The sequence below is a fragment of the Micromonospora sp. NPDC047527 genome (assembly GCF_040643015.1).
Lineage (GTDB): Bacteria > Actinomycetota > Actinomycetes > Mycobacteriales > Micromonosporaceae > Micromonospora.
In genome coordinates, this window is record NZ_JBEYTK010000002.1 from 336,818 (window position 1) to 393,088 (window position 56,271).

General features: G+C 71.7%; 57 protein-coding genes and 1 pseudogene (2 of these 58 only partly in view). 28 read left to right on the forward strand and 30 right to left on the reverse strand.

What is annotated here, in order from left to right; translation table 11 throughout:
• From ABZ808_RS10385 to ABZ808_RS10420, 8 genes are all read right to left on the reverse strand, one after another.
• A protein-coding gene (locus ABZ808_RS10385) for a hypothetical protein (protein ID WP_357003446.1) crosses the window boundary here: on the reverse strand, window positions 1–527 show its start. 2,149 nt of this gene lie to the left of the window's left edge; 527 of the gene's 2,676 nt are visible here — the first part of the coding sequence; the start codon lies at window positions 525–527; the stop codon falls past the left edge of the window.
• A 342-nt stretch (window positions 528–869) separates the two neighbouring features.
• Entirely contained in the window at window positions 870–1,007 is a 138-nt protein-coding gene (locus ABZ808_RS10390) for a hypothetical protein (protein WP_357003448.1), read from the reverse strand.
• 218 nt (window positions 1,008–1,225) lie between these two features.
• The gene (locus ABZ808_RS10395; RefSeq protein WP_357004804.1) at window positions 1,226–2,689 is read right to left on the reverse strand and encodes a dihydrolipoamide acetyltransferase family protein; all 1,464 of its coding nucleotides are present in this window, start codon (window positions 2,687–2,689) and stop codon (window positions 1,226–1,228) included.
• A gap of 5 nt (window positions 2,690–2,694) precedes the next feature.
• A complete protein-coding gene (locus ABZ808_RS10400; RefSeq protein WP_357003450.1) occupies window positions 2,695–3,684 on the reverse strand; it encodes an alpha-ketoacid dehydrogenase subunit beta in 990 nt (329 codons plus the stop codon).
• Complete coding sequence (gene pdhA, locus ABZ808_RS10405) at window positions 3,684–4,862, reverse strand: pyruvate dehydrogenase (acetyl-transferring) E1 component subunit alpha (protein ID WP_357003452.1); 1,179 nt, start codon at window positions 4,860–4,862, stop codon at window positions 3,684–3,686. Before pdhA ends, ABZ808_RS10400 begins: the two co-directional genes overlap by 1 nt.
• A gap of 642 nt (window positions 4,863–5,504) precedes the next feature.
• Window positions 5,505–5,654, reverse strand: a complete 150-nt coding sequence (locus tag ABZ808_RS10410) for a hypothetical protein (protein ID WP_357003454.1) — start codon at window positions 5,652–5,654, stop codon at window positions 5,505–5,507.
• Window positions 5,655–5,672: 18 nt separating this feature from the next.
• Window positions 5,673–6,014 (reverse strand): hypothetical protein, encoded by a 342-nt coding sequence (locus ABZ808_RS10415; protein ID WP_357003456.1) that lies wholly within the window; start codon window positions 6,012–6,014, stop codon window positions 5,673–5,675.
• Between the two features lie 18 nt (window positions 6,015–6,032).
• Window positions 6,033–6,323, reverse strand: a complete 291-nt coding sequence (locus ABZ808_RS10420; RefSeq protein WP_357003458.1) for a hypothetical protein — start codon at window positions 6,321–6,323, stop codon at window positions 6,033–6,035.
• Between the two features lie 48 nt (window positions 6,324–6,371).
• Here ABZ808_RS10420 and ABZ808_RS10425 point away from each other — a divergent pair, with 48 nt between their 5' ends.
• Complete coding sequence (locus ABZ808_RS10425) at window positions 6,372–6,995, forward strand: phosphatase PAP2 family protein (protein ID WP_357003460.1); 624 nt, start codon at window positions 6,372–6,374, stop codon at window positions 6,993–6,995.
• A gap of 152 nt (window positions 6,996–7,147) precedes the next feature.
• On the opposite strand, the gene ABZ808_RS10430 is transcribed toward ABZ808_RS10425, so the two are convergent.
• Genes ABZ808_RS10430 through ABZ808_RS10440 form a run of 3 tightly spaced genes read right to left on the reverse strand, consistent with a single transcriptional unit; the run spans window position 7,148 to window position 11,944 of the window.
• Entirely contained in the window at window positions 7,148–8,371 is a 1,224-nt protein-coding gene (locus tag ABZ808_RS10430) for a hypothetical protein (RefSeq protein ID WP_357003462.1), read from the reverse strand.
• Between the two features lie 49 nt (window positions 8,372–8,420).
• Entirely contained in the window at window positions 8,421–10,106 is a 1,686-nt protein-coding gene (locus tag ABZ808_RS10435) for a GTPase (RefSeq protein WP_357003464.1), read from the reverse strand.
• The gene (locus tag ABZ808_RS10440) at window positions 10,103–11,944 is read right to left on the reverse strand and encodes an ABC transporter (RefSeq protein WP_357003466.1); all 1,842 of its coding nucleotides are present in this window, start codon (window positions 11,942–11,944) and stop codon (window positions 10,103–10,105) included. The genes ABZ808_RS10435 and ABZ808_RS10440 overlap by 4 nt, the downstream gene beginning before the upstream one ends.
• A gap of 220 nt (window positions 11,945–12,164) precedes the next feature.
• Here ABZ808_RS10440 and dnaK point away from each other — a divergent pair, with 220 nt between their 5' ends.
• The 5 genes from dnaK (at window position 12,165) to ABZ808_RS10465 (ending at window position 16,933) form a co-directional block, all read left to right on the forward strand.
• Complete coding sequence (gene dnaK, locus ABZ808_RS10445) at window positions 12,165–14,039, forward strand: molecular chaperone DnaK (RefSeq protein WP_357003468.1); 1,875 nt, start codon at window positions 12,165–12,167, stop codon at window positions 14,037–14,039.
• 47 nt (window positions 14,040–14,086) lie between these two features.
• The gene (gene grpE / locus ABZ808_RS10450) at window positions 14,087–14,839 is read left to right on the forward strand and encodes a nucleotide exchange factor GrpE (RefSeq protein WP_357003470.1); all 753 of its coding nucleotides are present in this window, start codon (window positions 14,087–14,089) and stop codon (window positions 14,837–14,839) included.
• Between the two features lie 85 nt (window positions 14,840–14,924).
• The gene (dnaJ, locus tag ABZ808_RS10455; RefSeq protein WP_357003472.1) at window positions 14,925–16,112 is read left to right on the forward strand and encodes a molecular chaperone DnaJ; all 1,188 of its coding nucleotides are present in this window, start codon (window positions 14,925–14,927) and stop codon (window positions 16,110–16,112) included.
• A 30-nt stretch (window positions 16,113–16,142) separates the two neighbouring features.
• On the forward strand, window positions 16,143–16,583 hold the full coding sequence (locus ABZ808_RS10460) for a helix-turn-helix transcriptional regulator (protein WP_357003474.1): 441 nt from the start codon (window positions 16,143–16,145) through the stop codon (window positions 16,581–16,583).
• A gap of 137 nt (window positions 16,584–16,720) precedes the next feature.
• Window positions 16,721–16,933 carry a hypothetical protein gene (locus ABZ808_RS10465; protein ID WP_357003476.1) on the forward strand — a complete coding sequence of 71 codons (213 nt, stop codon included), beginning with the start codon at window positions 16,721–16,723 and terminating at the stop codon, window positions 16,931–16,933.
• A 324-nt stretch (window positions 16,934–17,257) separates the two neighbouring features.
• On the opposite strand, the gene ABZ808_RS10470 is transcribed toward ABZ808_RS10465, so the two are convergent.
• The 4 genes from ABZ808_RS10470 to ABZ808_RS10485 form a co-directional block, all read right to left on the reverse strand.
• A complete protein-coding gene (locus ABZ808_RS10470) occupies window positions 17,258–17,689 on the reverse strand; it encodes a hypothetical protein (protein WP_357003478.1) in 432 nt (143 codons plus the stop codon).
• A 207-nt stretch (window positions 17,690–17,896) separates the two neighbouring features.
• Entirely contained in the window at window positions 17,897–19,102 is a 1,206-nt protein-coding gene (locus tag ABZ808_RS10475) for a cation:proton antiporter (protein ID WP_357003480.1), read from the reverse strand.
• 5 nt (window positions 19,103–19,107) lie between these two features.
• Window positions 19,108–19,608: a TrkA C-terminal domain-containing protein gene (locus ABZ808_RS10480; RefSeq protein WP_357003482.1), complete on the reverse strand. Its 501-nt coding sequence runs from the start codon at window positions 19,606–19,608 to the stop codon at window positions 19,108–19,110.
• A 107-nt stretch (window positions 19,609–19,715) separates the two neighbouring features.
• On the reverse strand, window positions 19,716–19,844 hold the full coding sequence (locus tag ABZ808_RS10485; protein ID WP_357003484.1) for a hypothetical protein: 129 nt from the start codon (window positions 19,842–19,844) through the stop codon (window positions 19,716–19,718).
• A 76-nt stretch (window positions 19,845–19,920) separates the two neighbouring features.
• On the opposite strand from ABZ808_RS10485, the gene clpB reads away from it, so the two are divergent.
• The 14 genes from clpB to ABZ808_RS10555 all read left to right on the forward strand — a co-directional run bounded on the left by clpB (window position 19,921) and on the right by ABZ808_RS10555 (window position 32,046).
• Window positions 19,921–22,512: an ATP-dependent chaperone ClpB gene (gene clpB, locus ABZ808_RS10490; RefSeq protein ID WP_357003486.1), complete on the forward strand. Its 2,592-nt coding sequence runs from the start codon at window positions 19,921–19,923 to the stop codon at window positions 22,510–22,512.
• Between the two features lie 152 nt (window positions 22,513–22,664).
• Window positions 22,665–23,300 (forward strand): DUF4178 domain-containing protein, encoded by a 636-nt coding sequence (locus ABZ808_RS10495; RefSeq protein WP_357003488.1) that lies wholly within the window; start codon window positions 22,665–22,667, stop codon window positions 23,298–23,300.
• A 1-nt stretch (window position 23,301) separates the two neighbouring features.
• Window positions 23,302–23,814 carry a DUF2617 family protein gene (locus ABZ808_RS10500; protein WP_357003490.1) on the forward strand — a complete coding sequence of 171 codons (513 nt, stop codon included), beginning with the start codon at window positions 23,302–23,304 and terminating at the stop codon, window positions 23,812–23,814.
• Window positions 23,811–24,236 (forward strand): DUF4247 domain-containing protein, encoded by a 426-nt coding sequence (locus ABZ808_RS10505; protein ID WP_357003492.1) that lies wholly within the window; start codon window positions 23,811–23,813, stop codon window positions 24,234–24,236. Before ABZ808_RS10500 ends, ABZ808_RS10505 begins: the two co-directional genes overlap by 4 nt.
• A gap of 33 nt (window positions 24,237–24,269) precedes the next feature.
• Complete coding sequence (locus tag ABZ808_RS10510; protein WP_357003494.1) at window positions 24,270–24,692, forward strand: DUF350 domain-containing protein; 423 nt, start codon at window positions 24,270–24,272, stop codon at window positions 24,690–24,692.
• Between the two features lie 25 nt (window positions 24,693–24,717).
• Window positions 24,718–26,310: a polyamine aminopropyltransferase gene (locus ABZ808_RS10515; protein ID WP_357003496.1), complete on the forward strand. Its 1,593-nt coding sequence runs from the start codon at window positions 24,718–24,720 to the stop codon at window positions 26,308–26,310.
• Window positions 26,311–26,389: 79 nt separating this feature from the next.
• Window positions 26,390–26,770, forward strand: coding sequence for a hypothetical protein (locus tag ABZ808_RS10520; RefSeq protein WP_357003498.1), 381 nt, complete (start codon window positions 26,390–26,392; stop codon window positions 26,768–26,770).
• Window positions 26,771–26,839: 69 nt separating this feature from the next.
• Window positions 26,840–27,730: a hypothetical protein gene (locus tag ABZ808_RS10525; RefSeq protein ID WP_357003500.1), complete on the forward strand. Its 891-nt coding sequence runs from the start codon at window positions 26,840–26,842 to the stop codon at window positions 27,728–27,730.
• Window positions 27,731–27,808: 78 nt separating this feature from the next.
• A complete protein-coding gene (locus tag ABZ808_RS10530) occupies window positions 27,809–28,408 on the forward strand; it encodes a DUF4178 domain-containing protein (protein ID WP_357003502.1) in 600 nt (199 codons plus the stop codon).
• A 92-nt stretch (window positions 28,409–28,500) separates the two neighbouring features.
• Window positions 28,501–29,361, forward strand: a complete 861-nt coding sequence (locus tag ABZ808_RS10535; protein WP_357003504.1) for a hypothetical protein — start codon at window positions 28,501–28,503, stop codon at window positions 29,359–29,361.
• A 72-nt stretch (window positions 29,362–29,433) separates the two neighbouring features.
• Complete coding sequence (locus tag ABZ808_RS10540; RefSeq protein ID WP_357003505.1) at window positions 29,434–30,084, forward strand: hypothetical protein; 651 nt, start codon at window positions 29,434–29,436, stop codon at window positions 30,082–30,084.
• Between the two features lie 9 nt (window positions 30,085–30,093).
• Complete coding sequence (locus ABZ808_RS10545) at window positions 30,094–30,903, forward strand: SDR family NAD(P)-dependent oxidoreductase (RefSeq protein ID WP_357003507.1); 810 nt, start codon at window positions 30,094–30,096, stop codon at window positions 30,901–30,903.
• A gap of 168 nt (window positions 30,904–31,071) precedes the next feature.
• Entirely contained in the window at window positions 31,072–31,611 is a 540-nt protein-coding gene (gene pyrE / locus ABZ808_RS10550) for an orotate phosphoribosyltransferase (protein WP_357003509.1), read from the forward strand.
• Window positions 31,612–31,668: 57 nt separating this feature from the next.
• Window positions 31,669–32,046, forward strand: coding sequence for a metalloregulator ArsR/SmtB family transcription factor (locus ABZ808_RS10555; protein WP_357003511.1), 378 nt, complete (start codon window positions 31,669–31,671; stop codon window positions 32,044–32,046).
• Between the two features lie 73 nt (window positions 32,047–32,119).
• Here ABZ808_RS10555 and ABZ808_RS10560 read toward each other — a convergent pair whose 3' ends face one another.
• From ABZ808_RS10560 to ABZ808_RS10575, 4 genes are all read right to left on the reverse strand, one after another.
• A complete protein-coding gene (locus ABZ808_RS10560; protein ID WP_357003513.1) occupies window positions 32,120–32,833 on the reverse strand; it encodes a VTT domain-containing protein in 714 nt (237 codons plus the stop codon).
• Window positions 32,834–33,041: 208 nt separating this feature from the next.
• A complete protein-coding gene (locus ABZ808_RS10565) occupies window positions 33,042–34,595 on the reverse strand; it encodes an LPXTG cell wall anchor domain-containing protein (RefSeq protein WP_357003515.1) in 1,554 nt (517 codons plus the stop codon).
• A gap of 226 nt (window positions 34,596–34,821) precedes the next feature.
• Window positions 34,822–36,426 carry an LPXTG cell wall anchor domain-containing protein gene (locus ABZ808_RS10570; RefSeq protein ID WP_357003517.1) on the reverse strand — a complete coding sequence of 535 codons (1,605 nt, stop codon included), beginning with the start codon at window positions 36,424–36,426 and terminating at the stop codon, window positions 34,822–34,824.
• Window positions 36,427–36,617: 191 nt separating this feature from the next.
• Complete coding sequence (locus ABZ808_RS10575; RefSeq protein ID WP_357003519.1) at window positions 36,618–36,830, reverse strand: hypothetical protein; 213 nt, start codon at window positions 36,828–36,830, stop codon at window positions 36,618–36,620.
• 125 nt (window positions 36,831–36,955) lie between these two features.
• Between ABZ808_RS10575 and ABZ808_RS10580 the strand changes: the two genes are divergently transcribed.
• Both ABZ808_RS10580 and fbaA read left to right on the forward strand, forming a co-directional pair.
• Entirely contained in the window at window positions 36,956–37,339 is a 384-nt protein-coding gene (locus ABZ808_RS10580) for a phage holin family protein (protein ID WP_357003521.1), read from the forward strand.
• A gap of 135 nt (window positions 37,340–37,474) precedes the next feature.
• Window positions 37,475–38,500 carry a class II fructose-bisphosphate aldolase gene (fbaA, locus tag ABZ808_RS10585; RefSeq protein WP_357003523.1) on the forward strand — a complete coding sequence of 342 codons (1,026 nt, stop codon included), beginning with the start codon at window positions 37,475–37,477 and terminating at the stop codon, window positions 38,498–38,500.
• Window positions 38,501–38,550: 50 nt separating this feature from the next.
• On the opposite strand, the gene ABZ808_RS10590 is transcribed toward fbaA, so the two are convergent.
• A complete protein-coding gene (locus ABZ808_RS10590) occupies window positions 38,551–39,741 on the reverse strand; it encodes a hypothetical protein (RefSeq protein ID WP_357003525.1) in 1,191 nt (396 codons plus the stop codon).
• A 249-nt stretch (window positions 39,742–39,990) separates the two neighbouring features.
• On the opposite strand from ABZ808_RS10590, the gene ABZ808_RS10595 reads away from it, so the two are divergent.
• Window positions 39,991–40,419 (forward strand): DUF3151 domain-containing protein, encoded by a 429-nt coding sequence (locus ABZ808_RS10595; protein WP_357003527.1) that lies wholly within the window; start codon window positions 39,991–39,993, stop codon window positions 40,417–40,419.
• 45 nt (window positions 40,420–40,464) lie between these two features.
• Here ABZ808_RS10595 and ABZ808_RS10600 read toward each other — a convergent pair whose 3' ends face one another.
• Together ABZ808_RS10600 and ABZ808_RS10605 are read right to left on the reverse strand one after the other, a co-directional pair.
• Complete coding sequence (locus ABZ808_RS10600) at window positions 40,465–42,588, reverse strand: chromosome partitioning protein (RefSeq protein ID WP_357003529.1); 2,124 nt, start codon at window positions 42,586–42,588, stop codon at window positions 40,465–40,467.
• Between the two features lie 71 nt (window positions 42,589–42,659).
• Entirely contained in the window at window positions 42,660–43,706 is a 1,047-nt protein-coding gene (locus ABZ808_RS10605; RefSeq protein WP_357003531.1) for a hypothetical protein, read from the reverse strand.
• Between the two features lie 122 nt (window positions 43,707–43,828).
• On the opposite strand from ABZ808_RS10605, the gene ABZ808_RS10610 reads away from it, so the two are divergent.
• From ABZ808_RS10610 to purD, 4 genes and pseudogenes are all read left to right on the forward strand, one after another.
• Window positions 43,829–45,118: an adenylosuccinate synthase gene (locus ABZ808_RS10610; RefSeq protein WP_357003533.1), complete on the forward strand. Its 1,290-nt coding sequence runs from the start codon at window positions 43,829–43,831 to the stop codon at window positions 45,116–45,118.
• 177 nt (window positions 45,119–45,295) lie between these two features.
• Window positions 45,296–45,433 (forward strand): annotated as a pseudogene (locus ABZ808_RS10615) (type IV toxin-antitoxin system AbiEi family antitoxin domain-containing protein); the annotation flags it as partial.
• A gap of 516 nt (window positions 45,434–45,949) precedes the next feature.
• Window positions 45,950–46,231 (forward strand): DUF559 domain-containing protein, encoded by a 282-nt coding sequence (locus ABZ808_RS10620; RefSeq protein ID WP_357004876.1) that lies wholly within the window; start codon window positions 45,950–45,952, stop codon window positions 46,229–46,231.
• Window positions 46,232–46,329: 98 nt separating this feature from the next.
• Window positions 46,330–47,580, forward strand: coding sequence for a phosphoribosylamine--glycine ligase (gene purD / locus ABZ808_RS10625; RefSeq protein ID WP_357003535.1), 1,251 nt, complete (start codon window positions 46,330–46,332; stop codon window positions 47,578–47,580).
• Between the two features lie 55 nt (window positions 47,581–47,635).
• On the opposite strand, the gene ABZ808_RS10630 is transcribed toward purD, so the two are convergent.
• From ABZ808_RS10630 to ABZ808_RS10640, 3 genes are all read right to left on the reverse strand, one after another.
• The gene (locus tag ABZ808_RS10630) at window positions 47,636–49,198 is read right to left on the reverse strand and encodes an AMP-binding protein (RefSeq protein ID WP_357003537.1); all 1,563 of its coding nucleotides are present in this window, start codon (window positions 49,196–49,198) and stop codon (window positions 47,636–47,638) included.
• A 147-nt stretch (window positions 49,199–49,345) separates the two neighbouring features.
• Window positions 49,346–50,560: an acyl-CoA dehydrogenase family protein gene (locus ABZ808_RS10635; RefSeq protein WP_357003539.1), complete on the reverse strand. Its 1,215-nt coding sequence runs from the start codon at window positions 50,558–50,560 to the stop codon at window positions 49,346–49,348.
• Window position 50,561: 1 nt separating this feature from the next.
• Complete coding sequence (locus tag ABZ808_RS10640) at window positions 50,562–51,014, reverse strand: SCP2 sterol-binding domain-containing protein (protein ID WP_357003541.1); 453 nt, start codon at window positions 51,012–51,014, stop codon at window positions 50,562–50,564.
• Between the two features lie 70 nt (window positions 51,015–51,084).
• On the opposite strand from ABZ808_RS10640, the gene ABZ808_RS10645 reads away from it, so the two are divergent.
• Window positions 51,085–51,729: a TetR/AcrR family transcriptional regulator gene (locus tag ABZ808_RS10645; RefSeq protein ID WP_357003543.1), complete on the forward strand. Its 645-nt coding sequence runs from the start codon at window positions 51,085–51,087 to the stop codon at window positions 51,727–51,729.
• A gap of 42 nt (window positions 51,730–51,771) precedes the next feature.
• Here ABZ808_RS10645 and ABZ808_RS10650 read toward each other — a convergent pair whose 3' ends face one another.
• The 5 genes from ABZ808_RS10650 to ABZ808_RS10670 all read right to left on the reverse strand — a co-directional run.
• Window positions 51,772–52,386 (reverse strand): DedA family protein, encoded by a 615-nt coding sequence (locus ABZ808_RS10650; RefSeq protein ID WP_357003545.1) that lies wholly within the window; start codon window positions 52,384–52,386, stop codon window positions 51,772–51,774.
• A gap of 117 nt (window positions 52,387–52,503) precedes the next feature.
• Window positions 52,504–53,766, reverse strand: coding sequence for an adenylosuccinate synthetase (locus tag ABZ808_RS10655; protein WP_357003547.1), 1,263 nt, complete (start codon window positions 53,764–53,766; stop codon window positions 52,504–52,506).
• Entirely contained in the window at window positions 53,763–54,722 is a 960-nt protein-coding gene (locus tag ABZ808_RS10660) for a hypothetical protein (protein ID WP_357003549.1), read from the reverse strand. The genes ABZ808_RS10655 and ABZ808_RS10660 overlap by 4 nt, the downstream gene beginning before the upstream one ends.
• A gap of 9 nt (window positions 54,723–54,731) precedes the next feature.
• Complete coding sequence (locus ABZ808_RS10665; RefSeq protein WP_357003551.1) at window positions 54,732–55,703, reverse strand: serine/threonine protein kinase; 972 nt, start codon at window positions 55,701–55,703, stop codon at window positions 54,732–54,734.
• Window positions 55,700–56,271, reverse strand: partial view of an NUDIX domain-containing protein gene (locus ABZ808_RS10670; protein WP_357003553.1) — the 3' portion only. 184 nt of this gene lie beyond the right edge of the window; only the last 572 of its 756 coding nucleotides appear in the window; its start codon lies beyond the right edge, outside the window — the gene reads right to left on this strand; its stop codon occupies window positions 55,700–55,702. Before ABZ808_RS10670 ends, ABZ808_RS10665 begins: the two co-directional genes overlap by 4 nt.

The following is a 56,271-nucleotide window of genomic DNA, read 5'->3' on the forward strand; positions in this document are numbered from 1 at the left end:
CCGGCGGGCCCGGACGCCTCGTCCGGCGGGGTGTCGGTGCTCCAGCCACCGGAGCGGGCCGGGTCTTCCTGTGCTGGCCACGCGGTGGTCGCTGGCGGCACCTGCGCTGCTCCCCGCACGGGCGGCTGGGCCTGCGCCCAGTCAGGCTGCTCGGGGGCGCTGGCGGGCCAGGCGGGGGCGGCCTGGTCGGGCGGCGTCCAGCCCTGCTGCGGAGCGGCGGCCCACTGGGCGGGCTGCCCCTGCTCGGGAGCGCCACCACCGGTGGCCCAGGCGGGCTGTGCGGGGTCGCTGGGTTGTGCGGCGGCGGCACCCCAGGCGGGGTTCGACTGCTGCTCGGACTGGGTCGCCCAGGCCGGAGCCGGCGGGTTCGGCCGCGCGGGCGGCGGCGGCGCCCAGCCCAGGTCGGGGCCGGCGGCGTTGTAGCCGTTGTCCGGCTGCGCCGGGCGGTCGCCGTACGGCGCCGGTCCGGCGCCCGGTGACACCTCGTCCGGCTCCTGGCCGGGGCGGTGCGGGCCCTCGGACGTCATGGGTGCGCCTCCTCCATCACATGTCGGCCGCCGGTGCCGATCGGTCTCCTCGGCATGGCTGCCGGCGTCGCCGGCGTACCGCCGTGCAGGCTCCCCGCACCGTATCCGGTGGCCGCACGAGGTGTCCAAGGAGCACCGGTCATCACTCCGCGTCGCCGGTCGGTGTCGAGCAGCTTCTATCGGCTCGACATCGGCCGTGCCGGCGGGTGGCGACCGAAGCTCACCGTACCGGGCGTCGCGGCAGGGCGGAATCCCGGTGCCAGGTGGTGGAGGAACGCCGATGGCCCACCCGGAACCGGGTGGGCCATCGATCTGGAGGAGGGTGCGGAATGTCGTGGAGCGTCAGCGGATGTGACGCTGGGCGATGACGAGGAGTTCGTCACGAACCGACGGCGAGTTGGCCGAGCGCAGCGCGTGCTCGATGGCACGGGCGCGGCGGGCAGCGTCGCGGTGGTTGCGGATTCGCTCAATCATGCTCATTGGTGGGTCCCCCTGGCTATTCGGTTGTCGGCCCCTGATGCGTCTATTTAACCGCATGAGACGGCGAGATGCCATCGATTATTAGGTGAGCTGAGACACCTGCCTAACGATCGAAGGCCAGAGGGGTGCTCCACCGGTTGTTCCGTCGCCCAACGGACACGGCCGGTGTGCCGGGTGTTAACCCGTGACACACCGGCCGTGGCCTGGCGTTCGGACCGTCAGGTCCAGGCGAGCAGCGCCGCCTCGGGATCGGCGAGGAAGTCGCCGATGTCCCGCAGGAACTTCGAGCCCAACTCACCGTCGATGATCCGGTGATCGAAGCTCAGCCCCAGCGTGGTGACCTGACGCGCCTTGACCTTGCCCTTGTGCACCCAGGGCATCTCCCGCACCGCGCCGAAGGCCAGGATCGCCGACTCGCCCGGCGGCAGGATCGGCGTGCCGGTGTCCACCCCGAACACCCCGACGTTGGTGATGGTCAGGGTACCGCCGGACATGTCCGCCGGCGAGGTGCGGCCGGACTTCGCCGTCTGCACCAACCCGTTCAGCGCGTCCGCCAGCTCGCGGAGCGAGAGCCGGCCGGCGTCCTTCACGTTCGGCACGATCAGGCCGCGCTCGGTGGCCGCCGCGATGCCGAGGTTGACGTACTCCTTGACCACGATCTCGTCGCCGGCCCAGGTCGAGTTGACCATCGGGTGCCGCTTGACCGCCAGGAGCACGGCCTTCGCCACCAGCAGCAACGGCGAGACCCGTACGTCGCGCCACTCCCGCCGGCCACGCAGCCGGTCCAGCGCCTTCATCGCCCGGGTCACGTCGACGGTCAGGAACTCCGTCACGTGCGGGGCGGTGAACGCCGAGCGGGACATGTTCTCGGCGGTGAGCTTGCGTACCCCCTTGACCGGAATGCGCTGCTCGCGGTCGGCGCCGAAGCTCGCGGCGCTCGTCACCACCGACGTGACCGCGACCGGCTCGGCGGCCCCGCTCGCCGCCTGCTGCACGTCCTCCCGGGTGATCGAGCCCAGCGGACCCGACCCGGAAAGCGCACGCAGGTCGACGCCGAGGTCCTTGGCGAGCTTGCGCACCGGCGGCTTCGCCAGCACCAGCCCGCCCTGCTGACCCGCCCCGTTGCGCCGATCATGGACTTGTGGTGCCGGGATCGTGGCGGTAGGGGCAGGTTTGTCACCCACCACAACTCCATGATCGACCGCTGAGGAGGTCGAGGCACCCTTGCGGGGGCGGCGTTTTGCGGTTGTGGTGCGGGGGCCGTAGCCGACCAGGACCGCCGTGCGCCCGCCCGGGGCCGGGCCACCGATCAGGCCCGGCTCGACCATGCCCTCGGCCGGTGCCACCTCCACCGCCGCCAGCGAGGCCGCCGACGGAGTGGGCAGGTCACCGGTGGGCGTCGCCGTGGTCGACGGCACGTCCAGCGGACCGGCGCCCGGGTCCGTGTCGATCGCGATGATCGGCGTACCGACCTCGACCGTCGTGCCCTCCGGGTGGAAGATCGCCTGCACCTGCCCGGCCCACTTCGCCGGGATCTCCACCGCCGCCTTGGCCGTCTCGACCTCGACGATCGGCTGGTTCAGCTCAATGGTGTCGCCGACCTTGACCAGCCAGGCCAGGATCTCGCCCTCGGTCAACCCCTCGCCCAGGTCGGGCAGGTTGAACTCCTTGATCCGAGACATGCCGCTCACCAGCCGAACGTGCGGTCGACGGCGTCGAGCACCCGGTCGAGGTCGGGCAGGAACTCCTCCTCCACCCGGGCGGCCGGGTAGGGGATGTCGAAGCCCGTCACCCGCAGGACCGGCGACTCCAGGGAGTAGAAGCACTCCTCGGTGATCCGCGCGGCGAGCTCGGCACCGAGACCGATGTTGGACGGCGCCTCGTGCACCACCACCGCGCGGCCGGTGCGCTTCACCGACTCGTACGCGGCCGTCAGGTCCAGCGGGGACAGCGAGCGCAGGTCGATGACCTCCAGCTCCCGGCCGTCCTCGGCGGCGACGGTCGCCGCCTCCAGGCACGTCCGGACCATCGGCCCGTACGCCAGCACCGTCACGTCGGTGCCGGGCCGCACCACCCGGGCCGAGTGCAGGGGGTACGCGTCGGACAGCGGCGCGTCCAGGTCGACCTGGCCCTTCTCCCAGTAGCGCCGCTTGGGCTCCAGGAAGACGATCGGGTCGTCCGAGGCGACAGCCTGCTGGATCATCACGTACGCGTCCTGCGGGTTGGAGCAGGACACCACCTTCAGGCCGGCGGTGTGCGCGAAGTACGCCTCCGGCGACTCGGAGTGGTGCTCGACCGCGCCGATGCCGCCGCCGAACGGAATCCGGATGACCATGGGGATGCTGAGCTTGCCGCGCGAGCGGTAGTGCATCTTGGCGACCTGCGACACGATCTGGTCGTACGCGGGATAGACGAAGCCGTCGAACTGGATCTCGCAGATCGGCCGGTAGCCACGGATGGCCAGGCCGACGGCGGTGCCGATGATGCCGGATTCGGCGAGCGGGGTGTCGATGACCCGCTGGTCGCCGAAGTCCTTCTGGAGCCCGTCGGTGATCCGGAAGACGCCGCCGAGCTTGCCGACGTCCTCGCCCATGATGATGACCTTGGGGTCGTTCTCCAGGGCGCGGCGCAGGCCGGTGTTGAGGGCCTTGCCGAGGGTGAGCGTCTCCGTGGCCATCAGTGGGCGCTCCCCTCGAACGACTCCATGTAGCGGCTGAACTGCGCGCGCTGCTCGTCGAGCAGCGGGGACCCGTTGGGGTAGACGTGGTCGAACATCGTCACCGGCTCCGGGTTGGGCATGGCGAGCACACGCTCGCGCAGGTGCACCGACTCGCGGCGGGCCTGCTCGTCGATCTCGGCGAAGAAGTCCGCGTCGGCGATCTGCTGCTTCTCCAGGAACGCCCGTACCCGCGCGATCGGGTCCTTGGCCTGCCACGCCTCGACCTCGCTGGCGATCCGGTAACGCGTCGGGTCGTCGGAGGTGGTGTGCGCGCCCATCCGGTAGGTGTACGCCTCGATCAGGCTCGGGCCCTGCCCGTGCCGGGCGTTGTCCAGCGCCGTGCGCGTCACCGCGTACGTCGCCAGCACGTCGTTGCCGTCCACCCGGATGCCGGGGAAGCCGAACCCGGCGGCCCGCTGGTAGAGCGGGATGCGGGTCTGCCGCTCCAGCGGCTCGGAGATCGCGTACTGGTTGTTCTGGCAGAAGAAGACCATCGGCGCGTTGAACACGCCGGCCCAGACGAACGCCTCGTTGACGTCACCCTGGCTGGTCGCCCCGTCGCCGAAGTAGGCGATCACGGCTTCGCCGTCCTCGTTGCCGGTCTTGCCGTCCATGTTGATGCCCATGGCGTAGCCGGTGGCGTGCAGGGTCTGCGCCCCGATCACGATCGTGTACATGTTGAACTTGAACTCGTTCGGGTCCCAGCCGCCCTGATCGACGCCGCGGAACAGGCCGAGCGGCATGATCGGGTCGATGCCCCGGCAGTAGAGGACGCCGTGCTCCCGATAGGTCGGGAAGGCCATGTCCTGGGTACGCAGTGCCCGCCCGGAGCCGACCTGAGCCGCCTCCTGGCCGAGCAGGCTCGCCCAGATGCCCAGCTCACCCTGGCGCTGCAGCGCGGTGGCCTCGGCGTCCAGTTTGCGGACCAGCACCAGGTCGCGATAGAGCCCGCGGTACTCCTCGTCGGTGAAGTCGACGCGGTACTCGATGCCGTCGGGTCCGGTGACGCTGTCGATCCGCTCACCCTCGGGGGTGAGCAGCTGTACCAGTTCCGGATCGCCAGCCGCGCGCTTCTTGGAGCGGGGTGCCGCCCGCCTGCTGCGGGTGGTGGTACCCCCGGGGTCGCCCTTTGCCATCGGTGTCTCCCTGTCGTGTCTGCGGCGGCACCGGGGGGTCACCCGGCCGCGCAACTCGTGCGCCTGTCCGGCTGCTGCCGGACCGGTTCCTGGCGGCCGCGCCTAGCCCCGGTGGGGGTTGCCGCGCGGCGTGAGCCGGATTCTGGCCGAACCCGGTTCGGGAGCGCCGGCGCCGGGCCGCGCCTGCCGCGAGGGTGCGCGGCGGTCACGGCTGCGTTGCCGTCGTGCTCCATATTCGCAGAGCAGGTGAGCGCGCCCACAGTACGCCCGCCCTGCATTCCGACCGACTACGGTTTGCTGTCCTTTGTCGTCATCATGCCGTCGCGCGTCCACCGGGCGATCCGGCGATGATTCGTCACCGTTCGGTCAGTGCCGCGTGTCGACACGCGGTGGGTACTGGCTGACGGACGGTAACTGCGCCAGGCTGATTCCCGCAGGATCGCGTCGATCGGGTGGTTTGCCGGCTTCCAGCCGGCGAAGCCCCTGCGCGTTCTCCGACAGCGACGACGACAAGGGGTGCGCGGTGGACGAGCCAGGTGACGGTCCCGGCACACCGGTGCTCGGTCGGCACCGGTCCGCCGGTGGGTACCGCCGAGTGGTCGGGGCGCACCGCGCCCCCGGCGTCGGCGGTCCCTCACGGGGTTACCTGCTCACCGTCGCGCTGCTGATGGGCACCGCGTCGATGCCCATCCTCGCCGCGATCAGCACGGGCTCGGCCACCCAGGGCAGCACCGCCCTTCCGGACAGCGGCACCCCGTTCATCCCCACGCCGTCGGTCGGGCCGGTGATCATCCCGATGCCCGTGACCAGTCAGCCGGCGCTTCCGCCGCCCGGCACACCCAGCGCCGGCCCGCCCGCGACCGCCGGCTGGCTGCCCGCCGCTCCCCGACGTGCCGCCGACGAGTCGTGGTCCGGGCCGACGGCCGACGACCGGGTGCCCACCCGCCGGACGGTGCCCCCGGCACCGGTGCCGCGCGCCACCCGGAGCACCCCGCCGGCCGCGCCCCCGCCCAGCCCGTCGCCGGTGCCGTCGCCCACCGGGCCGCCGGACCCCGACCCCACCCCCACGCCGAGCCCGACGCCGACCGACCCGGTGACGCCCACCGTGACTGACCCGGTCACACCCACGGCGACCGACCCGGTGACACCCACCGCCGTTCCGACGAGCACCTATACCGCGCCGGCCGGCACACCGACGCCGTGCGCCCCCACGGCCGCGCCGGCCACCCGGACCGCCAGTCCCACAGCGCCGACTGCCTCTCCCGCGGCGTCGGCCACCCGGACCGTTCCTCCCACGGCGTCGGCCACCCGGACCGTTCCTCCCACGGCGTCGGCCACCCGGCTCAGCCGGACCGCGCCGCCGTCGCCGGCCGGTCCGCCGTCACCAACGGTCAGTTCGCCGCTGGCCGGACCGAGGCATCCCGCGGTCCCCCCGGCGGTACGGTGACGATCAGACGCCACCGAACCGGAGGCGACGGTCCACGGTAGGCACGTACCGGAGGGGGTGACGTGGGCGGCGGTGTGGAGCCCCGCCCGGTCGCCGTCCGGCCCGGCCCAGGGCTGCGGATCGCCCGGCTGGTCACCGAGCTGACCGCGCCGGCCGTGCTGGTGTCGCTGCTGATGATCGCGGTGAGCTGGCACAGCTCCCCGGGCAACGGTCGCGGCCTGGCGTGGGGTCTGCTCGCGACCCTCTTCGTCACCGGCATCCCGTTCGCCTACATCGTGGGCGGGGTGCGTCGTGGCCGGCTCACCGACCACCACATCGGCCGTCGGGAGCAGCGCCGGGTGCCGCTGCTGGTCGGCCTCGGCTCGGTCGCCACGGGGCTCGCCCTGCTCACCGTGCTCGGCGCGCCCCGGCCGTTACTGGCGTTGGCGGTGGCCGGGTTGGTCGGGCTGGTGGTCGCCGTGTCGGTGAGCCACTGGTGGAAGATGTCGATCCACTCGGCGGTGGCAGCCGGCACGCTGGTCATCCTGTCGATGACCTTCGGACGTGGTCTCCTCGTCGCCGCGCCACTGCTGGCGGTCGTCGGCTGGTCCCGGGTGCGACTGCGGGACCACACCGTGCCGCAGGTGCTGGCGGGTGGTGTGCTCGGCGCGCTGATCGCCGCGCTCGCCTTCGGCCTGCTGCGCTGACCCAGCCGCGCCGCGCCGCGCCGCGCCGCGTTGCGCCGCGTTGCGCGGCGCTGAGCCGCGCCTGCCGCGTCGTGCCGCGCGGGTCGAGGCCGCCGCGTGGGCGGGCTCGGTATCCGGGCCGGGCCGCGTGGTGCCGCCCGGCCCGGATGCCGTCAGGCGCCGTCGTCGGCGAGGCGGTGCCGGTTCGCCTCGATCCAGGCGTCCAGCGCGGCCGGGTCGTCCGGGTCCACGCCGTCGGCCATCAGCTGAGCGACCGCCGCCGTGGCTGGGCTGCGCCGCTCGCCGGTCGAGTAGAGCCGGGCGAACTCCGGCACCATCTCCTCGATCGCCTCGTCAGTGCGCGTCGCGGCGGCCTCGGGCAGCCCGCGCTGGCGTGACGCGTACCGGGCCCAGGCGCGCAGCACCCGGGGCAGCATCGCCGCGTCGTCCATGTCCAGCACGGCACGACGGTGCACCCAGTCGAGCAGGAAGAGCCCGGACACCGCCGGGCTCCACCGCATCGGGTCGGCGTCCGGGAAGGTCGCCGAGTGGTCCAGCAGCAGGCTCAGGCAGAAGTGCAGCGAGGCAAGCTCCGGGCCGTCGACGGTGTCGAGACCGAACCGGGCGGCCTCCGGCGCGGCCAGGAAGCGCCGGACCAGGTCGGTGCGCTCGGCGGCGGACAGCGGCTCGACCTCCGCCGGGCTGGTCGGGCCAGCGGCCGTGGGCAGCACCGCCAGTCGGGCGCCGACCAGCGCGCGGTCGGTGGCGAGTGAGCCCTCGCCGGGCAGTTCGCTCAGGTCGTCGGTGACCGAGAGGTGGCGGGCCACCTCGCCCCGCAGCCGGGACGGGTCCTCGGTGCGGAACCAGGTCAGCTCGTCGTCGGCGCACATCTGCCGGACCTGGTCCAGGATCCGTTCGGCCGGCCCGCCGACGAAGATGTCCTTGGTGATCCCGATGTTGTGATCGACGAGGGCCACCAGCGCGTGCTCCGGGCCGCCGGCCGCGTCGTCGTACGCGAAGGTGGCGAGGTAGGAGGTCTGGTCGCCGTACACGTCGCCGTACGCCCAGCTGCCGGTGAGGTGGACCCGGCCGAGCTGGCCTGCCCAGGCGGGTGCCTGGCTGCCGGGGCGCACCCGCTCGGTGCCCTCGGCGTTCGGGACGAGCGTGGCGAAGACCTGCCGGATGGTGGTCGCCGCCGCGATCCGGCGGCGGGCGGTGGCGGCGAGGAACCCGGTCACGAACTCCCGTACGGCGGTGTCGCGGTCGGTCTCCGCGATCGAGTAGACACTGCCCAGCAGGGCGCTGCCGAGCATCTCGGCGTCGAGGGCGGACTCCAGCTTGGTCACGTCGCGTGCGGCGTGCAGCACCGCGTCGTAGGGGGTCTGAGGCGTGGCCATGCTCCGACCCTACGCCGCCGGAGGAGCTGTGCAGAGCGGTAGCGAGGCGTCAGCGGTGGGCGGCGTCCCGCAGCGCCTCGCGTGCCTGGGCGTACGAGGCGAGCACGGTACGCACCGGGGCGAGCACATACTCGTGGCCTACCTCGGCCACCCGGACCGTCAGCCGCTGCTGTGCCCGGCCGCGGGCCCGCTGGGCCGCCCAGCGGATCACCGGGCGGGTCAGCGCCGCCACCAGCAGCCCGGCCAGCAGCCCGCCGAGCAGCAGCAGGGTGGGCAGCGGCACCTGGCCGACCATCGGGTTGTCCAGCGCCGGCAGGCCGAGCACCCGCAGCGCGTAGCCGAGCACCAGCCAGCCCAACCCGACGAGGGCGGCGAGAGTGACCAGCCACTGCACCGCTCCGACGACCCGCCACCAGTGAGGTCGCCGTTCCAGGCCGAGGTCGGTGCCGGCGATCGCGCGGTCCAGCGCGTCGGGCAGGTCGCCCAGGCGGGACCGGGCGGCCCCGGTGACCACGGCCGGCCAGGCGGCGGGCAGGTGGGCGGCGGCGCGGTCGGCCACCGCGCGGATCGCGAGGCCGAGCGCCGAGCGTTGGGCGGCGGTCGGGTCCGGTACGGAGGTCGCCGCGACCAGGCTCTCCGCCGGGTCGGCCGGGTCGCCGGCCGGGCCGGGCAGGTGCAGGCGGCGCAACGGGTCGGGCCGGAGCCGACGCCAGCCCCGCACCACCGGCCAGCCGGTGGCCGCGCCCGCCCGGTGCCGGTACGCCCGCTCCACCGCCTCGGCCACCGCCGGCACACCGGCGGCCCCGGCCAGTGCCCGGTTCAGCCCGGCGACGGCCGCGTCGTCCGGCCCGGCGGCCGGCCGGGTCGAGCCGACCAGCTCGTCCAGCCCGGCGACCACCGAGTCGACGTCGCCGGCCAGCCGGCGCAGGGCGGCCTGCCGCCCGGCGACCGTCCGCTCCAGGGCGGTGCGCAGCCCGACCATCCCGGCCGGGTCGATGGCGGTGGTGGCCAGCAGTGGCACGCCGGTCAGCCCGTCGGAGTCGAGCAGCCGGCGCAGGTCGTCCAAGACCCGGGGCAGCTCGGCCGAGGGCAACCGGTCGGCCTGGTTGAGCACGACGAGGGTGACGTCCCGGTGCCGGTGGAACTCGCGCAGGTAGCTGTCGTGGATCACCCGGTCGGCGTACTTCTGCGGGTCGACCACCCAGACCACCTGGTCGACCAGGCCGAGCAGTCGGTCCACCTCCAACCGGTGGGACCGCTGCACCGAGTCGAAGTCGGGCAGGTCGAGCAGGATCAGCCCGTGCAGTGCCGTCTCGTCGTTGCCGTCGAGCGCGCTCTCGCGGACGAAGCGGTGCCGGGGCAGCACACCGATCCAGTCGAGCAGCCGGTTGGCGCCCTCCAGTGGCCCCCACACGCAGGCGTGGGTGACGCCGGTGGTCGGCCGGCGGACCCCGACCGGTGAGAGTTCCAGTTGGGCCAGGGCGTTGAAGAGGCTGGACTTGCCGCTGCCGGTGGCCCCGGCGAGGGCGACCACGGTGTGGTCGCGGGACAGCGCAAGCCGGGTGCCGGCCCGCTCGACGAGGGTGTGCGCGGGCACCAGGTCGGCGTCGGGCAGCAGGCCGTCGACGGCGGTCAGGAACCGGCGTACCCCGTCGAGGCGGGCGATCAGCGCGTCGGGGTCGATCCGCTGGTCGCCCCGGAACGCCTCGCGTACCCGGCCGGCGATGTTGGTCACCGGGACTCCTCCTCGTCGCCGTCCGCCGGCATGTCGCCGCCGGTGGCCAGGCCGCTGCGGTGCCGGGCCAGTTCGACCTGGCCGGCGGCGCGGCGCAGTTCGTCGCCGGCCGCCTCGGCGGGCCGCGCCTCGGCGGTGCGGGTCAGGAAGCGGTCGGCCTCCGTCTCCAGCAGCGTCCGCACCCGGGCCAGCAGGTCGGCGCGGGCCTTGGCAGCGAGGGTACGCACCGCCTGGTCGCCGAAGATCGCCTGGAGTACGGCCTGCGCGGCGACGGTCGTGCCGGCCCCGGTGGCCACCTCCAACCCGGTGGGGATGAACGCGGTGGAGGCGAAGACGGCGACCATCACGGCCAGCCCGGTGGCGTTGACCGCGTACGCGGCGGTGCGGGCCACGAACCGCTTGTCACCGCCCTCGACCCGGACCAGTTCCAGCACACCGCGCTGCCAGTCCCGGACCATCCGCTCGGCGCGTTCGGGCAGGTCGTCGCTCGGATGGGCGAGCCCCGGCTCCAGCAGATCGGCGCCCGCCGGATGTGCCTTCCACCCGGTGTACGCGGCCTCGGCGGCCTCGGACGCCACCCCGCGCAGCAGTGTGACGAGCTGCGACTCGATGGCGTTGCGCAGCTCGGCGGCGGGGGCTGGCCGACCGGTGACGGCGGCCACCAACCGGTCCCGCAGTTGACCGATCCGTGCCTCCAGGGTGCGGAAGAACTCGCCGGTGCCGACGAACTCCTGCCAGCGGGCGAGCACCTCACCGCGGAGCAGCCGGCCGTCCTGTAGACCCTGCTCGACGGTCCGCTCCGCGCCCCGGTAGGCGCCTCGGACGCGTTCGTCCAGCCCGTCGGCGGCGGTGACCTGCTCGTCGGCGGCGTCGGCCAACTCCTCGACGGCGGGATGCAGGGCGGCAAGCGCGCCGTCCAGGGTCTGCCGGACCACGGCGGCGCGGGCATCGGCGTCGGCGGCCAGCCGGGCGAACCAGTCGGCCAGCGGCGCGGTGACGCCCTCGGGCAGCAGCCCCTGACCGTCGACCCAGGTTTCCGGGAGCACGAAGAGTGGGGCCCGGCCCAGGTCCTGTGCGGCGAGCATCTCGGTCAGGTGCGCGGCGATCTCGTCGCTGGCCTCGGCGGGCACTCGGTCCAGCACCATGGCGATCACCGCGCCTCGGGCCCGCGCGCTGCGCAGCAGTTCCCAGGGGACCGCATCGGCGTACCGGGCGGCGGTGGTGACGAAGAGCCAGAGGTCGGCGGCGGCGAGCAGTTGGCTCGCGAGCGCCCGGTTGGCGTCGACGACCGAGTCGATGTCGGGTGCGTCGAGGAAGGCCAGACCAGGGGGCAGAGCCGGGGCGGTGACCAGGTGCAGGGCGCGGGGATCTTCGCTGGGCTCGGTGGTGCGGGTCAGCCCGGGCAGCAGGTCACCCTGCCGGAACCAGGTCGCGTCGGCCGGGTTGCAGACCAGCACCGGGGAGCGGGTGGTGGGCCGGAGCACACCGGCGGCGCTGACCCGCGCCTTGACCAGGCTGTTGACCAGGGTCGACTTGCCCGCGCCGGTGGAGCCGCCGACCACCACGAGCAGGGGTGCGTCCAGCCGGGCGAGCCGGGGCAGCAGGTAGTCGTCGAGCTGGTCGGTGAGCGCGGTGGCGGTGCGCCGGGCGGAGCTGGCGGAGGGCAGCGCGAGGGGATAGCGGGTGGCGCCGATCGCGGCCCGGAGGCCCGACAGCGCGCCGGGGAGGCTGTCGTCCCCGGTGGTGGCGGGCGGCTCCTCCGCGGCGTCCGGCGGGCCGGTGCGGGCTGCGACGGCGGGCGCGCCGGAACGGGTGGCGGAATCGCCGTGCGTCGTCACCGCTAAAGCGTGCCCGACCGATGCAAGGGAAGACAACCGGACGGTAATAACGTCTGGGTTGCGTCGGGTCGACTCAACTCGACTTGACGATTGGCCGTCGCGTGGCACTATTGAGTCAAGTTCACTCAACTTGTGGTGGGGCCCGCTGCGGGCGGCGCCCGCCAAGCAGTCGCGGGCAACACCCGCCACCTGCACAACCTTACGAAGCGAGGAAGCGAAGATGGCACGTGCGGTCGGTATCGACCTCGGCACGACGAACTCCTGCGTCAGCGTTCTCGAGGGCGGTGAGCCCACCGTCATCGCCAACGCTGAGGGCTCGCGGACGACCCCGTCGATCGTCGCGTTCGCCCGTAACGGCGAGGTGCTCGTCGGTGAGGTCGCCAAGCGCCAGGCGGTGACCAACCCGGACCGGACTATCCGCTCGGTCAAGCGGGAGATCGGCACCAACTGGTCCGTCGACATCGACGGCAAGAAGTACACCCCGCAGGAGATCTCGGCCCGGACGTTGATGAAGCTCAAGCGGGACGCCGAGGCGTACCTGGGCGAGCAGATCACCGACGCGGTGATCACCGTCCCGGCCTACTTCAACGACGGCCAGCGCCAGTCGACGAAGGAGGCCGGTGAGATCGCCGGCTTCAACGTGCTGCGGATCGTCAACGAGCCGACCGCGGCCGCCCTGGCGTACGGGCTGGACAAGGGCTCCAAGGAGCAGACCGTCCTGGTCTTCGACCTCGGTGGCGGCACCTTCGACGTGTCGCTGCTCGAGCTGGCTGAGGGCGTTGTCGAGGTCAAGTCCACCAGCGGTGACAACCAGCTCGGTGGCGACGACTGGGACCAGCGGATCATCGACCACCTGGTCAAGACGTTCCGCGGCGAGCACGGCATCGACCTGGGCCAGGACAAGATGGCGCTCCAGCGGCTCCGTGAGGCCGCCGAGAAGGCCAAGATCGAGCTGTCCGCCGCCACCACCACGAACATCAACCTGCCGTACATCACCGCCGGCGCGGCCGGCCCGCTGCACCTCGACGTGACGCTCAGCCGGGCCGAGTTCCAGCGGATGACGCAGGACCTGCTGGACCGCTGCAAGGGCCCGTTCGAGCAGGCCGTGAAGGACGCCGGGATCAAGATCTCCGACGTCGAGCACGTGATCCTGGTCGGCGGCTCCACCCGGATGCCGGCCGTCACCGACCTGGTCAAGCAGCTCACCGGTCGCGACCCCAACAAGGGCGTCAACCCGGACGAGGTCGTCGCCGTCGGCGCCGCCCTCCAGGCTGGCGTGCTCAAGGGCGAGGTCAAGGACGTCCTGCTGCTCGACGTGACCCCGCTGAGCCTGGGCATCGAGACCAAGGGCGGCATCTTCACGAAGCTGATCGAGCGCAACACCACCATCCCGACCAAGCGCTCCGAGGTCTTCACCACGGCGGACGACAACCAGCCGTCGGTGCTCATCCAGGTGTTCCAGGGTGAGCGGGAGATCGCGTCCTACAACAAGAAGCTCGGCACCTTCGAGCTCACCGGCCTCCCGCCGGCGCCGCGCGGCGTGCCGCAGATCGAGGTCGCCTTCGACATCGACGCCAACGGCATCGTCAACGTGCACGCCAAGGACCTGGGCACCGGCAAGGAACAGAAGATGACGATCACCGGCGGCTCCTCGCTGCCGAAGGACGACATCGAGCGGATGCGCCGGGACGCCGAGGAGCACGCGGAGGAGGACAAGCGCCGCCGCGACGACGCCGAGACCCGCAACGTGGCCGAGGCGCTCCAGTGGCAGACCGAGAAGTTCCTCGCCGAGAGCGGCGACAAGCTGCCCAGCGAGAACCGGGAGCAGCTCAACGAGGCGCTCGGTGAGCTGCGCGGCGCCCTCGGTGGCCAGGACATCGAGAAGATCAAGTCGGCGCACGAGCGGCTGGCGCAGGTCTCCCAGCAGGCTGGTTCGCTGCTCTACGCGCAGCAGGCTGAGCAGGGCCAGCAGCCCGGCGGCGAGGCCGGCCCGGGTGCGGCAGGTCCCGGTGCGGCCGGTCCGCAGGCGGGTGCTGCCGGTGGCCCCGACGACGTGGTCGACGCGGAGATCGTGGACGAGGACGGCAAGAAGTGACCGTCGGCCTCCGACACGTATCCACGGCGAAGGGATGAGGTAGCCGCATGACGCAGAAGCCACGAGCCGTCGACCCGGACGACACCGGGTCGACGCCGGGTGGCTCCGCGCCCACGGAGCCAGCCACCGGGGACGGGGAGCGGGTGGTCATCCGCAACAACCGCAAGCTCACCGACACGACGGAGCCGGAGGGCACCGCCGCCGACGCGGGGAGCGACGTCTCGGCCGAGGGTCTCGTCGAGGACGCCGAGGTCGTGGTCGACGAGATCGAGGTCGAGGCGACCTTGGTCGACGGGTCGACGCCGTCCGGTCCGCCGGTGGTGGACGCCCCGGCGCAGCCGGTCGACGGCGGCGGGACATCGCTCGGCGCCGAGTTGGAGGCGCTCCGGGCCGAGCTCGACGAGCGGACCAGAGACCTGCAGCGGGTGTCGGCGGAGTACGCCAACTACCGCAAGCGGGTGGACCGGGACCGCAGTCTGGTGCAGGAGCAGGCGACCGGCTCGGTGCTGGCCGCGCTGCTGCCGATCCTGGACGACCTGGACCGGGCCCGGGAACACGGCGACCTGGTCGGACCGTTCGGCTCGGTGGCGGAACAGCTCACCACCGCGCTGGGCAAGTTCGGCCTGGCGGCCTTCGGCGAACAGGGTGACCCGTTCGACCCGACCCTGCACGAGGCCGTCGCGCACCAGACCTCGGACGAGGTCAGCGAACCGACCTGCGTGCAGGTCATGCGGCGCGGCTACCAGCTCGGTGAGCGGCTGCTGCGCCCCGCGCTGGTCGCGGTCGCGGATCCGGAATAGTGCGAGACGGTGACCGGGCCGTCCCGTCCCCCGCACGGCGGAGGGCGGGACGGCCGGGCCACGACGGTCGGAAGGGGGTGAACCGGTGAGTTCGAAGGACTGGATCGAGAAGGACTTCTACGCCGTGCTCGGCGTGGACAAGGCCGCCTCCGCGGACGACATCAAGAAGACGTACCGCAAACTGGCCCGGGAATCGCATCCGGATCACAATCCGGGCGACCCGAAGGCCGAGGAGCGGTTCAAGGCCGTGTCCGAGGCGTACAACGTGTTGTCGGACGCCGGCCGTCGCCGGGAGTACGACGAGATGCGCTCCCTGTTCGGCTCGGGCGCCTTCCGGCGCAACGCCCGCGGCCCCGGGCAATCGGGCGGCATGCCGTTCGACGTCTCCGACCTGTTCAACGGCGGCGCGGGCGGTGGCGGCGACCGTCGCTTCGGCGGTGCCGGCTTCCAGGACCTGTTCAGTTCGATCTTCTCGGGCGGGCAGGCCGGCGGGCAGGCCGCTCCGCGTGGTCCGGCCCGTGGTCGGGACGTGGAGGCCGAGGTGGCTCTCGACTTCGACGACGCGGTCCGCGGGGTGACCCTGCCACTGACGCTGCGCGCTCCGGGTGTCTGCGACACCTGCCACGGCAACGGCGCCAAGCCCGGCACCCAGCCGCGTACCTGCCCGGTGTGCCACGGCGCCGGCGTGACCACCCGCGACCAGGGGTCGTTCAGCTTCTCCGAGCCGTGCCGCAACTGTCAGGGTGTCGGCACCGTGGTCGAGGAGAAGTGCCCGGAGTGCCACGGCAGCGGTGGCGTCACCAAGACCCGCACGCTGAACGTGCGCTTCCCGGCGGGAGTCGCCGATGGTCAGCGCATCCGGCTGGCCGGGCGCGGTGAGCCGGGCGAGCGCGGCGGCCCGGCCGGTGACCTGTTCGTACACGTCAAGGTTCGGCCGGACGACCTGTTCGGGCGTACCGGAGACGACCTGACGTTGACCGTGCCGATCACCTTCGCGGAGGCCGTGCTCGGCACGGACCTGAGGGTGCCCACGCTCGACGGCGCGGTGACCCTGCGGGTTCCGCCGGGCACGCCGAGCGGGCGGGTGCTGCGGGCCCGGGGCAAGGGTGTGGTCCGCCGTGACGGGCAGGCCGGCGACCTGCTGGTCACGCTGGAGGTGGTGGTGCCGGCCCGTCTGTCGGACGAGGCACGGACGGCACTGGAGGCGTTCGCCGAGCAGAGTCCGTCGGCGGCGCGAGAACATCTCGACGCCCGGGTGCGTCGGGTCAGCTAGTCCGGTGGGATGGACGCGGAGGTGAGCGGGATGTCGGGCGAATTCCTCGGTTCGGGTGACCCGGCCTACGAGGCCAAGGTGCTCATGATCTCGGTCGCGGCACGGATGGCGGGAATGCATCCGCAGACCCTGCGCCAGTACGACCGGCTGGGGCTGGTGCAGCCGGGTCGAGCCGCTGGCGGCGGACGCCGGTACAGCGTTCGTGACGTGGTGCTGCTGCGCGAGGTGCAGCGGCTCAGTCAGGACGAAGGGGTCAACCTGGCCGGGGTCAAGCGGATCATCGGGCTGGAGCGACTGCTGGAGCAGGCGCAGCAGCGGGCGGCCCGGCTGGAGGCGGAGCTGGACGCCGCGTACCGCCGGGTGGCCGAACTGGAGTCGCTGGCCCGCTTTCCGGGCCGTGACCTGGTGCCGACCAACCGCACGTCCACCGCGCTGGTGGTGTGGCGCCCCCGCCGTACGCCGGACCGCTGATTCGCAGCTCACCCTTCGTCGTTTCCTCGGCCCGGCCCGCGTCGGTTTTCCGGCGGAGGCCGGGCCGTTTCGTTAGCCTGTCAATACGGGTCCTACCGCCTCAATTCGGGCCTGTCGGCGCGGTGCGAGGGGGAGCGATGTCGGAGCCGGCGAAGAAGGTGGCGCAGCAGACGGAGGACCGGCTGGAACACCTGGCCGACACCGTCCGCGAGAAGTTCGACAAGGTGACCGAGGGCAGCTTCCGGGACCGGGTCGTCGAGGGGCGGTTCGCCGACCACGGCGACTCCGGGGACCACGGTGACCGCAGCGCCGACCAGGGCCGTGCTGAGCCCGAGCGGAAGCAGGACTGACCGGTAACCGACGTGCGGGCCGGGACCCACGGGGGGTCCCGGCCCGTTCGCCGTCCGGCCGCCTGCCTCGCGGTGGAGGTCCGGGTCCGTCTTACGGGCCCTTTGGAGTTGAATCGTTTACGACATCAAGCGGCGCCCAACTCCGTGGCCCATGGACCGCCGGTGCGCGCGCCGGGGGCGACGGGCCGTGAATCGTTTGCGACATCAGCTCCATAGGGCCCACGAAGTGATAGCCCCGGTCGGGGCGGCCACGCCGCTACCGCCGCCGGCACCATCCGGCGACGCGATTCGGCCCCTTGGCGGCGGTCGGCCACCCGGAGCGCGTCAGCCGAGGCGACGGTTCTCGCGGACCAGGCCGCCCTCGCACCAGTCCCGATAGACGAAGAGATCCGGTCGGGCGAGCAGCACCCGGCCGTTGTACGCCCAGATCCTCATCAGTTCGTCGCCGTCACGCTCGGCCTGCTCGACCAGTTTACGAAAGCGCCGCTTGGGGTGGGCGCGGAAGTTCGTCCGGATGCCGTCGGCGGCGTAGATGTAGAGGCAGTGCAGCGCGAAGCGTCGCGCCGGGCAGGTCGGGTCCATCGCCAGGTCGAAGAGCGTCAGCACCAGCCGGTCACCGGAGACGAGGAGATCCCAGTCGGGTGGCATGGAGGCCAGCGGCACCGAATCGGGCTGGAATGCCCAAGCTCGCAACTCCGCCGGAGTCGGATCGACGGGGTTGGCAAAGCCGTGGAACGTCGACTCCTGCACGCTCACCGGCCAACCTTCCGCTCTCGCCCGCGTTGGCACTGGCCACCCGCGGACCGTGGCTGCTGGGGCGAAACGGTAACCTGCCGCCCGGTTGCTGCGGTAGTACCCGCAGGGCGCAATTCGGCAACCGTCGGTTGGGCCGGACCGAAAGGATGATCTGCTGACCGGCCGCCGCTGCGGTGCCGATCGGCGGCACGACAACGGCGGCGAACGTCAGTCGTGAATGGGAATCGGTGCGCTCCGTTGAATCAACGCGCGGTTGCGCAGCCACCGCTTGAACCACTGGAAGTCCGGCAGCCGGGCCAGCATCGGCCCGGTCACCACGGTGATCAGGACGTACGCCGTGGCGAGCGCCGCCAGCCGCGGCTCGACGCTGCCGGCGGCCACCGCGAGCCCGGCGATGACGATGGAGAACTCCCCACGGGGTACGAGTGCCAGGCCGGCCCGCCAGCGACCGGGCTCGCCGATGCCGACCCGGCGGGCCGCGAGGTAGCCGGTGAGCGTCTTCGTCGCCATGGTGATCACGGCCAACGCCAGCGCCGGCAGCAGCACCGGCGGGATGTCCCGTGGGTCGGTGACCAGGCCGAAGAAGACGAAGAACACCGCGGCGAACAGGTCCCGCAGCGGAGAGAGCATCTCGGTGGCGTGGTGCGCCACCGGGCCGGAGAGCGCGATGCCGACCAGGAACGCGCCGACCGCCGCCGACACCTGGAGTTTCGCCGCGACGCCCGCGATCAGCAGAGTCAGCCCGAGTACGCCGAGCAGCAGCGCCTCCGGGTCCTTCGCCGACAGCGCGGCGGAGATCAGGTGGCCGTACCGGATGGCGACGACCAGCACCAGCAGGACGGTGCCCACCGCGACGGCGAGGGCGATGCCGCCGCCGATCAGGCCGGTGCCGGCCAGTACGGCGGTGACCAGCGGCAGGTAGAGCGCCATCGCCAGGTCTTCGATGACCAGGACCGAGAGGATCACCGGGGTTTCCCGGTTACCGAGCCGGCCCAGGTCGCCGAGGACCTTGGCGATCACGCCGGAGGAGGAGACCCAGGTGATGCCGCCGAGCACCAGGGCGGCCACCCAGTCCCAACCGAGCAGCAGGGCGAACGCCGCGCCGGGCAGCGCGTTGAGCACCCCGTCGATCAGGCCGGCTGGAGCAGCCGAGCGGAGGTTGCCGACGAGTTCGTTGGCCGAGTACTCCAGGCCGAGCATGACCAGCAGCAGGATGACGCCGATCTCGGCGCCGACAGCGAAGAACTCCTCGCTGGCGTCGAGCGGCAGCAGCCCGCCGTGCCCGAAGGCGAGGCCGGCTAGGAGGTAGAGCGGGATGGGTGAGAGGCCCACCCTGCGGCTGAGTCGCCCGAGAATCCCGAGCAGTAGCAGCAGTGCGCCGACTTCGACGAGCAGTGTTGTGGAATCGTGCATCCGCCTCAGCCGTCCGGGTCACTGTCGGCGAGGATGGCGGACACGCCGTCGAGCCCCTTGCGGGTCCCGACAACGACCACCACGTCACCGGCTGCGAAGCGGAAGGTGGGAAGCGGCGAGACGATGACTTCGCCGTCGCGCAGCACCGCCACGATGGAGGCGCTGGTGCGGGTACGCGCCTTCGTGTCACCGAGCATCCGGTTGACGTACCGCGACGCGGCCGGGATCGCGATCTGCTCGGTGAGCAGGCCGGCGGCCTGGTCGCGCAGCCCGGAGAGCTGACCGAGCATCAGCGACGCGCCGAGGATGTCGGCCAGTGCCTCCGCCTCGTCATCGGTCAGCGGGATGTCCGCCTGACAGGAGTCGGGATCGTCCGGGTCGTAGAGGACAAGATCACGACGGCCGTTTCGGTGGGAAACGACACCCAGGCGGCGTCCAGACTCCGTCACCAGATCATGACGTACGCCGATGCCCGGCAGGGCGGTCTGCTCGACACGTACTCGCACCGGCCAAGGCTACCGCGCCATATCCAGAGAGCAGATCTTGGATGGATCGGGGGAAACACGCTGGTGCCCGCCCCGGCGCGAAACAGGGCGGGCACCCGAGGGTCGGGTCAGCGCAGACTGGCGAAGAACTCGCTGATGTCGGTGGTCAGTGCCGGACGTCGACCCGCTACCGGGTCCGCCCCCGGCGGCCGGGGAGTTCGACTGGCGGTGGCGTCGCCGGGAGTGATGGGCGTCATAGCGCTAAGGTTGAGCGGAATACGCTCAACTCTGGTTGTGTCCAACCCAATGGACAACGCCGATCCGGGGGAGCCCATGAACACCGAACGCCTCACCACCAAGAGCCGCGAAGCCATCACCGGCGCCGTCGCGCTGGCGAACCAGCGCGGCCACGCCACCGTCGAGCCCTGGCACCTGCTGCTGTCCCTGCTGGACACCGACGGCTCGACCGCCACCGGCCTGCTGCGCGCCGTCGGGGCCGACCCCGCCGAGCTGCGCCGGGCCGCCCAACGAGCGGTCGACGGCCTGCCGGCCGCGCGGGGCTCCAGCATCGCCGAGCCGACGTTGGCGCGGGAGTTCGTCAACGCCATCGGCGCCGCCGAGCAGATCGCCCGTCCGCTGGGCGACGAGTACACCTCGACCGAGCACCTGCTCGCCGGCCTCGCCCGGGTCGGCGGTGCGGTGGCCAACGCGCTGAAGTCCGCCGGTGTCACCGAGGAGACGCTGGTCGCCGCCTTCCCGACCGTTCGGGGCGGAGACCGGCGGGTCACCACGGCCGACCCGGAGCAGACCTACCAGGCCCTCGCGAAGTACGGCGTCGATCTGACCGCCAGCGCCCGCGACGGCAAGATCGACCCGGTGATCGGCCGGGACTCGGAGATCCGCCGGGTCATCCAGGTGCTCTCCCGGCGTACCAAGAACAACCCGGTGCTGATCGGCGAGCCCGGTGTCGGCAAGACCGCGATCGTCGAGGGCCTGGCCCAGCGGATCGTGGCCGGCGACGTCCCCGAGTCGCTGCGCGACAAGAAGCTGGTCTCGCTGGACCTCGGCGCGATGGTCGCCGGGGCCCAGTACCGCGGCCAGTTCGAGGAGCGGCTGAAGTCCGTCCTGGAGGAGATCAAGAACTCCAACGGGCAGGTCATCACGTTCCTCGACGAGCTGCACACCGTCGTCGGCGCCGGCAAGGGCGAGGGCTCGATGGACGCCGGCAACATGCTCAAGCCCATGCTGGCCCGCGGCGAGCTGCGGATGGTCGGCGCGACGACGCTGGACGAGTACCGCGAGCACATCGAGAAGGACCCGGCGTTGGAGCGCCGCTTCCAGCCGGTGGTGGTCGGCGAGCCGACCATCGAGGACACCATCGGCATCCTGCGCGGGCTCAAGGAGCGCTACGAGGTGCACCACGGCGTCCGGATCACTGACGCCGCGCTGGTCGCCGCAGCGTCGCTGTCGGACCGCTACATCACCGACCGGTTCCTGCCGGACAAGGCGATCGACCTGGTCGACGAGTCCGCGTCCCGGCTCCGGATGGAGATCGACTCCCGGCCGGTCGAGGTGGACGAGATCGAGCGGGCGGTCCGCCGACTGGAGATCGAGGAGATGGCGCTGGCCAAGGAGCCGGACGCCGCCTCGGCCGAGCGGTTGGCCCGGCTGCGCCAGGAGCTGGCCGACAAGCGTGAGCAGCTCACCGTGCTCTCCGAGCGCTGGCAGACCGAGAAGAGCCACATCACCAAGCTCTCCACCGCCAAGGAGGAGTTGGAGCGCCTGGGCGGCGAGGCCGAGCGGGCCGAGCGCGACGGCGAGTTGGAGCGGGCCGCCGAGCTGCGCTACGGCCGGATCCCCGCCCTCAAGGTCGAGCTGAAGCAGGCCGAGGAGGAGTTGGCCCAGCTCCAGGCCGACGGCGCGATGCTCAAGGAGGAGGTCGGCGCGGACGACATCGCCGCCGTGGTCGCCTCCTGGACGGGCATCCCGGCCGGTCGCCTCCTGGAAGGCGAGACGGCCAAGCTGCTCCGGATGGAGGAGTCGCTGGGCAGTCGCGTGGTCGGCCAGGTTGAGGCGGTCGGCGCGGTCTCCGACGCGGTCCGTCGCGCACGGGCCGGAGTCGCCGACCCCGACCGCCCGACCGGCAGCTTCCTCTTCCTCGGGCCGACCGGTGTCGGCAAGACCGAACTGGCCAAGGCTCTCGCCGAGTTCCTCTTCGACGACGAGCGGGCGATGGTCCGCATCGACATGAGCGAGTACGGCGAGAAGCACTCCGTCGCCCGCCTCGTCGGCGCCCCGCCCGGCTACGTCGGCTACGAGGAGGGCGGGCAGCTCACCGAGGCGGTGCGTCGCCGGCCGTACTCGGTGATCCTGCTGGACGAGGTGGAGAAGGCCCACCCGGACGTCTTCGACGTGCTGCTCCAGGTGCTCGACGACGGTCGGCTCACCGACGGTCAGGGCCGGACGGTGGACTTCCGCAACGCGATCCTGATCCTCACCTCCAACCTCGGGTCGTCGGTGATCAGCGACCTGATGCTGGCCGAGGAGGAGCGCCGCGAGGGTGTCCTCGCGGTGGTCCGCTCGCACTTCAAGCCGGAGTTCCTCAACCGTCTCGACGACATCGTGGTCTTCGCCGCGCTGCGCGGGGACGACCTGCGCTCCATCGTGGACATCCAGCTCGACCGGATGCGCAAGCGTCTCGCCGACCGCCGATTGGCGCTGGACATCACCGAGCCTGCCCGTCAGTGGCTCGCCGAGCACGGCTACGACCCGATCTACGGCGCCCGCCCTCTGCGTCGCCTGGTCCAGACCGCGATCGGTGACCAACTCGCCAAGGCCCTGCTGTCCGGCACCATCCGCGACGGCGACACGGTCAAGGTCGACCTAGCCGACGCCAAGGAGGGGCTGACCGTCACCGCCGGCTGATCCGTCGCGCCTCCGGGCCGACCCCGCAGGGGGTCGGCCCGGCCGTCCACCGGGACACGCGGTAGTCGGCCCATCACCCGAGAGTGCACGAGTTTCACCAGGTGCGCGAGGTTGTTACCGTCACCGCCGACGCACTTGGGGAGGTGGTCGGGGTGAACGGTTCCGTGGCGTACCTGATGACGACGCTGGGGTGTCTGGTCGGCGTCGCCGGGGTCGTGGTGGCGGTGGTGGCCCTGCGCAAGGGCCGCAAGGCCGCCCGGCCGGCCGCACCGACGGCACCCGTGGACCCGTTCCGCGACTCCGACTCCGACGCGCTGCGCGGCGACCCGCGCAGACTCAAGCCCGGCGACATCGTCGAGATCCGCCGCGTGTCGTACGCGGTCCGCGGCTCGGTGCACCTCAGCGAGGGCGGCTGGAGCTGGGCCGAGCACCTGCTGGACACCGTCGACGGCGACAAGCGTTGGCTCTCCGTGGAGGAGGACCCCGACCTGGAGTTGGTGCTCTGGACGGCCGAGCCGGCCGCGACGATCACCCCGGGCGCGTCCACCCTCGACTTCGCCGGCCGCCGCTATGCCACGGAGGAATCCGGCCAGGCCCGCTACACGGCCACCGGCAGCACCGGCCTCGACCCCACCGGCACCGTCCGCTACCACGACTACCGGGCCTCCAGCGGTGAGCGGCTCTCCTTCGAGGCGTACGGCCAGGCCGGCTGGGAGGTTGCCCGGGGCGAGCAGCTGCACCGTGCCGACGTCATGGTGTACCCGCAGGCCGGACCGGGAGCCACCTGACGTGTTGGTCAGTCTCGACACCCCGTACGTCGACACCTGCGCGGCGGACCTGAGCCTGGCACTCGGTGGCCCGGAACGCCCCGCGCTGCACGTTCGTGACCTCACGCTTCCCGGCGACATCCGGGTACGACTGCGCCTGCTCGGCGCGTCCCACCAGGTCGTGCTGACCGCCCCCGCTGGTGGCGACGGGCTCACCGAGACGGTCGCCTGCCTGCCCGGCCGGCCGCCGCACCTGCCCGGCGTCCTGCACGACGAGGCGGGCGGCTACCGGTTCACCGCCACCGTGCTGCGCCCCGCAGACGGTGAGTTGCACGACCGGATCGCCGCGCTCCGCGCCGACCTGGCCGACGCCCCGTACGCCCTGGTCGGGGTCTTCCCCGGGGACCCGGACGCGGTCACCGCGTTGGCCGTACGCACCGACGCGCCGGACGGATCGGTCGGTTGGCGCACGTGGCACGCGTACCCCCAGACCAGCGAGTTGGTCCTGACCGAGACGGTGGTGGCACTGCGATGACGTACCGACGCTGGATCGTGGTGGGCATGGCGGTCGCCGTGGTCGGCGTGCTGGTCGCCGGCTTCGCGATCGTCAACGGCACCTTCTCGCCCCGCGACTACGTGCAGGACAGGTACACCCGGGCGGCCAGCCGGGACATCGGCAGGCAGGCGGTCGCGTACACCTCGTCGAAGTCGCCTACCCAGGTCGCCAATGACCTGACCGACGCGTGGCGGCCGGCCGACCGGTACGTCGACGGCAGCGGCGTGTACCTGCGCTACGACGACGACTCGGTGGTGATCCTGCCGATTGCCGCCGGCTCGGTGATCCTGCTGGAGAACATGAGCACCGCCTACCCCCGCTACCACTCGATCGTCGGGTCGTACTGGGGCTGGGGACGCGGCAGCACCGTCCGGGGCGGCGGCCCCGGCAGCGGCAAGTAGCCCGACGACCGACCCCTCACCCTGGAGCCCCCTGTGCAGAACCTCGTCACCGATCTGCTGGTCACCCTCGCCTTCGGGGTGGTCGGTGTCGTCCTGATGGGCGTCGGCTACGGGCTGGTCGACCTGGCCACGCCCGGCAAGCTTCACGAACTGATCTGGACCGAGCGCAACCGCAACGCGGCGCTGCTGCTCACCTCGAACCTGCTCGGCGTCGGCATCATCGTGGTCGCGGCGATCGTCGCCAGCGACAACGACTTCACCCTCGGCCTGGTCGGCGCGGCGGCGTACGGGATCGTCGGCCTGGTCATCATGGCCGCCGCGTTCCTGCTGCTCGACGCGGTGACCCCGGGCCGGCTCGGCGAGCTGCTGGTCGACCCGGAGCCGCACCCCGCCGTGTGGGTGTCGGCCGCGGTGCACCTGGCCACCGGTGCGATCATCGCCGCCGCGATCATCTGATGCCCGAACGTACCCGGAAAAGAGCGTGAGCACCGAGGCGCCGGCGGCGGTCGACGGCGGCTCCGAGGCACGGCCGCGCTGGCGGCTGGCCCGCGCGTCGGTGCTGCTGGCGGTCTTCGTCTGTGCCGCCTGCGGGCTGGCCTACGAGCTGGCCCTGGTCGCCCTCGGCAGTTACCTGATCGGCGACACGGTCGGCCAGGCGTCGATCGTGCTCGGCGTGATGGTCTTCGCGATGGGGATCGGCGCGCTGGTCGCCAAGCCGTTGCAGTCCCGAGCCGCCGCCGCGTTCGCGGTGATCGAGTTGACCCTCGCCCTGCTCGGTGGCCTGTCCGTGCTCGGCCTCTACGCCGCCTTCGCCTGGCTCGACCTGTACAGCCCGGCGCTGGTCGGCACCGCCTTCGTGCTGGGCCTGCTGATCGGCGCGGAGATCCCGCTGCTGATGGTGATGCTGCAACGCATCCGCGAGCAGGCCGCCGGCAGCGCCGTGGCCGACCTGTTCGCCGCCGACTACATCGGCGCGCTGCTCGGCGGACTCGCCTTCCCGTTCCTGTTGATCCCGGTCTTCGGCCAGCTCAAGGGTGCCCTGTTGGTCGGCGCGGTGAACGCCGTGGCCGGTGTCGCCCTGGTCTGCACGGTGTTCCGGGCGGAGCTGAGCCGTCGGGCGCGGCTCGTCATCGGCGCCGGCTCCGTCGTGGTCGCGCTCTGCCTGGGGTACGCGTGGGTGACCGCCGCCGACTTCGAGGTGAGCAGTCGGCAGCAGCTCTACCGGGACCCGGTGGTGCACGCCGAACGGTCCCGTTACCAGGAGATCGTGCTGACCCGGTCGGTGCGCGAGGTCGGCCACGCCGCCACCGACCTGCGGCTGTTCCTCAACGGTGACCTCCAGTTCAGCTCGGTCGACGAGTACCGCTACCACGAGGCGCTGGTGCATCCGGCGCTGCGCGGGTCGCGCGGTGAGGTGCTGGTTCTCGGTGCCGGCGACGGCCTCGCGGTCCGCGAGATCCTGCGCTACCCGGACGTGCGTCGGGTGACGGTGGTCGACCTCGATCCGGCGGTGGTGGCGCTGGCCCGCACCGAGCCGCAGTTGCGCGCCCTCAACGGCGGCGCGCTCGACGACCCCCGGGTACGGGTGCTGAACACCGACGCCTTCGGCTGGCTGCGTACCGCCGCCGAGCACTTCGACGTGGTGGTCGCCGACCTGCCGGACCCCGACGAGACGGCAACCGCCAAGCTCTACACGGTCGAGTTCTACACGCTGATCCGGTCGGTGCTCGCCGAGCAGGGGCGGCTGGTGGTGCAGTCCGGCTCGCCGTACTTCGCGCCCCGGTCGTACTGGTCGATCGAGGCGTCGCTGCGGGAGGCCGGCTTCGCCACCGTGCCGTACCACGTCGACGTGCCGTCCTTTGGCGACTGGGGGTTCCTGCTCGCCGCGCCGGGCACCGCCCCGCCGGTGCTGGAACTGCCGGCCGACGCGCCCCGGCTGCGTTTCCTCGACCCGGGGGTGCTGCGGGCGGCGGCCACCTTCCCCGCCGACCGTCCGCGCCTGAACGTGCCCGCCTCCACCCTGCTGCATCCCAGGGTCCTCGACTACGCCCGCGCGGAATGGCGCGGCTACTGACGCCGCCACTGTCCGCTGATGACGCAAAACCCCTTGATCAAGAGGGTGGAGTGGGGACGGGCGGGGAAAGGATGGGGGCATGTTCGGGATGCGAAAGGCGTGGGAGCGGGAGCTGGGCGCGGCCGTCGACGAGTTGCTGGAGGCTGACACGCTCGCCTTCGGCGGCACCGGCTTCGCCGGCACACTGCTGCCGGTGACCGAGGCGTACCTCCGGGTCGAGGCCGCGCACCGCGACCACCCCGAAGAGGTACGCCGCCAGATCGACCGACTGCTGGCCGAGGGCTCACCCGCCGGCCGGGCGTACGCGGCCACCCTGTTGGAGCGGATCGACCCGGCGGCGGCCCGAGCGGCCTGGACGTCTCTGCGGGGCGACTCCACCGAGTTCACCACGTTCGTCGGCTGCGTCATGGGGCGCTCCACCGTCGGCGACTACGCCACCCAGCGACTCGCCGCAGCATGATCCATTCGCCGATCGAGCCTGCCCGATCGGTGCTGCCCATCGACGGCCTTCCCCCGTACGTTGCGAGCCATGAGTTCGCCAGCCGCAGCGCCGCGTCCGCCCCGCCCCGGCACCGTCACCATCGCGTTCTGGCTGCAACTCGCCGCAGCGCTGATCCTGCTCGGCCTGGCCGCGATGGCGGTCGCCCAGGCGGTGCACTTCGATGGTCAGATCACTCGCGCGGCGGCACTGGTGCCCGACGCCGACCCGGCCGAGGTGAGCGGCGAACGCCAGAGCAACGTCGCGATGGCCCTGATCGTCGGCTTACCAGCCGTGCTGTTGGCGGGGTGGCTCGCGGCCACCGCCGGGCCGCTCCGCCGAGGCTCGAACATCGCGCGGATCCTGGTCTTCGTCGCCAGCGGTGCCCAGCTGCTGGTCTGCTTCGGCCAGTGCTGCTCCGGCTTGTTCGTGCCCATGCTGGTCGCCCCGGAAGTCGAGGCCCCGTCGTCGGCGGACTTCGACGAGGAATGGGAGACGTCGGAATTCTTCGACACGCTCTACTCCGGCAACGACCCCTTCGGCGAGCTGTTCTTCCCGGCGGCGGGGCTGACCGTGCTCGCCGTTCTCGCGCTCGTCGCGGCCGTGGTCCTGCTGCTGGCGTTGCCACCGGCCGCCGGATGGTTCGTGCCGCGGCCCGCAGCCGCCGACGCGCCGCCCTGGGAGTCACCGCCCCCCGGCTACGCCGCTCCCCAGTTCGTCCCGGCCGGCTACGGGTACCCGCCGATGCCGTTCGTGGCACCGGCCCCCGGCACGCCGGGCCTCCTCCCGCCGGGCCAGTACGTCCCGGCCGGATATCTGATCTGCCCGGACCCGGCGGCGCACCTGACACCCACCCCACCCGGGGATGAACCGCCCACCGGGGAGTCCACGGTGCCGCCGCCGACCACGCCCGGCGACACACCCGGTGCCGTCGGTAGCTGAGCTTTCGGTCACGACGCGACTCGCTCCGGTGCCGACGGTTGTTACCGTCTGCGCCGACGTACCTGGGGAGGTGGTCGGGTGGACGGGGCGCTTGCGTACCTGGTCGTGGCCATGGTCGTACTCATCATGGCCCTGCTCGTGATCGTCGTGCGGACCCGGCGGGCCGCGACCCGGTCCGGCGGCGCACCGCCGGACGTTCGGCCGGCGCGCGGCGGCGCGCACCGTCTGACCGCCGGCGACCGCGTGTGGATCGGCGAGCGAGAGTACGCCGTGAGCGGCACGATCCGCCTCGTCGAGGGGGACTGGAGTTGGTCGCAGTACCTCCTCGACGACGCCTCCGGTGCTGGCCATCGGCTCTCCGTGGAGGGTGTCGGCGGCACCGACCTGGAACTGGTGCTCTGGACCGCCGAGCCCGGCGCGACAGTCACCCCCGGCGCTCCGACCATCGAGCTCGGCGGGCGGCGGTACACCTGGTCCGAGACCGGGCAGGCGCGCTACACCGCCACCGGGGAGACCGGGCTGCGGTCGACCGGGACGATGCGCTACCACGACTACCAGTCGGATGGGACCGCCCGGCTCTCCTTTGAGGCGTACGGCGAAGAGGGCTGGCGGGTCGCCCGGGGTGACCTGCTCGACCCCGCCGACCTGGCGATTCGTCCCGGCAGGGAAGATCACTGAGTCCGACCCGACGGGCGCGGCGCGAGTCGCCCGGCATGCCAGAGTGGCTCACAGTCGATACGGTGTGGGCGCGATCTTAGGGAAGGAGAATCGTGGTCGATTCCCCCAGCACGCCGGCCCGCCAGCGGCCGTCCGTCGTGACGATTTCCAGCTACCTGCTCTACCTCTTCCTGGCGTGCCAGGTGATCAGTCTCATCCTCACCCTCTCCACCCTCGGCAAGACGCGCGACGTGCTCCGCGACGCGTACGCGGGCAGCACTGCCGAGGGCGCTGACCAGATTGCGGGCTTCTTCTACGCCTTCGGCCTCGGCAGCAGCATCATCGTGCTCCTGATCGCGGTCGCGTTGGGCGTCCTGGCCCTCTTCAACAACCAGGGCCGCAACGGTGCCCGGATCACCACCTGGATCGTCGGCGGCATCATGGTGTGCTGCGTGGGCGGCACCCTGCTCACCAGCGCGGCCGGCAGTTTCACCACCGCCGGCGGCACCAGCGGCGACATGCCCAGCGGCGAGGAGATCCAGCGCCGCCTCGACGAGGCGCTGCCCTCCTGGCTCACGCCGGTCAGCGTGCTGCTCGGCGTGATCAGCCTGCTCGCCCTGCTCGCGGCGCTGATCCTGCTGGCACTGCCGAAGGCCAACGAGTTCTTCCGCAAGGCCCCCGCGACCTGGGAGCCGCCGACCCCGGGCACCAGCTACCCGGGTTACCCGCAGGCGCCGGGTCAGCCGGGTTACCCGCAGGCTCCGGGTCAGCCGGGTTACCCGCAGGCTCCGGGTCAGCCGGGCTACCCGCAGGCTCCGGGTTACCCGTCGACCGGTCAGCCGGGCTACCCGTCGACGCCGGGCCAGGCACCCAGCTCGGACCAGCCGGGCACGCCGCCGCCGTCCAGCTCGGACCGACCGGACGACACGCCGCCGGCCGACCGCCCCGGGTCGACCCCGCCGTCGACGAGTTGATCGACCGATAAGCACGACGCCGACGATCCCTCCGAGTAGGTTGCAACCCGACGCCTACCGGAGGGATTCGTCGTGTCGTACCCCGAATCGGCACCGTTCCGCCGGCCCGCCGTGGTCGTGCTGGCCACGGCCGTGCTGCTGGTGATGGCGGTCGCCGCACTCGCGTACGCCGTCGTGGACCTGGCGGTGCTGGGCCGGACGGTCGACGCGTTCCGCCTCGCGGCCCGGGACACCTCGGCGAGCCCGCAGCAGATCGACGACGTGGTGACCCTGCTGCGCGCGTCGGCGGTGCTGTCGGCGGTGGTGGCCGCGCTCTCCGCCCCGGTGCTCGCGGGCCTCGCCCTCGGGCTGCTGGCCGGTCGCTCCGGCGCCCGGGTGGCCACCTGGGTGGTCTGTGGGCTCGGCCTGCTCGCCGGTTGTTGCAGCGTGGCGGTCCTCATCGGTGAGCGCTCCGCGCCGCTGCGGCTGGGTGCCGACGAGCGGGCCACCGCCGAGTTGCTGGGCCTGACCGGGGACGCGTACCCGTCCTGGTGGATCCCGCTCAACGGAGGGCTTTCGGTGGGGCAGGGCCTCGGTTACCTTGTGGTAGCAACGCTGCTGGCCCTGCCGGCGGCCAACGCCTGGTTCGGTCGACGCCGGCCAACCGCACCAACCGTGCCGTCCGCGCCACCCGGGTTCACGCCCGCCCCGCACCAGCCCGCGCCCCCGTACCCGCCCAGGTGAGGACCGCCCGTGACGCCCGATTCCACGACCGCTGAGCGACGGGCTCTGATCACCGGTGCCACGGCCGGCATCGGCGCGGCCTTCGTCCGGCGGCTGGCGGTCGACGGCTGGCACCTGGTGCTGGTCGCTCGCGACGCGGCTCGACTGGCCGAGTTGGCCGCGGAGTTGACGGCCCGGCACGGCCGCGAGGTGGAGACGCTCTCGGCCGACCTGTCCACCGATGACGGCTGCGCCACCGTCGAGCAGCGGCTCACCACCGGAAGTCCCGTGCACCTGCTGGTCAACAGCGCGGGCATCGGCCTGAACCAGTCGTTCCTGCGCTCCACTGCGGAGGACGAGGCACGCCTGCTGCGGCTCAACGTGCACGCGGTCATGCGGTTGACGCTGGCGGCGCTGCGCCCGATGACCAAAAGGCGGGACGGGGCAGTGATAAATGTCTCTTCCGTTGCTGGATTTGGCGCGGTGATGCCGGGGTCCACGTACTCGGCCAGCAAGGCGTGGGTCACCAACTTCAGCGAGTCCGTCGGGCAGTCGACGCGCCCATTCGGCGTCCCGGTGATGGCTCTCTGCCCCGGCTACACCCGCACAGAGTTTCACCAGCGGGCCGGCATCAACATGTCGAAGACCCCGAACTGGATGTGGCTGCGGGCCGAGGATGTCGTCGACGAAGCCCTACGTGACCTGCGGAAAGGCAAGTTGGTGAGCGTCCCGGCGTGGAAGTACAAGCTCGCTGTCGCCGGCCTGCGGCACGCGCCGCGCCGGCTCCTGCAGGTGGTCGCCCGGGACACCCGCGGCCGGATCGGCCGCGACGAGCACTGAGCTACCGGCGCCCGACGGCACCGTCGGCGCCGTTGTCGTACGTTGTCGCGCCGCCAGTGGGCCAGTTGCTGAGCGTAGTCGAACATCGCCAACCATCGGTCCCTCAGTGGCCTGATCAGGGTGGACCCCGCACACGGCGCTCAGACTTGCGCAGTAACCTCTATCGCCATGGGGGACCACGACGACCTGCGTAAATTCATTGCCGACCTGGCTGTTGTCCACGGACGGGTCGTGCTCTCATCGGGGCGCGAAGCAGACTGGTACGTCGATCTGCGGCGCGTCACGCTCCATCACCAGGCCGCTCCGTTGGTCGGCCGGGTGCTGCTCGACCTCACCGCCGACTGGGAGTACGAGGCCGTCGGTGGGCTCACCCTGGGCGCGGACCCTGTCGCGCTCTCGATGCTGCACGCCGCCGCTCCGGCCGGTCGGGCCCTGGACGCCTTTGTGGTGCGCAAGGCGGGCAAGGCGCACGGTCTGCAGCGGCGGATCGAGGGACCGGAGGTGGCTGGCCGCCGAGTGTTGGCGGTGGAGGATACGTCCACAACGGGCGGAAGTGTGTTGACCGCTGTCGAGGCTCTTCGCGAGGCCGGAGCCGAGGTCGTGGGCGTGGCGGTTATTGTTGATCGAGGCGCCGGCGACGCGGTGCGAGCCGCCGGATTGCCGTACAAGGCGGCCTATACGTTGGCTGACCTCGGCCTTGTGGCGTAAAAGTTTGCCGATTCGGATCTGCTGATATGCAGGCGGATCGATGCTGCTGGTGGAAGGATGGAATACGTGGGAACTGCGTTGGCCGAAATGACAATGCCTCAGATCTCGCCGCTCAACGGCGAGCCGATCGAACGTGCCGATGCCGAGCGTCTCGCCGGGGTCCTCAAGGCCCTTGCCGACCCTGCTCGACTGCGGCTGCTCAGCCTGATCCAGTCGGCCCCCGAGGGCGAGGCGTGCGTCTGTGACCTGACGGCGCCGCTTGGCCTCTCTCAGCCGACCGTCAGTCACCACCTGCGTATCCTCACCGAGGCCGGCTTGCTGGAGCGGGAGAAGCGCGGTGTCTGGGCGTACTACCGGCTGGTCCCGAGTGCGATCGCGACGATCGCCGACCTGCTGACCCCGCCGCGTAAGCGGGCCACCAAGAAGGCCCGCTGACCCGTACCGATCGTCCGGTGCAATCCTCCACCGGGGAAAGCACCGGACGGCCGGCCGGGCCGATCGCGACAGATCAGTACTTGCCGTAGTTCTCGCGGGTCTCCTTGATGGCCTCATCGGCTGCGGCGCGCTCCGCTGCGGTCGTGCCGCGCTTCGCTGCCATGCGAGCCCGGAGCAACTCGATCACGATCGGCACCACCGAGATCGCCACGATCGCGATCAGAATCAGCTCGATGTTCGCCTTGACGAACGGGAGCTGGCCGAGGAAATAGCCGAGCACCGTCACGCCGGTGCCCCAGAGCACCCCGCCGATGATGTTGTAAGTGACGAATGTGCGGTAGTTCATCCGGCTGACGCCGGCCACGATCGGCGTGAACGTCCGCACGATCGGCACGAAGCGGGCCAGCACGATGGAGCGCGCCCCGTACTTCTCGAAGAACTCGTGCGCCTTGATGACGTTCTCCTGCTTGAACAGCCGGGAGTTCGGACGGCGGAACAGCGCCGGGCCCACCTTCCGGCCGAATGCGTATCCCACCTGGTCCCCGGCGATCGCCGCGAGGGTGATCAGCAGGCAGACCAGCCAGAGCGGGTAGGTGATGTACTTCCCGTCGGCGGTCAGCAGGCCGGCCGTGAAGAGCAACGAGTCGCCAGGCAGGAAAAAGCCGATCAGCAGGCCGGACTCGGCGAAGACGATGACCAGAATGCCGAGCAGCCCGAATGACGAGATCAACACCTCCGGATCGAGCCAGTCCGGGCCCAGGGCCAGGGTCGTGATGGGCGTCGACACGAGGTGACCTCCGAATTGTGTACCGGTTTGGTGTGCGGTGAGTCGCCCGTGGCGACGGCACGACCGTAGTCTAGGTGGCCAGTCGATCCGCCCGGTGCTCGACGTCACAGTCGCGGTGGGCTCGGAGCCGCCCATTGGCAGCGCCTCCCGCACCCCCGGTGCCCCGCCGATCGGATGGTCGACGGGGCACCGGTGGTGCGGGGCAGGGTCAGGCGCTGAAGCGGGTGGTCCGACGCCTGGCGAGCAGGTAGCCGCCCACGCCGACAACGAGCAGCAGGGCGCCGAGGCCGGCGATCAGACCGGTGGAGGAGCCCGTGATGGGCAGCGAACCACCGTCACCGTCATCGCCACCCGCGCCGCCGCCCGAGACCGCGTTGACCACGATCAGGGCCCTGTCGTTGGCTGGCGTGATGTCCTCGGCGAAGCCGCCGCCACCGGGGCACTCGCACGGCGCGTTGACCCGCACCGCACCCCGGGCGTTGGAGATCACCTTGTCGATGCGCAGCCGGAACTCCATGGTGTAGGTCCTGCCGGCCACCAGCAGCATCTCCGAGCCGCACAGGTACGTTCGGGTGCCCTGTCGCAAGGTGCAACGGTCGGGGACCTCGACGGCGGTGGTGCCCGGCGGCAGTTCGACGTCCACGTGGGTGGCGGCCTCGTAGTCCTCGTTCACCTTGTCGAGCGTCGCCGGGCCGTTGTTCCGGAAGCCGACGGTTGCCGTGACGACGGCGCCGGCTCCGCCCTTGAGCGTGTCGCCGATCGCCGCGAGGTCGGTGCCGTTCGTTCCGGTGGTCTTGATGGTCCAGCCGGTGTAGTCGTAACCCGGGCCGATGTCGGTCTGGTCGGCCTGCCGCATCCTGTTGGGAGCTTCGGTGAGGGTCAGCTTCGGGCCGCCGCCGCGCGTGGCCGCGCGGGCGCCAGCCGCGTCCCGCACCCGGGTCAGGTCCTCGAAGTCGGCAGTGGTCATGAACTGGGCATAGCCGGACTGGTTGGACGGGGCGTAGGTGTCCTTGGCGAGTTCGAGGTTCAGCGTGGTGGCGAGGCCCTCGCCGACCGGGATCTCCTCGTCGAACTGGCAGGAGACCAGGTGGTCGTCGGAGTAGAGGCAGTTGCTGAACCGGTCCTTGGTGCGGATCGAGTAGGCAAGGTCGAAGACCGCGGCGAATCCCTTGACGATCTTGTCGCCGACGTTGGCCACGGCCAGCGGCACCGTGAACGTCCCGCCCGGCTTGGAGGCGTGGTCCGTGAACGGCCCGCCGGCCAGGTCGACCCCCTCGCCGACGCGTACGCGGGCGGTGTAGCTGCCCCGCCGCTCGTCGGCAGCCTGGAAGCTCACAGCGACGTCCCCCGAGTCGCCGAGCTGAGCATCTGCGGTGGCGGCGATGCGTACCTGCTTGGTCGCGTTGCGATAGACGCCGCTGCCGGGCGGCACCATCTCGTGCAGGACGACGTCGCTGGGTTCCGTGCAGACGAGAACGCCTGGCTCCGGGACGGCGCACTGCTGGCCGTCAGCGGGAGCAACGGTGATCGTGTTGGCGAGGGAGCGGTAGTCGTACCGCACGGAGACGTCGGTGAGAACCGTCGGCTCGTCGGAGTACAGGAACAGGTTGCGGGTGGTGGGTGCCGAGCCGACAGCCAGAGTGGCGTCCTGGAAGTAGGGCTCGGTCGCGGACGCCGCTGCGACGGCGGGGGTGGCGGACGCGGCGACCAACGCGCCTGCGACGCCGAGCCCGGCTAGCCAGCGGGTCGAATGCTTGAGCATGGGGGATCCTCCTGGGGGGATTCAGGTGGCGCCCGGTCAACCTAGTGAGAGCGCCGGCCCTTCCGCTTGCGCAATGCGATCGTTCCCTGTCTATCGACCCGAACGGCTGAGCACGTCTGCCCCAACGGGCGGCAGGCCCTCCGGCGGGATCAACGGTGGTCGCTGCCACAACGACGGTGCCCCGCCGACCGAAATGGTCGGCGGGGCACCGGTCGGGTGGGACGGATCAGGCCACGAAGCGGGTCCGGCGACGCTTCGCCACCAGGAAGCCGCCGAGGCCCGCGGCGAGCAGCAGGGCGCCGAGGCCGGCGATCAGGCCGGTGGGCTGACCGGTGATCGGCAGCGCGCCGCCGTCGTCACCGCCCTGCCCACCACCGTTGCCGCCGCCGTTACCGCCACCGTTACCGTTGCCGCCGGTCGAGTTCACCAGGATCTTGGCCACGTCGTTGGCCGGCTTCAGGTCCTCGGTGAAGCCATCGCACTCGCACTTGGCGTTGATGGTTACGGTGCCCGTCGCGTTCTCGATCACCTTGTCGATCCGCAGACTGATGTCGACCGTCTGCTCCTCGCCGACGCCGATGAAGATGTCCGGGTAGCAGCGGTAGAGCTTCATGCCCGGCTTGCCGGCGTTCGCCCAGTCCTGCGTGTCGCCGTTGAGAGGCGCGCAGACGTCGGGCACCTTGACGGCGGTGGTGCCCGCCGGTACAGCGATGTCGATCTTCGTGACCGGCGTGCCCGAGCGACCGAAGTCGAGCGCTGCCGGCCCGTCGTTACGAACCCCGAGGGTGGCCTTGACCACGTCGCCCGCCTTGCCGGCCAGCGTGTCACCGACCGCTACCAGGTCGGCACCATTCTTGCCGTTGACCTGGACTGTCATCCCGGACCCGTTGTTCGTGGGATCGGTGTCGGCCTGGAACCCGCGCGCCGTCGTCTTGGTGGTATCCGAAAGACTCAGAACGGGGCCGTTGCCCGGCTGCCCCGCCGAGACGCCGCGCGAGCGGAGGTAGGCGCTGTAGTCCTCGAACTCGGCGATGGTCATCCAGTTGTAGTAGCCGTACTCCTTGCCCGGCGCGTAGGTGTCCTTGCCGAGCAGGTAGGGCAGCGACGCTGAGCGCGTTTGCTCGGCGGCGGTCGCCTCGGAGAAGCTGCAGGTCCGCAGGCGACCATCCGCGTAGGTGCAGTTGCTGTACTGCTTCTCGGGGCGGATCGAGTGGTCCAGGTCGAAGACCGCGACTGCGCCCTTCACCTCGGTGCTACCGGCGTTGCGCAGCGTGAGCGGCGCGCTGAACCTGCCCCCGGGCGCGGTCGACACGGTGGTCTCCTCGCTTGGGGCAGCCAGGTCGACGCCTTCGCCGATCCGCACCTTGGCGGTGTGGCTGGCCGGAGCGAAGCCCTTGGCGGCGACCGTGACCTTGAGGTCACCAGCGTCCCCGTCCTTAGCCTTCGCGGTCGGTGCCATGACCACGTTGAAGAAGCCGGAGTAGGCCCACTCGTAGAGGTCGGTCTCGAAGGGGGTGGTGCAGACCAGGACGCCCGACTGACGTGGCTCGCAGTCGAACTCGCTTTCAGGAGTGACCGTGAGGACCCCGTCGAGATCACGGAAGTCGTATTGGACGGTGAGCCCGTCGACGACCACGGACTTGGAGGCGGACAGCAGAGGTGAGTCGATCTTGCCCGTGGACCCTGCGGCGACAGTGGTGTCGGTGAAGAAGACGCCCAGTTTGACGGGCGCCTCCTCGGCGGCGGCGACGGCGGGGCTGGCGGAGGCGGCGACGAGCGCGCCTGCGACGCCCAGCCCGGCGAGCCAACGCCGGGTGGAGTGGGTGAGCATGAAGGGGATCCTCCAGTAGGGGATTCAGTGCAGCCTGCGGATCTTAAGAACTTCCCAAGGTCCGCCGCTGCCCTGATCACCACCCAGCGCCAAGGTGCACCGCAAAGTTCAGCAAGCGTTTCCGCGACGTTCGGTTAACCCTTTCCCGGTCGGCGGGCCGGAGGCCGGGCAGCCCGCCGCCGCCGACGGGGTCAGCGGTAGTCGTCCTCGTCGCCGGTTACCACCCGGGCCTGCTCCATCGCGTCCCAGTCGTCGACCTCCAGGCCGCGGTGCGGCTCGGAGTCGATGTCGGTGGGGCCGACCACGGCCGCCTGCTCGACGGCGTCGGCCGGCTCCGCCTCGGGGTCGCGTTCGTCCGCGGCGAGGTGGTCGCCGGGGACGAAGTCCTCATCAGGCTGACCCATGCTGCTCCCTCCCGGGTTCTCGGGGCACGGTTCCCACCACCGTACGGGCTGTGCCGGCGCGGCGCGCGGAAGCCGACTCGGCCGAATCACCCCGTCACGGTGCGACCCGATGCCAGGATGGGGCGGTGGGCTTCCTCATCCGGCTGGTGATCACCGCGGTCGCGCTGTGGATAACCACGCTCATCGTGCCCGGGGTCGACGTGCACGGCCGCTCGGGCAGCAACACGGTGTTGACGCTGATCGTGGTGGCGCTCATCTTCGGTGTGATCAACGCGGTGCTCAAGCCGGTGATCAAGGTCGTCGGTTGTGTGTTCTACCTGCTGACCCTGGGCCTGTTCGCGCTGGTGGTCAACGCGCTGCTCTTCCTGCTCACCGACCGGATCGCCCGCGGGCTCGACCTGCCGTTCCACGTAGACGGCTTCTGGGCGGCGTTCTGGGGAGCGATCGTGATGACCGTGGTCACCTGGCTGATCAGCGTCATCGTGCCGGACAGTCTGGGTGAGCGGTGAACGGCTAGCCCTGGGGCGATTGGCCCCGCGCACCTCGTCTACGGGATACTGCCGGGCGGAGGACAGCGCGGTCCGGCGCACAAATGAACAACAGCGGCCAGCACGGCCGAGAGTGGTTAGTAAGGAGCGTTTGACATGCCCATCGCTTCCCCCGAGGCTTACGCGGAGATGTTGGACCGCGCCAAGGCTGGCCGGTACGCGTACCCCGCGATCAACGTGACCTCCTCCCAGACGCTGAACGCGGCGCTGAAGGGCTTCGCCGACGCGGAGAGCGACGGCATCATCCAGGTCTCCACCGGTGGTGCCGAGTACCTGTCCGGTCCCTCGATCAAGGACATGGTCACCGGCGCGGTGGCGTTCGCCGCGTACGCGCACGAGGTGGCCAAGAAGTACTCGGTCAACATCGCGCTGCACACCGACCACTGCCCGAAGGACAAGCTGGACGGGTTCGTCCGTCCGCTGATGGCCATCTCGCAGGAGCGGGTGAAGCGCGGCGAGGAGCCGCTGTTCCAGTCGCACATGTGGGACGGCTCGGCCGTGCCGGTCGCCGAGAACCTGCAGATCGCCTCCCAGCTCCTCGACGAGGCCGCCAAGGGCAAGATCGTCCTTGAGATCGAGGTCGGCGTCGTCGGTGGCGAGGAGGACGGCGTCGAGAACGCCATCAACGACAAGCTCTACACCACCACCGAGGACGGCCTGGCCATGGTCGAGGCGCTCGGCCTCGGCGAGAAGGGCCGCTACATGGCGGCGCTGACCTTCGGCAACGTGCACGGCGTCTACAAGCCGGGCAACGTGAAGCTCCGCCCCGAGATCCTCAACCAGATCCAGGAGGCGGTCGGCGCCAAGTACGGCAAGGACAAGCCGCTCAGCCTGGTCTTCCACGGCGGCTCGGGCTCCCTGCTGAGCGAGATCCGTGAGGCGCTCGACTACGGCGTGGTGAAGATGAACATCGACACCGACACCCAGTACGCCTTCACCCGGCCCGTCGCGGACCACATGCTGCGCAACTACGACGGCGTGCTGAAGATCGACGGCGAGGTCGGCAACAAGAAGCAGTACGACCCGCGTGCCTGGGGCAAGGCCGCCGAGGCTGGCCTGGCCGCCCGCGTCGTCGAGGCGTGCGAGCACCTGCGCTCCACCGGCACCTCGATGTCCAAGTAACGACGTACCGTCCGACGGCCGGCTCTCCCACGGGGAGCCGGCCGTCGCCGTCAGGTCGTCAACAGTCGTACGGCCTCATGCACGTCGTCGGTGAGGTGGATCGTCGACGACAAATCGCCGAACGGGGAGGCGGTCAGCAGCGGGCGCAACAACGCCTCCACCGGCAGCTCCCGCGTCCAGTAGTCGCGGTCCAGGAAGATGTACGCGCCGCTGGCCCCGTCGGTGCCGTAGTAGGTCTTGGTGGCCGCCTGGAACACCTCCTGCACGGTGCCCGCCCGGCCTGGGGCGAAGACGATGCCGCCCCGAGCGAGCCGCAGGATGGTGTCCTCCCGGATCGCGTTGGAGAAGTACTTGGCGATCCGCCCGGCGAACAGGTTCGCCGGCTCGTGCCCGTACAGCCAGGTGGGGATGGCCAGCCCGCCGGCTCGTGCCCAGCCGGCGTCGCCGCGTTGCCGGGGCACGCCCGCGTACCGCTGCCGCACCGTCAGCGCCACGGCCGTGTACCGCTGGTGGTCGGCGAAGTCGGGCGCGGTGGCCAGCAGGTCGATCGCCGCCGTCAGGTCCGTCGCCGGCTGGTCCGCCAGGAACGCGCCGAGGTTCGCCGCCTCCATCACCCCCGGGCCGCCGCCGGTCACCACCAGCCGGTCGGCCCGGGCCAGCTCCCAACCCAGCACGGCCGCCATCCGGTACGGGGGGCTGCCGCGTCGTACCGCGTGGCCGCCCATGATGCCCACCACCGACTGCGGCCCGTGCCCGGCCAGCCAGGCCCGGGTGGCGTCGGCGAGGGCGTTGTCCACGCCGTGGTCGTGCAGCCGCTGACCGAGCGCCTCCTTCACGTCCGGCAGCGCCCCGCCGTGCGCCCGGTAGTGCTCGTACACCCGGGTGTCGTACATCCCGGCGAAGCCGCCCTCGGCGAACCCGGCGGCCAACTCCTCCGGGGTGTAGAGATGTGTCGGCTGGGTCGGGTACGGCAGCCCGGAGAACGGCGGCACCACGTTCGCGCCGCGCCGGACCAGGTCGGCGCCGACGTCCCGGGAGGCGAACCGGCAGCCGACGAAGAGGGTGCCGGCGACCTCGATACCGGTCAGGTCGGGTGCCGGGGCGAGGTCGAGGCGCAGCCCCTGCACGGTCAGCCCGGTCAGGCGGCCGGTGGTCAACTGTCGGTCGAACTCGTCCCGGGTCTGGATCTCGCCGGGGTGCAGGTGCGGCTCGATGACGTCCGCGGGAGGTGGGGTCGGCACCGGGCCATCCTGCCCCCTTGCCGGAGTCGGCCAAACCTCGGGCGGAGGGGTGAACTGACAGGAGCCCGATGGTGGTGGCCATCGGGCTCCTGCATAACCGGGTCCTGGGGAGGCTCCGGACCATTAGTTGTAGTGGAAAACACCGGGCGGCGGCATAGGCCGCAGGCGTGACCAAATCCTCAGCCGTTCAGCGGAACACGTCAGCCGACCCGCTCGCGTGTCGCCCCGCTCAGCGGGTTGAATGGGGCGATGCAGAACCTTTTGCCAGAGCCACCGGCCACCCTCCTGCCGGCGGACGACGAGGCCGACGCCGCCCTGGCCGCCGCCGAGGAGGCCGGCACCGACGAGGCGTTCGCCGAGGTGGCGGCCCGATTCCCGACCTACAGCGCGGCCTGGGCCGAGCTCGGGGCGCGGGCGTTCGCGAACGGCCAGGTGGTGACGGGGTACGCGTACGCCCGCACCGGCTACCACCGTGGCCTCGACCAACTGCGCCGTAGTGGCTGGAAGGGCCACGGGCCGGTGCCGTGGTCGCACGAGCCCAACCGGGGCTTCCTCCGCTGCCTGTACGTGCTGTCCCGGGCTGCCGACGAGATCGGCGAGGCCGACGAGGCGGCCCGCTGCGCCCAGTTCCTGCGCGACTGCGACCCGGCGGCGGCCGACGCGTTGGCCAGCAACTGACACCCGACCGAAGGCCGGCCCGGCGCCGGGCCGGCCTTCGGTGGGCTACAACCCTTCGGCGACCGCGGCGGCGATCTTCAGCCAGGCGTCCCGGGTGGCCGAGGAGAGCCCGCCGTAGCGGATCGGCTCGCCGCTGTCGATGAGCCGCTCGTACGGGGCCAGCAGCACCGCCCGGGTCCGGGCCGCGAAGTGCTCCTGGATGGCCGGCAGGTCGATCTCCTTGCGCGACGGCGGCATCGACACCACGGTCACCGCCTGCCGGACCAACCGTTGCCGGCCGCTCTGCTCCAGGTGGTCGAGCATTCGGGCGGCGGTCTCCGCCGAGTCGTTACGGGCGGACATGGTGACCACGAGCTGGTCGGTGGCGTCCATCGAGGCCTGCCAGTTCTGCGCCCGGACGTTGTTCCCCGTGTCCACGAAGATCAACTTGTAGAACCGGCTGACCACCTCGCGGATCTCGGCGAACGCGGCCGCCGTGAGCATCTCGCCACCGGTCGCCGACTCGTCCGACGCAAGCACGTCGAACATCCCCTCGCCCTGCGAGCGGACGTACTGCGACAGGTCGCCGACCCGCCCGTGCGCGCCCTGGAACTGCCCGAGGTCACGCAGCATGTCGCGCACCGTGCGGGAGTGGAAATCCTGCTGGGCCCGCATCCCGAGGGTGCCCTGGGTCTCGTTGTTGTCCCAGGCCAGCACGTAGCCGCCGCGCTTCTGACCGAACGTCATGGCGAGCAGCAGGATGGCCACCGTCTTGCCGGCGCCGCCCTTCGGGTTGACCACGGTCACCTGCCGCAGCCCGCCGAAGTTGCGGCGCACCATCTCGATGTCCCGCTTGAGCTCCTGCTCGTGCCGCCCCGGTGAGAGCCGGACCAGCCCGATCTTGTTGACCACCGCGCGTACACCCATGGTGGCCACCGGATCGGCGGGCCGTACCTGCCGTCGCCGGGCGAAATCCTCGGCGGTCGGCGCCGCCGTGGTCTCCGGCGTCCAGGTGGCGTCCTGGTAGCCGGCGGCCGGCACCCGGGCCACCGGATCGGTCTCCTGGTACGCCTGCGGCGGCGCCGGTGGAGCCCCGGTCGCGCCCTGCTGCCAGGGCGGCGGATACCAGCCCGGTGACGGCGGGAACGGCCCCGGGGGCGGGGCCTGCTGGGGATCGGGTGGGGGCGGGACCGGTGCCTGGCCGGGGATCGTCGGCGTGTACGCCTGACCCGAGTAGGTCTGACCGGCGTACGTCTGCCCCGTCCCGGCGGCCGGGCCGGCGACCTGCGGCGGCTGCGGGACGGGCGGGGCGGGGATCGGGGGTGTCGCGGTGGCGGCCTGGTCGTGTGCCGACGGAGGTGAACCGGCCGGCCGCTGCGGCGGATACGCCCACGGCGACTCGGTGGTCGGCCGGGCCGTACCGACCGCGGCACCGTCCTCGCCAGAGCCGTTACCGACGCTTCCCGACCCGCCTTGAGTTTCCGGTCCGCCCTGAGTTCCTGGTCCGCCCGCTGCCGGCTCGCCTGCCGTGGGTGTTGCGGGTCCGGTCGCTGTTTCTGGCGCGGTCGTCGGACGGTCGGTGGGCGCGGTGGTTGCCGGCGGGCGGTCCAGGGAGAACGGCAGGTCCAGGTCGACGCCGCCCGGCGTGATCGGCGGGGTGGGGACGGTAGCCGAACCCGGCTCGCCGGACTGCGCCGCCCCGAACGCGGTGCCCGCCGCTTCGGTCGAGTTCGGCGTGGCGGTGCTCGACGGCCCCGTTTCGGCGCCTGGTGTGGCACCGCTCGTCGGGGCGGTGACGGGTCGGGCGTCGTCCGGCGTGTCGGCTGGTGGCCAACTCGGCTGGGCCGGAGCCCAGCCCGATCCCGCGCCACCGGTGGCTCCCCAGCCGGTCGGCGGCGGCACCGTACCGCTCAGCGACGGATAGTCGGACGGCGACGGCGGGGGCAGGGGCGTCGCCCCCGGCTGCCCGGGGACCGGCGGACGGCCGATCGGTGGCGCGGCCACCGGCGGCGAAACGGTCGACGGCGACACCGCCAACGGGCCGCCCCGCGTCTCGGCGACCGCCGCCCACGGTGGCACCACGTCATCCGTGCCCCGGTCGGTCGGCTCCGGGGGCCAGAGTGGTTCGATGTCCCGCTCCGGCACCGGCTGCTGGCCGGGCACCTGCGCCCGGTCGGCGTTCTTGTCCATTACGGTTCCTCCCCAGTCCTCCTGCGAGGATAGGCCCATCGATCGACGGGGGCCGGACGACGCAGCCAGGGTCAGATCACCCAGACCGCCCAGGCACCCGGCTCGATCCACCAGGAACGCTTGCGGGTCAGCTCGCCCTCGACACCGTCGTCGAGGTAGGGAACCTTCCCCTCCCTGGGCAGCACCGACACGGCCCGTCCGCGAGCGCGCCGAACCTCCAGGCGTACCCGCTTGCGCCCCAACGCCGAGCGGACGACCACCGGGACGGCCACCGCGACCTCGACCTGGCCGTCGGCCGGGTCCGGTGCGGACAGCAACGTCACGTCGTCGAGCGACGCGTACCCGCCGGCGTTGCCGATCGCGCAGGCCAGTAGCGGTTCGTCGCCATCGGTGAGGATGGCGTCGTCCACCTCCACCCGGGCCCGCCAGTGCAGCGGGCGGCCCGCGTCGTCGGCGGCGCCCAGCAGGGCACCGTCCAGGGTCACCGAGCCGCCGTCGTTGCGCAGCAGGTCCAGGCGGCGCGGCGTGCCGTCCAGCACGGCGGCGGCCACGGCCGCCGGGTCGCGGGGCAGCCCGAGCTGCGCGGCCAGGTCACGGTGGGTGCCACCACGGGCGGGGTCGAGCGGGAGTACGGCAACGGGCGGCAGGTCGGGCAGGGTCCGGTCGCCGGGCAGGTCCGCCGGGCGGCGGCTCGGCGGTGGCGCGTACCGCCGGACCAGCCGGCGCAGCACGGCGCGCAACTGCGCGTCGCTCGCCGTGGCGATGACCAGCCGGGTCTTGCCGTCCGAATCCGGCCAGGTGAGGCCGTCCGGGCGGACCGGGCCGTCGAGTTGGGCGAGCACCGCGTCGATCTCGGCGTCCGACCGGGCGGTGACCGTCTGCACCCGGGCGCCGCGGGCGGTCAGCGCGTCCGCGCAGGCCAGCACCGGCACCCGGGGCCGATCGGTGGCGCACCCGTCGGCGTCGCCCTGCCCGCCACCGCCGGAAGCGCCGCGACCGGCCTCGGTCGATGGTTTCGTGTCGGCCTCGGTCGTGCCGCCGCAGCAGGCTCCGCCGCTGCCGCAGCCCCCGGGAGCGTCCCGCTCCGAAGCGAGGGTGAGCAGCACCACGTCGTACACGGAGGGCCTCCTGACTCTCGGCGCGACCCCTGCCGGCCGCGCCGTCACTACTTGTTAACCTGACACCCCGGGCTCGCCAACCGGTCGCCACCTGGCACCCGAGCCTTCTGGAGGCGGAAAAGATGCCAGCGATCGTGCTCCTCGGCGCTCAGTGGGGCGACGAGGGCAAGGGCAAGGTTACCGACCTGCTGGGTGAGCGGGTCGACTACGTCGTGCGCTACTCCGGCGGCAACAACGCCGGCCACACGGTGATCACCCCGGACGGCCAGAAGTACGCGCTGCACCTGATGCCGTCCGGTGCGCTCTCGCCGAACGCGATGATCGTCATCGGCAACGGTGTGGTGGTCGACCCGAAGGTGCTGCTCGCCGAGATCGACGGCCTGGCCGAGCGCGGCGTCGACGTGTCCCGACTGCGGATCTCCGGTGACGCGCACCTGATCATGCCGCACCACCGGGCGCTGGACCGGGTCATCGAGCGCTACCTCGGCTCGTCCCGGATCGGCACCACCGGGCGGGGCATCGGCCCGGCGTACGGCGACAAGGTGGCCCGGATCGGCATCCGGCTCCAGGACCTGCTCGACCCGGGCATCCTGCGCAAGAAGCTGGAACTCGCCCTGCGCGAGAAGAACCAGATCCTGTTCAAGGTCTACAACCGCAAGGCGATCGACCTTGAGGCGACCGTCGAGGAGTACCTGGCGTACGCGGAGCGGCTCAAGCCGTACATCGCGGAGACCCGGGCGATGCTCTGGGACGCCCTGGACCGGGGCGAGACGGTGCTGCTGGAGGGTGCGCAGGCCACCATGCTCGACATGGACCACGGCACGTACCCCTTCGTGACCTCGTCCAACCCGACCGCCGGTGGTGCCTGCGTGGGCGCTGGCATCCCGCCGACCGCGATCAAGAAGGTGATCGCGGTGAGCAAGGCGTACACCACGCGGGTCGGTGCCGGGCCGTTCCCGACCGAGCTGTTCGACGCGAACGGCGCGCACCTGCGCAAGATCGGTGCGGAGTACGGCACCACCACCGGGCGGGAGCGCCGGTGCGGGTGGTTCGACGCGGTCGTGGCCCGGTACGCGTGCCGCCTCAACGGTGTCACCGACCTGGTCATCACCAAGCTGGACGTGCTCACCGGCCTGCCCAAGGTGCCGATCTGCGTCGGCTACGAGATCAACGGCGTCCGGGTCGACGACATGCCGATGAGCCAGACGGACTTCCACCACGCCACGCCGGTGTACGAGGAACTGGACGGCTGGTGGGAGGACATCACCAAGGCCCGCTCGGTCGAAGACCTCCCGGAGAACGCCCGCCGCTACATCGCCCGCGTAGAGGAACTCTGCAACACCCGAGTGAGCGTGGTAGGCGTAGGCCCAGGCCGAGAAGAAAACGTCCAAATCCACCCCCTCCTCCCCTAACCCCACCCACCCTCCTGCTGCGCCTTTCCCCGGTGATCAAGAGGTTTGCGTCAGATTCGAGCGGAATCCTGACGGGAATCTCTTGATCACCGGGAGAGGCGGCGGGGTTTTCCACAGGGCCTCGGTGGTTGTCCACAGGGGCTTCGGTGGAGCGGGGCGGGTGGGCAGGGTGAGGCGGTGGGACCTCACCAGCTTCTTCGCGACGCCGCAGCCCGCCAGGATGGGATGATCACTCTGGCGCAGGCGCTGCGCGCCGGCCTGACCAGGGACCAGGTTCGACAGCTGCACCGGTCCGGCAGTTGGCAACGAATTCTGCGTGGATGCTTCGTCCCCGGTGTGGAGTTGAGCGATTCGGCAATGCGGCGGGCGCGCATCCGGGCGGCGCTGGTGAGCCTCGGGCCGAGCGCCTTTGCTGTTCTGGACACCGCTCTTGAGCTACACGGCATCGCGGGTCTTCGCCGGACTCTGCTGGTTCACGTCTCGGTGCCGGTTGATCACCCACGACCCCAGCGCGCTCTCGCGCCGTGGCTGATCGTGCATCAGGTCACCGTTCGTCCCGGCGACGTCGCCGAGGTCGTGGGCGTTCGCGCGACCTCTCCGCTTCGCACCGTCTCGGACGTCATCCTCCGGGTCGATCGCTACCCGGCCGTCTCTGTCCTCGACTCAGCACTGAACCAGGACCACCTCACCCCGGAACAGTTGACCCTGATGCCGGGTCTCATTAGGGGGCGGCGGGGTGCTGTGGCGGCCCGCAGTCACCTCGCCGAAGCGGATGGCCGTGCCCAGTCACCCCTGGAAACCCGCACCCGGCTGCGATGTGTCGATGGTCGAGTGCCTCCGGACGCCCTCCAGTTGGAGGTACGCGACGACGACGGATACCTGCTCGGCGTCGGTGATCTGGGCTGGCGCGGCCCGAGGGTGATCGCAGAGGCGGACGGCCGGGACGTCCACGGCACACCGGAGGCGGTCTACACCGACCGCCGTAGACAGAACCGCCTGGTCAACGCCGGTTGGACCATCCTCCGCTTCACCTGGCAGGACACCTTGAACCCCGACTACATCCCGCACACCGTCCGCCAGGCGATTGCCGCCGCCCGCTACCGAACCCCGTGATCAAGAGATTTGCGTCAGAAACAAGCCGAACCTTGACACAAACCTCTTGATCACCGGCTGTCAACAGGGGTGGGGGCGGGGGCAGTAGGATCTCGGACGTGCGGGTTCTCTTGGTGGGTGGTGGCGGGCGGGAGCATGCGCTTGCGCTTGGGTTGGTGGCCGACTCGGCTGTTTCTGCGTTGATTGCGGCACCGGGTAACCCCGGGATCGCTGGCGTGGCTGAGCTGCGGGCCGTGGACGCTTCCGATTCGGCCGCAGTGGCGGCGCTGGCCGTGGAGACTGCCGCTGACCTGGTGGTGATCGGGCCGGAGGCGCCACTGGTTGCCGGGGTCGCCGACGCCGTACGCGCCAAGGGCATCGCCGTGTTCGGCCCCTCGGGTGAGGCTGCCCAGTTGGAGGGCTCGAAGACCTTTGCCAAGGACGTGATGACGGCCGCCGGTGTGCCAACGGCACGCGCCTACACCTGCACTGACCCGGAGAGCACCGCGCGGGCGCTCGACGAGTTCGGCGCACCGTACGTGGTGAAGGACGACGGCCTCGCCGCCGGCAAGGGCGTGGTGGTCACCGACGACCGGGCCGCCGCGCTGGCCCACGCGCGGGAGTGTGGCCGTGTGGTGGTCGAGGAGTTCCTCGACGGCCCGGAGGTCAGCCTCTTCGTGGTCACCGACGGTGAGGCGGCGCTGCCGCTGCTGCCCGCACAGGACTTCAAGCGGATCGGCGACGGCGACACCGGCCCGAACACCGGCGGCATGGGCGCGTACGCGCCGCTGCCCTGGACCCCGCCCGGCCTGGTCGACGACGTCATGCACGACGTGGTCCACCCGACCCTGGCCGAGATGCGCCGTCGGGGCACGCCGTTCGCCGGTCTGCTCTACGTCGGGCTGGCGATGACCGCCGCCGGCCCTCGGGTGATCGAGTTCAACGCCCGCTTCGGCGACCCGGAGACCCAGGTGGTGCTCGCGCTGCTGGAGACCCCGCTGGGCGGGCTGCTGCACGCGGCGGCAACCGGCACGCTGGCCGAGCACCCGCCGCTGCGTTGGCGGGACGGCGCCGCGGTCACCGTGGTGCTGGCCGCGCAGGGTTACCCGGCCGCGCCGCGTACCGGTGACGTGATCACCGGCGCGGACCGTCCGGGCATCATCCACGCCGGCACCGCCCTCCGGGCCAGCGACGGCGCGTTGCTGTCCGCCGGCGGCCGGGTGCTCTGCGGTACGGCCACCGGCACCGATCTGGCCGCCGCCCGGGACGCCGCGTACGCGCTGGTGGACGGGGTGGAGTTGGCCGGCTCGCAGCACCGGACCGACATCGCCGCCGCGGCGGTCGACGGCCGGATCACGATCCCCGGCTGAACCCAGGCGGAATCACCGAGCGTGGCCAGCGCGCTGTTCGGCGCTACGTCAACCCTCAACTGACGTAGCGGCGCAGCTCCCGCGTGAGCACCTTGCCGGTGGCGTTGCGGGGCAGGTACTTCACGTAGACCACGTCCCGGGGTACGGAGAAGCGGGCCAGGTAGTGCCGGACGTACTCGCGGACCGCGTCGGGGTCGAGCGTCTCGCCGGGGTGCAGGGCGAGGAACGCGGCCAGTCGCTGGCCGTACTCGGGGTCGGGTACCCCGATCACCGCCGTCTCGCGTACCTGCGGCAGCCGGGCGAGCAGGTCCTCCACCTCGGATGGGAAGACGTTCTCGCCGCCAGAGACGATCATGTCGTCGGCTCGGCCGTCGACGAAGAGCAGCCCGTCGGCGCTGAGCCGGCCGAGGTCGCCGGTGTCGAGCAGGCCGCCCCGGCTCTCCCGGCTGGCACCGGAGGTGTAGCCCTCAAAGAGCATCTCGTTGCCGACGAAGATCCGCCCGACGTGTCCCTTCGGCACGGGCTGGCCGTCGTCGTCGAGGATCTGTACGCGGGTGCCGTACGGCGGCCGGCCGGCCGAGGTGGGGGCGTGGCGCAGGTCCTGCGGGCCGGCGATGGACGCCCAGGAGACCTCGGTGGAGCCGTACAGGTTGTAGATGACGTCGCCGTAGACGTCCATGAACTTCGGCGCCAGCCCACCCGGCAGCGCTGACCCACTGACCGCGACGGCCTTGAGCGTGGGGCGCGGCTCCGGTGGGGGCACCTCCAGCAGTCGCTGGACCATCACGGGTACGGCGAACAGGGCGTCACACCGGTGCGCCGCCAGGGCGGCGAGCGTGGCGGCCGGGTCGAAGCGGCGGTGCAGCACGATTGTGGCGCGCAGCGCGAAGCTCAACTGGAGAGCGGCGAACCCCCAGGTGTGGAAGATCGGTGCGGCGATCATCACGCGGTCCCGGACGTGCAGCGGGATGCGGTCGATGATGGACACGAGCGGGCCGAACCCGTTCGGTGTGCGCCGGCGGGCGCCCTTGGGCGCACCGGTGGTGCCGGAGGTGAGCACGATGATCCGGCCGTCGCGCTCTGGTGGCCGCAGCTCGCCCGGCAGCGCCCCGGCCACCAGCTCCTCGCGGGCGCGCTCGTCGAGGCGGGGCAGTTCGGCGGGGAGCGCCAGGACCCGTTCGGCGAACTCGTCGTCGTGCACCAGTAGCCGTAGCTGCTGTTCCTCGGCGACCGTGCCCAACTGGGCCGCGGAGAGCCCGGTGTTGACGAGGACCGCGTCGGCGCCGAGCAGGGTGGCCGCCACGATCGCCTCGATGAACCCGTGGTGGTTGCGGCAGAGCAGACCGATTCGGTCGCCGGCCTGTACGCCGAGCCCGGCCCGCATCGACCGGGCCATTCGTTCGGCCCGGTCGAGGAGGTCCTGATAGGTCAGCTCGATGCCGTCCTCGTCGATGATCGCCGGACGGCCGGGGTCTCGGGCGGCTGCCTGACGTAGTTCGCCGGCGAGACTCCACCCCCAGGTGCGCAACGCGTTGAGCTGCGAGACGATGCGGACCGGCCGGCCGGGGGTGAGCAGGCCGCGACGGGTCAGCGTGGCAACGACAAACGGCAGGTCCATGCCGCAGACCTCCTTGGGGTTGGTACGCGGACGGGTTTCCTGGCCCGGCCCCTGCCAAGGCGAGTCGGGCCAGGAAACCGACGGGATGGAGACGCGCCCGGGTCAGCAGCCGGCCAGGACGCGAGGTCGGGCCGACGTGCTGATCGGTTAGCGGATCTGCATACCGGAGATCGCTCGGGAGATCACCAGTCGTTGGATCTCGGAGGTGCCCTCGAAGATGGTGTAGATCTTCGCGTCCCGGTACCAGCGCTCCACCGGGTGGTCGCGCACGAAGCCGGCCCCGCCGAGCAGCTGTACGGCCCTGTCGGTGACCGACACCGCCACCTCGCCGGCCTTGAGCTTGGACATCGAGCCCTCGCCGGCCGTGAACGGGCGGTTGTTGCGGCCCATCCAGGAGGCCCGCCAGACCAGCAGCCGTGCCGCGTCGATCTCCATCCGCATGTCGGCCAGCGTGAACGCGACCGCCTGGTTCTCGATGATCGGCCGGCCGAACTGGACCCGGTCCTTGGCGTAGTCCAGGGCGTACTCGTAGGCGGCCCGCGCCACGCCGAGCGCCTGGGCGCCCACCGTCGGTCGGGACAACTCGAAGGTACGCATCGCGGCCTGTCCGGTGGCCCGCTGTCCGGAGCGGGCCCGGTCGAGGCGTTGCAGCAGCGCGTCCCGACCGCCGAGCAGGCACCGCCCAGGCACCCGTACGTCGTCGAGGAAGACGTCGGCGGTGTGCGACGCGCGGAGGCCGAGTTTGCGCAGCTTGCGGGTGGCGGCCAGGCCGGGGGTGCCGGGCGGTACGACGAACGCGGCCTGGCCGCGGGAGCCGAGCGTGGGGTCGACCGAGGCGGTGACCACGTGCACGCCGGCGATGCCGCCGTTGGTGGCGTACGCCTTCTGCCCGTTCAGCACCCACTCGTCGGTCGCCTCGTCGTAGACGGCGCGGCTGCGCATGGCGCCGACGTCGGAGCCGGCCTCCGGCTCGCTGGTGCAGAACGCGGCGACGGCCGGCGAGTCGACGTCGCCGAAGCACTGCGGCACCCATTCGACGAGCTGGTCGGGGGTGCCGGCGCCGTAGATGGCGGCGACGGCGAGCGAGGTGCCGAAGATGCTCAGCCCGATGCCGGCGTCACCCCAGAAAAGTTCCTCGCTGGCGATGGGCAGGGAGAGCCCGGTCGGGTCGGCCCAGCAGGTGGCGAGGAACTCGAAGCCGTAGAGGCCGACCTTGGCGGCCTCCTGGATCACCGGCCAGGGGGTCTCCTCGCGCTCGTCCCACTCGGCGGCGGCCGGGCGCACGACCTCGGCGGCGAAGCCGTGCACCCAGTCCCGCAGGTCCCGCTGTTCCTCGTTCAGGTCGAGCGAGAACTCGGCCATGTCAGGCCTTGGGGATGTCGAACAGGTTGGCGATGTTGGCGGCGAGACCGAGGTCGCCCTTGGCCTTCAGCTTGCCGGTCATGAACATCATCACCGGGTTGGCGCCACCGGAGACGATCTTGAGGAACTCCACCGGGCCCATGGTGAGGCTCAGCTTCGGGTCGTGCTGCGGAGTCTCGTTCACCTGGCACTTGCCGTCGGCGATGACCACCTCGTAGGTGTCGCTGCCGCCGTCCGGGCGACCGGTGACGACCCAGTGGATGACCGCGTTGGTGGAGCCGGCCCGGTCCGCGCGGAACAGCGACGGCATCCGGCCGAATACCTCGCCGAGGACCTTGCCGCGCAGGTCTCCGGACATCACCTGAGCGATCTTGTCGTCCGGGGTGGACTTGACCAGCTTGGCGAACTCCTTGGGGCCGACGTTGGCAAAGGTGGCCGGGTCGAAGTCAGTCATGAGATGCGCCTTCCGGGGAGATTTGCCTACTGGTGCGTAACCCTACGCACGAGTAGGTATGCTCGCAAGGGTGTCCACCCCTCCCGCCTTCAAGCGCCTGCCGCGCGCCGTCCGTGAGCAGCAGATGCTCGACGCGGCGGTGAAGGTCTTCTCCAAACGTGGCTTTCACGCAGCCAGCATGGACGAGATTGCGGAGGACGCCGGCATCTCCAAGCCGATGGTCTACGCGTACCTCGGGACGAAGGAAGAGCTCTTCGTCGCCTGCCTGCACCGCGAGGGCACCCGCATGATGCAGGCCATCGCCGGGGCAGCCGCCCCCGATCTGCCGGCGGACGTTCGGCTCTGGCGCGGCCTGAAGGCGTTCTTCGGCTTCGTGGGCGCGCACCGCGACGGCTGGGCGGTGCTCTACCGGCAGGCCCGGGGGGAGCAGCCCTTCGCCGGTGAACTGGCCGCCATGCGGGCCCGGCTGGTCGAGGTGGTCGCCGGGATGCTCGACCACGCGCTGCGCGCCGAGGGCCGCGAGGTCAGCGCCGTCGACCTGGAGGTCGTCGCGTACGCGCTGGTGGGCGCCACCGAGTCGCTGGCCGACTGGCTCGCCGACCACCCGGACGCCGACCCGGAGAAGACCGCCACCCGGATGATGAACGTGGCCTGGCTCGGCGCCGGCCAACTTCTGCACGGCGTCACCTGGCACCCACAGCAGGACCCTGCCTGACCACCGCTCGGCGGCGGGGCCGGCCGGTACGCAACGAACGCGTCAGCGACGGGCGCGCTGGTGGGCGCGGCGGCGGAGCCAGCGGATCAACTCCAGCAGGAACGTGATCGCCACCGAGAGGCCGATCCCGGCGATGATGCCCTTGATGGGGTGGCGCTCGAAGACGAGTCCACCGAAGTAGCCGAGCAGCCCGCAGTACAGCGCCCAGGTGATCGCCGCGATCGTGTCGTAGAGCAGGAACGTCCGGCGGGGGTACCGCACCGCGCCCATGGTCAGGGTGACGGCCGTCCGACCTCCCGGCACGTACCGGGAGGTCGTCAGGATCACCCCGCCGCGCCGGTCCACCGCGCGTCGGGCCCACTCGGTGCTGGCCTGCCGGCGGCTGCCGTCGGGAAACCGGGCGAGCCGGTGCGCGCCGCCGCCACGCCCGATGGCGTACGAGATGTGGTCACCCACGAGCGCGCCGAGGGCGGCGGTGGTGATCACCAGGGCCAGGTTGGGGCGACCGCCGTCGGCGGCGAGCACGGCTGCGGTGATCACCGCCGCCTCGCCCGGCACGGCGGGGAAGAACGCGTCGACCGCGGTGAGCCCGAAGATCAGCAGGTACACCCAGGGTGAGGTGACCAGCTGCCGGAGCAGGTCGAGCGCCGATTCCATGCCCCCCATGCTCGCCGGGCGCGACCCGCCCGGGTGTCGAGTCGCCGGATCACCACCGCCCGGGAGTTGTGCACCCACCACCCGTCCGGGCGTAACGCACCTACCACCGCCCGGGCGTTACGCCGAGTGGACCAGGGCTGGCGGGGCGAGCAGCGGGCCGTGCGGCGTCTTGTCGTCGGTGGTGGGGCCGTGCGAGGTCAGCACCACCGGCGCGCCCAGCTCGGCGCCGACCGCCCCCGCCCAGTCCGACGGCGGGTCGTCGTAGATCGGGCGGGAGTGCAGCAGGCGGGCGGTGAGCGCGGCCTGCCGGTCCAGGTCGCCGGGCGGCCCCGGGGTGAGCCGGTCGGTGGTGTCGTACCGGCGGCAGATGCGCAGGTCAGGGCCGGCGAGGTCGAGGTGGGTCAGCGCCAGGCCGTCGACCCCGCCGACTGCGGCGAGGGCGTACCGGTGGGCGACGGCGTCGAAGTGGCCGAACCGGAACGGACCTTGCCACGGGTTCGTGGCGTTGTGCCGGTCGGTGAACGGCAGCGCCGGGTCCTCGGTCACCAGTGGGCCGGCCCCGTGCCGGGTGGTGACCAGCCGGAGGACTCCGATCCGGGTCACGGCGCCGGGCAGGCCCGCCTCGGCGAGCAGGCCGTCGACGTTGGCGAACGTGGTGGTGCTCCACGTCGTGTACGGGTGGAAGCCGTGCCACTCGTCGAGCAGCACCCCCTGCGCGCCCTCGAAGACGCACGTCCCGGCGCGCAGCGCCCCGGCGAGCCAGCTCTCGTCGACGATCGCGACCCGCCCGGCGAACCCGGTGAACGCGGGCAGGCAGTCCTCGACCGGCGGCGCGTCCAGCGGGCCGAGCTCGGCGGTCAGCCGGTCCCGCAGGGCGGTCAGCCTGCGGCGCAGCAGCGCCGGGCGATGGCAGTCGGCGACCCGTGGCGCGTCGTCGGGGTGGGCGAGACCGTACGCGACGGCCTCGCCCACCCCCAGCCCGCAGGAGCCGTGCCGGTCGGCTCCCCGGGCGATCTCCCGAGCCCGGTTGGCGGCCCGGTGGTACGGGGTGGCAAGCAGCGCCGCCCCGTCCACGGTCAGCCGGTCGAGCGCGTCGTGCACCCCGACCGTGGCGAGATGGTCGGCCTCGGCGGCCAGCGCCAGCGGGTCCACCACCACGTGCCGCGACAGGTGCGTACGGACACCGGGGTGGAACGTGCCGGCGCCGAACTGCGCGAACGTGTGGTGCCGCCCGTCGCGCAGCACGACGTTGTGTGCCGCCTGCGCGCCCCCGTTGAAACGGACCACGGTGTGCACGGGGCGGGTGGCGCAGAGCCAGTCCACCACCGTGCCCTTACCGGCATCGCCATAGCCGAGGTCGACCACCGCCACGTGCCTCACAGCCGGGTCACCCCGCCGGTGGTGTCACGGAAGGCCGGCAGCGTCGACACCTCGGCGCGCCGCCCCCGGTTGAGACGGGCCAGCGCCTTCGACACGGTGCCGGTGGCGCCGGAACCGGCGCGGTCCAGGTCGCGCAGGCCCTCGTCCAGGTCGATGGCCTGCTCGCCGAGGCCGATGGTGAGCGCGATGGTCTCGCAGACCGCGTCGAGGTCGTCGAGGACCACGGTGTTCTGCCCGAGCAGGTCCCGCCAGAAGTCCAGCACCTTGGCGTTGCCGGCGTAGTGGCTGCCGGCGGGGAGCAGAAAGTAGGTGTCCCAGCGGCGGGTCACCTCGTCCACGATCTGCCGCAGCGGCATGTCCTCGGCCAGGTCGTCGCCCATCAGGCCGGCCACCTCCCGCGCCTTCACCTGCGGGTACGCCAGCTCGTCGCCGATGATGAACAGGTAGCCGCGCCGGCCGCGCTTCTCCCAACTGTCGGTGACGGTGTGCCGGGCCATGAAGTACATGGCCAGCTCGTACGACTCGGTCATCTGCCCGCCGCCACCGCCTTCGAGGACGATCCGTCCGAGGTCGTCGTCCATCCGGTTGTCCGACTCGAACTGGCCGACCTGCAACGGCACCCGGTCGCAGGTGGCGTCGCCGATCGCGCCGAACATGATCTGCGGGTCGCTGGCGTAGCCCTGCCGTTGCAGCAGCCCGAGCAGCTGCGGCAGCTTGGTCTGCAGGACACGCGGCACCTTGAGCATCGAGCCGGTCACGTCGAAGAGCACGGCGACGGGCGTCGACTGCGGGTGCTCGGCGGAGTCGCGGCTCTCGCGGGCCGCGTCGCGGGGGTCGAGTGCGGAGTGCACGGTGCGCGCCCCGCTGTCGCTGTAGGAGAAGGCGCTCTTGCCGGTGGACCGGCGGTAGCGGTCGGCGGCGTCGTACACGTCGGTGGACCAGATTCCACTGCCCATGACAGCTCCTTAGGGGGTGAGGGTGAAGGGTCGGAAGGTGCGCGGCCCGTAGAGCCGGTCCAGCACCTGGTCGAGTTCGCGGAGTAGCCGCCACGCGTCGTCGGGGCGGGCGCGCAGGGTTCGCTGCCGGCAGCCCTGGACGAAGTCGAGCAGCTCGCGGGGGGCCTTGCGGTTCAGCAGCGAGGTCATGCAGCGGGTGGCCAGCCAGATGTCGGTGCCCGGCCCGCAGGGCCGCTTCTGCAAGACCTCGGTCGGATACCACTCCTCGTAGCCGGGCACCAGCGCCGGGATCGTGCCCCCGACGGGGGCCGAGAAGCACCAGTCGACAAGCACCAGGCCGTGGGCGTCCGGTTCGATGAGCACGTGCTGCGGCAGCACCGCTCCGTGCACGATCCCGGCGCGGTGGGCCAGGCCGAGCACCACCAGCAGCCGCCGCCACATCCAGGCCACGTCCCGGGCGTCCAACCCGTCCGGGTACGCGCGCCGCACCTCGTCGAGGTCGTGCAGGCCGGGCGCAGTGGCGAGCACGTTGACCCGCCGTTCGGCGCCGGTCGTGGCGTCCCGGTGCGGGAAGTCGTCGACCAGCCGGGGCACGTACGGCAGGTAGCGCGGGTCGCCGCGCTCGGCGATGGTGCGCAGGGCGTGTGCCTCGCGGGCCATCAGGTCGTTGTCGGTGGGTTGCCGGGGGAGTTTGAGCAGCCGGTCGTCGCCGATGTCGTAGAGGTCGGCCAGGTCACCCGAGTGGACCGGCGCGCCGAGGCGGTAGCCGCCGAGGATGGTGACCTGCCGGGCCTGCCACCGGGTGGTGACGTGGATGAACGCGTCGAGGGCCTCGGCGCGTACCCCCGGGTCGGCCGGCAGACGGTCAGGGTGCAGGGCCGCGACCAGCTCGCGGTAGCGACGGGCCGGCTGGTCCGCGCCGAACAGGTCGGCGTCGGTGCGGGCCGCCGCGACCAGGCGGATCGCCTCGGCGGCCCTCATCGCACCGTCTCCTCGCGGGCGGGGCGCAGCAGCGCCGGGTGCAGCAGCCGGGCGTCGCCGGCCCGGTAGAGCCGGGCGCGCGGGCCGCCGCGGGCGCCGCCGCGTTCGGTGCTGGCGCCGGTGCTCTCCACGAAGCCCGGCACGGAGAGCACCTTGCGGTGGAAGTTGCCGGCGTGCAGCGGGTGGCCCCAGACCGTCTCGTAGACGGCGCGCAGCTCGCTGATGGTGAACTCGGCGGCGAGGAAGCGCGTGGCGAGTGGGGTGTATTCGAGCTTGGACCGGGCCCGCTCCAGCGCGTCGTCGATGATCCGGCCGTGGTCGAAGGCGAGCTGCCGGCTGGTCAGCGCCGTCACCGGCAGCCAGATCGCCTCGTCGGCGTCGGTGCCGGCGGCCGGGTCCGGCAGGTCGGGGGCGAACGCGAGGTGCGCGACCGAGACGACACGCATCCGCGGGTCGCGGTCGGGGGCGCCATAGCTGCCCAACTGCTCCAGGTGTACGCGGCGCAGCCCCTCGCCGCCGAGCCCGGTCTCCTCGGCCAACTCCCGTCGGGCACCGGCGGTCAGGTCCT

Coding starts and splice junctions, on each gene's coding strand:
- ABZ808_RS10390 (WP_357003448.1), bottom strand. CDS start 1,007: ATGAGCATGATTGAGCGAATCCGCAACCACCGCGACGCTGCCCGCCGC.
- ABZ808_RS10395 (WP_357004804.1), bottom strand. CDS start 2,689: ATGTCTCGGATCAAGGAGTTCAACCTGCCCGACCTGGGCGAGGGGTTG.
- ABZ808_RS10400 (WP_357003450.1), bottom strand. CDS start 3,684: ATGGCCACGGAGACGCTCACCCTCGGCAAGGCCCTCAACACCGGCCTG.
- pdhA (WP_357003452.1), bottom strand. CDS start 4,862: ATGGCAAAGGGCGACCCCGGGGGTACCACCACCCGCAGCAGGCGGGCG.
- ABZ808_RS10410 (WP_357003454.1), bottom strand. CDS start 5,654: ATGATCACCGGCCCGACCGACGGCGTGGGGATGAACGGGGTGCCGCTG.
- ABZ808_RS10430 (WP_357003462.1), bottom strand. CDS start 8,371: ATGGCCACGCCTCAGACCCCCTACGACGCGGTGCTGCACGCCGCACGC.
- dnaK (WP_357003468.1), top strand. CDS start 12,165: ATGGCACGTGCGGTCGGTATCGACCTCGGCACGACGAACTCCTGCGTC.
- grpE (WP_357003470.1), top strand. CDS start 14,087: ATGACGCAGAAGCCACGAGCCGTCGACCCGGACGACACCGGGTCGACG.
- ABZ808_RS10460 (WP_357003474.1), top strand. CDS start 16,143: ATGTCGGGCGAATTCCTCGGTTCGGGTGACCCGGCCTACGAGGCCAAG.
- ABZ808_RS10465 (WP_357003476.1), top strand. CDS start 16,721: ATGTCGGAGCCGGCGAAGAAGGTGGCGCAGCAGACGGAGGACCGGCTG.
- ABZ808_RS10475 (WP_357003480.1), bottom strand. CDS start 19,102: ATGCACGATTCCACAACACTGCTCGTCGAAGTCGGCGCACTGCTGCTA.
- ABZ808_RS10485 (WP_357003484.1), bottom strand. CDS start 19,844: ATGACGCCCATCACTCCCGGCGACGCCACCGCCAGTCGAACTCCCCGG.
- clpB (WP_357003486.1), top strand. CDS start 19,921: ATGAACACCGAACGCCTCACCACCAAGAGCCGCGAAGCCATCACCGGC.
- ABZ808_RS10505 (WP_357003492.1), top strand. CDS start 23,811: ATGACGTACCGACGCTGGATCGTGGTGGGCATGGCGGTCGCCGTGGTC.
- ABZ808_RS10520 (WP_357003498.1), top strand. CDS start 26,390: ATGTTCGGGATGCGAAAGGCGTGGGAGCGGGAGCTGGGCGCGGCCGTC.
- ABZ808_RS10525 (WP_357003500.1), top strand. CDS start 26,840: ATGAGTTCGCCAGCCGCAGCGCCGCGTCCGCCCCGCCCCGGCACCGTC.
- pyrE (WP_357003509.1), top strand. CDS start 31,072: ATGGGGGACCACGACGACCTGCGTAAATTCATTGCCGACCTGGCTGTT.
- ABZ808_RS10555 (WP_357003511.1), top strand. CDS start 31,669: ATGGAATACGTGGGAACTGCGTTGGCCGAAATGACAATGCCTCAGATC.
- ABZ808_RS10565 (WP_357003515.1), bottom strand. CDS start 34,595: ATGCTCAAGCATTCGACCCGCTGGCTAGCCGGGCTCGGCGTCGCAGGC.
- ABZ808_RS10570 (WP_357003517.1), bottom strand. CDS start 36,426: ATGCTCACCCACTCCACCCGGCGTTGGCTCGCCGGGCTGGGCGTCGCA.
- ABZ808_RS10575 (WP_357003519.1), bottom strand. CDS start 36,830: ATGGGTCAGCCTGATGAGGACTTCGTCCCCGGCGACCACCTCGCCGCG.
- fbaA (WP_357003523.1), top strand. CDS start 37,475: ATGCCCATCGCTTCCCCCGAGGCTTACGCGGAGATGTTGGACCGCGCC.
- ABZ808_RS10595 (WP_357003527.1), top strand. CDS start 39,991: ATGCAGAACCTTTTGCCAGAGCCACCGGCCACCCTCCTGCCGGCGGAC.
- ABZ808_RS10600 (WP_357003529.1), bottom strand. CDS start 42,588: ATGGACAAGAACGCCGACCGGGCGCAGGTGCCCGGCCAGCAGCCGGTG.
- ABZ808_RS10610 (WP_357003533.1), top strand. CDS start 43,829: ATGCCAGCGATCGTGCTCCTCGGCGCTCAGTGGGGCGACGAGGGCAAG.
- ABZ808_RS10630 (WP_357003537.1), bottom strand. CDS start 49,198: ATGGACCTGCCGTTTGTCGTTGCCACGCTGACCCGTCGCGGCCTGCTC.
- ABZ808_RS10635 (WP_357003539.1), bottom strand. CDS start 50,560: ATGGCCGAGTTCTCGCTCGACCTGAACGAGGAACAGCGGGACCTGCGG.
- ABZ808_RS10640 (WP_357003541.1), bottom strand. CDS start 51,014: ATGACTGACTTCGACCCGGCCACCTTTGCCAACGTCGGCCCCAAGGAG.
- ABZ808_RS10650 (WP_357003545.1), bottom strand. CDS start 52,386: ATGGAATCGGCGCTCGACCTGCTCCGGCAGCTGGTCACCTCACCCTGG.
- ABZ808_RS10660 (WP_357003549.1), bottom strand. CDS start 54,722: ATGGGCAGTGGAATCTGGTCCACCGACGTGTACGACGCCGCCGACCGC.
- ABZ808_RS10665 (WP_357003551.1), bottom strand. CDS start 55,703: ATGAGGGCCGCCGAGGCGATCCGCCTGGTCGCGGCGGCCCGCACCGAC.